Source organism: Janthinobacterium sp. P210005, from assembly GCF_036231865.1.
Classification (GTDB): domain Bacteria; phylum Pseudomonadota; class Gammaproteobacteria; order Burkholderiales; family Burkholderiaceae_D; genus Janthinobacterium; species Janthinobacterium kumbetense.
The window spans coordinates 227238-283668 of record NZ_JAZARC010000003.1; the positions used below are offsets into that span (position 1 = coordinate 227238).

The window sequence follows — 56431 nt, forward strand, 5'->3', positions numbered from 1 at the left end:
CGACCTCATCGGAGGCCCCTACATGGAAACCGACCCGGCCATCTGCAAGGCCTTCCGTCCCAAATCGGCGCTGCGTCCGGCGCAACCACTACCAGAGGAAAATACATGAGCACTTTGCTGGAAACCATCGAACTCGACAGCGCACCGAACCCCACCGTCTCCATCATCTGGATGCATGGCCTGGGCGCCGACGGCAACGACTTCGTTCCCCTGGTGAAAGAACTCGATTTGCGCGGCTGCCCCGCCATCCGCTTCATCTTCCCCAGCGCCGGCACCATGCCCGTCACCATCAACAACGGCTATGTGATGCGCGCCTGGTACGACATCCTCGTGAGCGACCTCGTGCGCCGCGAAGACGAGGGCGGCTTGCGCGCCTCGCAGCTGCAGATCGAAGCGCTGATCGCGCGCGAAAAGGCGCGTAGTATTCCTGCCAGCCGCATCATCCTGGCCGGCTTCTCGCAAGGCTGCGCCATGACCTTGCAAACGGGCTTGCGCCATGCGGAACCGCTGGCCGGCCTGATGTGCCTGTCCGGCTATCTGCCACTGGCCGACAAGACGGCTCTGGAACGCACGCCGGCCAGCCTGCAGACGCCGATCTTCATGGCGCACGGCACGGCCGACCCCGTGGTGCAGATCAACCGCGCGCAACAGTCGCGCGACTTGCTCACCGGCATGGGTTACAAGGTGGAATGGCACGAGTACATGATGCAGCACTCGCTGTGCCAGGAAGAAATCGACGCCATCGGCGCATGGCTGAAGAAAGTATTGGCTTAAAGTAAAACAGGCGCGGTCTGCGCCGCGCCTGTTGTCTTGCGGAACGCCGGGAACGATCAGTTTACCGGCGTTTTTTCATTCCAGATTTTCAACATATCGGGCGACGCTTCCGAGCGGATGCCGTTATCCGTCAGCACCGATTCCGTCGCTGCCAGCATGTCCTTGCGGGGCACGACGACCATTTCCGCATCGCGCTGCTGGAAGCGGAACGTCAGCAATTCATCCGTCTGGTCGCGCAGCAAGGCCACCAGGTGCGCCAGGCTGCGCACGCGCACGCCATTGACGGAATCGACGACCGAGAAGAAACGGGTACTGTAGCCATTCATCAGCTTGTGCGGGAAGAACGGCGCGGCGATCACCACCAGTTCCTCGCGTTCGCTGTCGGGCGCATCGCCGCGCCGCGTGGCCAGCGGATTGCCGGCAAACGCCATGCCGCCCAATATCGTTGGGTTGCCATTCGGCGCCGCCATGAATTCCGTGCTGGCGCGCGAAAACACCATCGGACCGAAGATGAAATAGGATGGGTAATTGCCCTGCAGGCCGCTGATGAGCATCGGGTGCGCCGCCGAGACGGGCACCTTGATTTTCAGGGGCGCGCCCTGGCGCACCACCGTCAACGGCAACTGGCCGTCTTTCGCCAGCTGCTGTACCCGGTACTGGAAGCGCACGCGGCTGTTGGCATTCAGCTTGACCATGCCCTGGTTGTCGATGGGAAAATCGCCGATATGCGTGATGACATCCCACTCCTTGAGCGGATAGGCGGCATCCTTGCTGGCCGGCGTCATCACGACGGCGCCTTCGACACCCTTGGCCAGCTTCAGATACGTGCGCAGCGCGGGATTTTCCAGCGTTTGCGTCACGTCGCGCATGGCCGGCTTGCCCTTGGGCGCGCCACTGTCCTGGTCGCGCAGGAACAGTTCGATTTCCTCGTTGGGGATGATGTAGCCGATGTTTTGCGCATTGAGCATGCCGGCAAAGGCCAGGCCGATCATCTTGTCGCCGGCAATCACGGGGCCGCCGCTATTGCCCGGATTGATGGCCGCATCGATCTGGATGCGCAGGCCGGACACAGGGAAGTTGTAGCGCACGAATTCGATGCGCGAAACGATGCCCTTGGTGATCGACAGCGAGGTGCCGCCCGTCGGATAGCCATACGCCAGCACGGCATCGCGCACGTCCGGCAAGACATTGGCGCGCGGCACCGCTTTATGGCTGGCAAAAAAACTGTCATCGTCGATTTTCAGCAAGGCCAGGTCCATGCCGCGCGAGATGGCCAGCACGGTCGCCGGTATCTTGTCGCCGGCGCCATTCGCCTGGATCTGCACCTGGCTGGCATAGCCGACCACGTGCGCATTGGTGAGGATGCGGCGGCCTTCGATGACGACGCCGGAACCCGTCACCTCTTGCGGCGCAGCCTTGCTCCACGGTTTATAGGGATCCGGCCCGCGCAGGGTGGAAAACACCTTGACGACGGAGTTTTCCAGGGCGGAAGCGCCGGGGCTGGCGGTGGCAGCGGTCTCGGCGGCAAGCGCGCGCACCGTCATCAAGGGGCAAAAAGAAAGGGCCAGCGCCAGGAAGGCGCGGCCCATCAGGGTGAAGCACGGACGAGTTTTCATTGAGCTTGTTGGCAATGGCAGGGAAGTAAAATTATATATTGAATAATTTCAACTTCATTACACTTTGTCCATCTTTGCCCGAAAAACACCTGTCATCAGGCGGGCATGGGCGGCACACCCAAGGCCGGCACCGCCGTCTGCGCGCCATTCATCACCATGGCCAGGAAGGTGTAGTAGCCATTGATACCCATCAAGTCGACCACGCCGTGCTCGCCGAACAGCGCCAGCGCCCGCGCATACGTGGCATCGCTGACACGCTTGTTCTGCTGCAACTCGATGCAAAAGTCATGCACGGCTTGCTCGTCTTCTTTCAGGGCCAGCGGTGCGCGCCGCGCCGCAATGGCGTCCACGGCCGCTTGCGCGATGCCGTTCTGCACGGCCAGCGGCGCGTGGATGGCCCACTCGACTTGCTGGTCCCACTGGCGCGCCGTCACCAGGATCGCCAGTTCCGACAGCCGCGTGCCGATGGCGCTGCGGTAGCGCAAATATTCCCCCATGCGCTGCGCCGTTTCCATCAGCTCGGGGCTGCGGATCAGCGGCACGAAGGGGCCGTACAGCGCCCCGCGCGGACCGTCGATGATGGCTTGCGCGGCCGCGCGCTGCTGGACATCGAGCTGGTCCAGCAGCAACGGTGGCAAACGGTCGATATCGCTACCGGCCATCAGGCTGTCCAGGCAACCACGTCCTGCTGCTGTTCACCGAGGCCGGCGATACCCAGGCGCATGCTGTCGCCTTTTTTGAGGAAACGCTGCGGCTTGCGGCCCTGGCCCACGCCCGGCGGCGTGCCCGTGGCGATGACGTCGCCCGGTTCCAGGGTCATGAATTGCGACAGGTAGCTGACGATCTGCGCGACCGTGAAGATCATGGTTTGCGTATTGCCGGTCTGCATACGCTTGCCGTTGACTTCCAGGTACAGGTCCAGATCCTGCTCGTCGATGACTTCATCGCGCGTCACCAGCCATGGGCCGACAGGGCCGAAGGTGTCGCAGCCCTTGCCCTTGTCCCACTGGCCGCCCCGTTCCAGCTGGAACGAGCGCTCGGAAATGTCGTTGACGACACAATAGCCGGCCACGTATTTCAGGGCGTCCTCTTCGCTCACGTATTGCGCGCGCGTGCCGATGATCACGCCCAGCTCCACTTCCCAGTCCGTCTTTTTCGAGCCTTTTGGCAGCACGACATTGTCGTCCGGGCCATTCAGGCAAGTAATGGCCTTCATGAAGACGATGGGTTCGGCCGGGATCGGCATGCCGGCCTCGGCCGCGTGATCCGCGTAATTGAGGCCGATGCCGATGAACTTGCCGACTTTCGCCAGCGGCACGCCGAAGCGTGGATTGCCGCGCACCAAAGGCAAGGTCTTTTCGTCGAGCTTGGCCAGCTTGCGCAGGGCCTTGTCGGACAGTTGCGCGCCATCAATATCGGCAATCACGCCGGACAGGTCGCGCAGTTTGCCTTCTTCATCGATCAGGCCCGGTTTTTCCTTGCCTGGACGTCCATAACGAACGAGTTTCATAGTCTTCCTTGGAGTTGATCATTGCCGCTGTGCAGGCTGCCATTTTACCGGATGGCCCGGCACGCCTGCAGCGGTGAATGAAAAACATCGCAAGTCCCGGCAATTGCAAGGCCGCCAGCACGCCAAACGCCGCCTGGTACGCCTGCGGCGGATACTGCTGCTGGCTGTTCAGGGGCCAGCAGCCGAGGATCAGGCCAAAGCCCGCCTGCACCAGGAAGGCGCCCGTGAAAATGAGCAAATTCAAACAGGTGGCCGCCCTGCCCGTCAAGCTGGCCGGCATGCTTTGCGCAACGATCGCATACTCGAGGCCCGTTACCGTGCCCAGCAGGGTAAACAGCACGGATAGCAAAGGCAGGCTGGGCACCACATTGCACGCCATCGCCACTTGCACAGCGACAAACAGGACGATACCGGCGGCCGCCACTTGCATGGGTGCAATACCGCGCCGCCCCGCCCACTCCGTCAGCATGCCCATGCCGATGGCGCCGAAGATGACGGCCGCCATGCCCAGGTACAACAAATACGCGACATTGTCGTCGGACAAGCCGCCCACATCGGCCAGCCAGCGCCCCACCCACAAGCCCTGCACGCCAAAGAATACCGTGTGCGGCAGCAGGATCAGCGCGATGGTGCGGCGAAAGGCCCTGTCGCGATACACGCTCCAGACGCTGACCTTGTTCCTCGCAGCGGCGGGCGCAGGCAGGGCCGGCGACAGCAGGCGGATCAGCAAGCCGATGGCCAGCGCCGCCAGCGCCAGGCCCAGGAACACGCCGCGCCAATCCGTGTAATGCAGGGCCAGCTTGACGGGCATGGTGGCCGTGGCCGCCCCCAGGCCGCCCACGGCGATCAGGTAGCCATGCACGGAAGGCAGGCGAGCTGGCGCGATGGCGCACGAGATCGCTTTCACGGCGGCCATGAAACAGCCGCCCAGGCCCGCCCCCATCAAGGCGCGCGCCCACATCAGCCCGGCAAAGCTGTGGCCCCGGCTGAACAGCCACACGCCCAGGGCCGCCAGCGCCAGCAGCCACAGTTGCACCGTGCGGGGGCCGTAGCGGTCGAGCGCCATGCCGACCGGCAATTGCACCAGCGCAAAAGCGAGAAAAAAGGCGCTGGTCAGCAGACCCAGCTGGGTCGGCGTCAGGGCAATGGCGCCCAGCAATTCGGCCGTCAGCACGGCATTCACGCCGCGCAGCAGACAGGACAGGTAATGCCCGAGCGCGAACGGCAGGAACACCAGGCAAAACACGGCCGCGCCGGAACGGGCAGGCGCGCCGTGGCCGTGCATGCTCAGGCGGCCTGTGCCAGGCGGATGATTTTATGCGGCACCTGCGGCACCGGGTCATCCGTTTCAAAGAAAAACTTGTCCTGGCCAAAGGCCGGCTTCAAATCGTCCATCCACGTCGCTTCCGCATCGAACTTGGCATAAAACGGCCGGCGCACCCAGTCCGGGTTGCGCGCTTGCAAAAATTGCAGGGCAAACAGTTTTTCGCCATGGATGGTGACGATGCCATCGATGACGATCTTGCCGGGAAACGCACTCATGGAAGGCCCGCGCACCGTGCGCGACAGGCCGGACACCATCTGGTAGGCGGCCTGGAAAATCTCGTGCGCCTTCGCCAGGGGCAACTCGAAATAGGCGCGCGGGCCCGTGTCCCGTTCGACAAACATGTAGTACGGAATTGCCCCCAGGCGCGTGCCCGTCTGCCACAACTCGGCCCAGCTAGCGGGGTCTTCGTTGATGTGGCGGATCAGCGGCCCCTGCATGCGCAAGGTGGCGCCCGTGGAAATGATGCGCTTCACCGCTTGCTGGGCGATGTCCTGGCGTAACTCGACTGCATGGCTGTAATGGCCCATCACGGCCAGGTTCTTGCCCGCCTTGACGATGCGCTCGAACAAGCGCATCAAGTCGTCCGCATCGCGGTCCGAGACAAAGCGCTGCGGCCAATACGCCACCGCCTTGGTGCCGATGCGGATGTTCTGGATATGTTCCAGGCCCGGCGCCAGCAGCGGCTCCAGGTAGGCAGCCAGTTGCCGCGTATTCATGATCATCGGGTCGCCGCCCGTGATCAGCACGTCCGTCACTTCCGGATGCAGTTTCAGGTAAGTGACCAGCTCATGCGACTCGTGCGCATCGAACTTCATGTCGTCCATGCCGACGAACTGGGGCCAGCGGAAACAGAAGGTGCAATATGCGTGGCACGTCTGTCCTGCGCTGGGGAAAAACAGCACCGTTTGCGCATATTTATGCTGCAAGCCGCGCACGGGCGCATCGTTGACCCGGGGCACGTTGTGCGTCATCTGGCCGGCCGGATGGGGATTCATGCCCAGGCGCAAGCCATGCACATAGGCATCGATAGCGGCCTTGTCCCTCTGCACCAGCACCAGCTCGCGCAGGTGCGCGTACTGCTCGGGCGCCAGCATGTCGCGGTGGGGAAAGACGAGGCGATAGATGGGGTCGTCAGGGATGTTGTTCCAGTCGATCAACTGGTCGAGCACATAGGCATTGGTGCGAAACGGCAAGACGTGCGACACCACTTGCACGGCTTCGCGCTGCTCTTCCGGCAGCCATTCCCACTGCCGCGCCTGTTGTATGGTGTGCCGCGTATACGGCTTGAACTTGGGTGAAAACGGCTCGGTAATGGGTGCGGACACGATCGGCTCCTTGCCAGTAAACAGCGATAACTTCATTGAAACCAGCCCTATCCCGGCCAATTCCAGCCTCTTCCTCTGCCATGCCTTGCCAGCTTGGCATGCTGTGAAAGTCATCATAGTTCTTGCCGCTCGGAACCAAATTGTTACATATCAACAAGCCGTCGATACGTTGCAAGCTACCGACAAGCAACACCTTAGTTTGTGCCATCGCAATTTGCGGGAAGCGCCGGCGACGTAAATTACGACTTGGCAACATATCCCTCGATATCACAAGGAGCTTTCATGAAACGCTTATTCACGGGTAGCCTGCTGTGCCTGGCATTTGCCGGTGGCAACGTCAGCGCCGCGGTCGAACCAACGGAAAAAGACGCCATCGCCATGGCCGAACGGGGCGCCGCCTTCATGAAGGCGCATGGCAAGGAAGAAATGATGAAGAAAATCACGGCGAAAGACCCGGACTTCGTGCAGGGCTCGCTGTATGTGGACATGCGCGACATCAAGACGGGCATCGTGCTGGCCCACCCCATCAATCCTTCCATCGTCGGCAAGGATTTGACGGATGTGCCCGATGCGAATGGCAAGAAATATCGCCGTGAAATCATTGAGTTGGCGCAAAAACAGGGCAAGGGCTGGGTCGATTACCAATACAAGAATCCCACCACCGGCAAGATCGAACCGAAGACCACCTACATCCTGCGCGTCAACGATGTGGTGCTGGAAGCGGGGATCTACAAAAAATAGGGCAAGGGCGGCGCGCACGCACACCGCGCGCCGCCTGCGGTTTGAACGGCCATCGCCAGGAGTCGAGCATGCTCAATCAATTACGCATAGGGCCAAAATTATTGCTGGCGCCCACCCTGGTCTTGCTGTTGCTGATACTCAGCTCGACCGGCGCCTGGTATGGCATGGTGCGGCAAAATGCCTCGCTGGAAAACATGGTGCGGGTGCGCATCACGCACCTGAAGGCAGCCGCCGACGTACTAGGGGACGCCAAGCATGTGCACGGCAATATGTACCAGTTGCTGTCGTGGACGAATGGCAGCTTCGCCAAGGCCCGTCTCGATACACTGGAGCAACAGATCAAGGCGCGCCACGCGGCCATCGGCACCCAGCTGGCCTCGCTGCGCGCCACGGCCACGGGCGCCGAACTCACCCTGGTCGATGCGGCCATCACGGCACTGGCCGGCTATCGCAAGGCCGTGCTGGAAACCATGGAAATGGCGCAGATGGACCAGTCGATCGCCACCAATTCCATGCTCAAGGCGGAAACGCAGTTCGGCCAGTTCAATACGCAGCTGGCGCAACTGTCCGCGCTGGAAACAACGCTCAGCAGCCAGGCCCATGCGACGGCCAGCGCCGAGTTTCGCACCCTGTGCTGGAGCTTGCTGCTGACCGTCCTGCTCTCCATCCTCGTCTCCATCGTGGTGACCATGCTGGTGCGGCGCGCCATGCTGGTGGAAATCCGCGGCATTGCCGACGCCGTGCAAGACTTGGCGGCGGGCAAGCTGATGGCCGGCGCGCCCAAGCAGGGCAATGATGAAATCGCCGCCACCTCGCGCGTGCTGGACCAGACCATCGCCCACTTGAACCAGACCTTGCGCACCATCATGGGCGCCGTGCAATCGATCGACACGGCCTCGCATGAAATTGCCACCGGCAACCTGGATTTGTCGGCGCGCACGGAAATGCAAGCCAGTTCGCTGGAAGAAACATCGAGCGCCATGGAAGCGCTGACGCAAGCCGTCAATGACAACGCCGACAACGCCCAGCTGGCCTGCGAGCTGGCGGGGCAGGCATCCACCCTGGCCGTGCAAGGGGGCGTGTCGATGCAGCAAGCCGTGACGACGATGGCGACGATACGCGCCAATTCGCGCCAGATCGTGGATATTATCGGCGTGATCGACGGCATTTCCTTCCAGACCAATATCCTCGCGCTGAATGCGGCGGTGGAAGCGGCGCGCGCGGGAGAACAGGGCCGCGGCTTTGCCGTGGTGGCGTCGGAAGTGCGCACCCTGGCGCAGCGCTCGGCGCAAGCCGCCAAGGAAATCAAGACCCTGATCGCCACGTCCGTCACCACCATCGACGGCGGCAGCGTGGCCGTGCAGCAAGCGGGCGACAGCATGGGCGCCATCGTGGCCTCGGTGCAGCAAGTCAATGAGATCATCCAGCGCGTGAAACAGGCCAGCGCGGAGCAGGCGTCGGGCATCACGGAAGTGAACCAGGCCGTCACGCAAATGGATGACGTCACCCAGCAAAATGCGGCCCTGGTGGAGCAAGCCGCAGCGGCGGCGGCCAGTTTGCAGGACCAAGCCGTCAAATTGTCGGCGGCCGTGGCCGTATTTACCCTGGATGAGCGCCCCGCCTCACCGGCTGGCCACACCGAAGACGAAGCATTCCAGCATCCGGCCAGCCCCGCCAACGGAGAAGGCAAGGACCGGCGCGCATTGCACAGCCCGCTGCGCGGCATGCCCGGCCGGCATGGCGCCAACGATGCATCGCGGCGCCGGCGCAGCTAGACGGCGGGCGCGCGCAGCGGTTTACTCAGATAGGGCGAGCCGGCCAGCACGAAGCGCCACGGCGTGTCCATCGCCCTGGAAATGCCGATGCGCGGCCCCGTTTGCACCGTGACATCGCCCTCGCGGGCCAGCAACAGGAACGGCGGCGCGTCCAGTGCCAGCCGGTTGTGCAGGTGGCTCACGCCCAGCGCCTGGCACACCTTGCCCGGTCCCGAGCACAGCAGCCGCTCCCCCTCGACGCCGCGCCGTTCGCGCATCGCATCGAGCCCCTCCACGGGTTCGATCGCGCGGATCAGCACGCCCGCGCCATGCCCCGCTTCGCGGCACACAAAGTTCAGGCACCAGTGGATGCCGTACGAGCGGTAGACATAGGCGTGCCCGGGCGGACCGAACATGGCCGCATTGCGCGGCGTCATGCCCCCATACGTGTGCGAGGCAGGGTCCAGCCGGTCATACGCTTCCGTTTCCACGATGCGCCCGCCCACGCCGTCGACCAGCACGGTCACGCCGATCAGCTGGCGCGCCACGCTGCTGGAATCGTCCGCGAAATCGATACCCGCAAGAATTTTTTTCATCAGGCAATTGTACTGCCGCGCATCCCGCCGCACGCTTTGCCCCGCCTTGAAAACAAATAAAACTTGGTTTTTTCATCATGGATACCGGGATGGGCAAGGTCGTAAAATGACGAAAATCACGGCTGGACCGGGCCAAAACGGGAATTTTTGCGACAATATATTGCAGATATGAACTATTGCTATGCATAAACAGCGATAATCGTCGGGCACTGCGCCAGACGCTCATGAAGCGGGCAGCGGCAGCGCGCGACAGAATAAGCACCGGGCACAAAAATGATGATGAAAGCGTGATGATGAGAGCGGCAGCGCAAAAGCAGATAGAGCAGGAAGATCCGGTTGACGCCTTGATGCGTTCCATCCGTATCCCGCCGCGTCCCAGCCTGCTGGTCGACTTGCAGCGCGAACTGGCGGAACAGGACCCGTCGCCGCGCCGCATCGCGCGCATCATCGCCGACGACGTCGGCATGTCGGGCGCCCTGCTGAAATTGGCCAATTCGCCGTTCTATGGCGCCGCGCGCAAGGCCAAGTCCGTCGAGCAAGGCATCAATTTTCTCGGCATCAACCAGTGCAGCGCCATGATGACGGGCTTGCTGGCACGCCAGGCGCTGGAAGCGGAAGGCGTGGAACTGACCAACTTCTGGGATGTGTCGGCCAAGCGCGCGCGCGCCCTGGTATTTACCTCACGCAAGCTGCGCATCGCCCCGCCCGACATCGCCCACACCTTCGGCCTGTTCTGCGATATCGGCGTGCCCCTGCTGATGAACCGCTTTCCCGACTACGTCAACACGTACGCGGCGGCCGCCAACGATGCGCACAATTGTTTTACAGCACTGGAAGACGCGCGCCACCAGACCAACCACGCGGCCATCGGCTGCTTGCTCGCGCGCAACTGGGGCTTGTCTTCCGACGTCTCGTGGGCGATTTTGCACCACCACGACTACACGGTGCTGGCCGATCCGTCCACGGACGACGCCATCCGCTCGCTCGTCGCCCTGTCGCTGCTGGCCGAAAAGGGCATTCAGCGCTACCATGGCAACAGTACCTCGCTGGAGTGGGACAAGGGCGGCGAACTTGCTTGCCAGCATCTCGGCCTGTCGCAGGAAGAAGCCGCCGACCTGCTCGACGAATTGCACGAGATGTTCGATACCGACCATTGAGGTATCAGGCGGCCGCGTCCGCCTGTATGATCCGTCCCGGCGCCTGGCATAAGCCCTGGCGCCTGTTTCCGTTTGCCTGACCCGTCTTTCTTAACCTGTTGATCGCCATGCCCAAAAATAAGCGCCCTGTCCCCCGTAAATCCGCCAACACGCCTGAAGACAAGGATGAATCCGTCACGCGCATGCTGTGCACGATGGCCCTCAACCTGGCGGAGCAGGAAGACAGCGAATCGCAGGGCACGGTGCTGGCCGAGCAAGCCGTCGAGTTCGGCCGCCTGATCCGCAAGGCCTTGAATCAAAAGAAGGATGAAATCCTGTACGACGCCATCGAGCGGGCGAAATACGAGGACGTGGGCGCCTACCAGTACCTGCGCAGCCATATCGAGGAAGCGGCGTCCATTTCCGTGATCCGCCGCGAGAATGCCCCGGCAATGGAAATCAACGCCTTCGTCGTGCCCCTGCTGGTGCAAAGCACGGGCGGCCTGAAGGAAGCGGACAGCTTCCAGGACCAGGACGCGTTCGAAGCGCTGGTGAAAAGTTTCCAGCAGGCAGAGCTGGAAAGCGCCAAGGCCAAGGTGGTCCTGATGAGCCACGCCTACGACCTCGATGAAATCGACCGCATCACCTATAGCCACCTGCACGAAATGGTGCGCGATGCGTACGCATCGATGACGGACAAGAAGATCGTCGCCACGCCGGGCCTGGAAAGCAGCATCGTCGGCTGGAGCGAGACGGCCTTCGGCCCACAGGACACGGCCGTCGAACTGCGCTTCCTGCTGGGCTTTGCCCTCAAGCGCGTGGACGACCCGTTCTACGCGGAACCGAAGGATGAAGCGGCGCTCGACGCCTGGTTCGACGCGCGCATGGCCCGCTACCAGCAGTGGACGACGGAAGTGGGCGATCTGGTGAAGCGCTGCCTGGCGCCGGCCGGCAACACCCTGGAAGTAAGCTTCCTCTACCAGGATCTGTTCCACGGTGGCAAGGAACAAGGGATGAGCGAGTATGCGATGCTGCAGATGATGTCCGGCATCAACCATGCATTGGCGGAAAACAACGTGGACGCGGGCGACGTCTCGGTGGTCGTCGGCCCGGCCGATGAGCACGGCGAAATGCTGCTGCGCGTCAACGTCAGCACGGCAGACGGCCAGTTGCTGCACAGCGCCGACAAGCCGCTGGACCTGGCCGCCGACTTGCAGGACGAAGTCGACGACATCTGCGACGCGCTGGCCACCATCGGCGTCACCCGCTTGTCAGTGGCGCTGAAATTCGACGCCAAGGGACAGCCGCTGGAAGCGCAGCCGTACGCGCCGGCCTAAAGCCGGCAACCTGATCAACTGACTCCGCGCATTACAACGGCTGCAATGTTTTCCATTGCAGCAACTTGGCGCCATACGCGAGCGTGTAAGCGGGGCTGCTCGACGGCAAGCTGACAATGCGGTAGCGCTGCGCGTGCTCGCCCAGCACCTTGATGCCCAGCTTGGCGGCCGTGCCGCCGTTGAAGGCGATCGTGTGCAATTGCGGCAGGCTGGCGGCCAGGGCCACCAGGTCGTTATCGTCGCGGGCGCGGATATTGCTGTCCAGGCTGCCCGTGCGCTGCGCCTGCGCCACCACATCCCACAGGCCAACGCCGTGCGCCAGCAAGGTGCTCAAGCGCGCTTCATAGGGCTGGCTTGTCAAGTCCACGCCCAGCACCTCTCCCAGCAGCCGCCAGAACTTGTTTTGCGGATGCGCATAATATTGGCTGTGCGCCAGCGATTTTTCGCCGGGCAAGCTGCCCAGTATCAGCAAGCGCGTATCGGCGTCGACGACGGGATCGAAACAGCGCTTGCGCGGGTCGGCGGCAGTGTCTGGCAAGAAGGCTGGGCTATTCAAATGAGCGGTCCGGAGGGGGAAATGAAGGGCCATTTTACCCGGCCACGCGACGGTGTAGAATTCCCGGACAACCATCCCTACACAAGAGACCGCCCATGCGCACCATCGACACCCTGCTGGCCCAGTATGGCGAAAGCCACCGCAACCACGTCAATGAATGGGTGCACATCGTGTGCGTGCCGCTGATCGTTTTCAGCCTGCTGGGACTGCTGTGGAGCGTGCATCCCAGCGTGGCGCTGCTCGGCAGTATTCTCGCTTTATACTATTACTACAAGCTGTCGCGTCCGTTTGCGGCGGGCATGCTGGCCATGCTGGCCGCCATGCTGGGCCTGCTGCTGCTCATGCCGGCGCTGACCATCCTGCCCGTGTCGCTGGCGCTGTTCGTGCTGGCCTGGATAGGCCAGTTCATCGGCCACCAGATCGAAGGCAAGAAACCGTCGTTCCTGGACGACTTGCGCTTCTTGCTGGTGGGACCGCTGTTCGTGCTGGGATTTTTGTACCGGCGCCTGCGGTTGGCGTATTGAGCAGCAAGCGGTCACGCGGGGCCGTAACAGATTTTTACTATTCGCAACTAGTTATATGAGGCAAGTGTCCTTATGATAAGTCATCATCTGTCGGTCAATGTAATCGGCAACTAACTTTTGTCCAAGGGAGTCCCACATGAAAGCACCAATTATTGCAGTGGCATTGCTCGCCACCCTGGCCGGCTGCGCCGTACAACCGAACTCGGCGAATGTGTACAACGCGCGCCAGGCGCAGAATGAACAATCGGTTCGCATGGGCACGGTTGAATCCGTGCGCCAGGTAACCATCGACAAGGGTGAAACGGGCACGGGCGTGCTGGCTGGCGCGGCGATGGGCGGCGTGGCCGGCTCGACAGTCGGTGGCGGCAAGGGCGCCATCGCGGCCAGCATCCTGGGCGCCGTCGCCGGCGGCATGGCGGGCAAAAGCATCGAAGCGAACGCTTCCAACAAACCCGGCCTGGAAATCACCGTACGCCTGGACAATGGCGACATGCGCGCCATCGTGCAAGACGCGGACGAGCTGTTCCGTCCGGGCGAACGCGTGCGCCTGCTGTCCGATGGCCGCAAGACCCGCGTCACCCACTGATCTGCTTGCCGGCGCATGCGCTTTAGCCGAATGCGCCGGCCGCCATTAGCAAGGCCGAGGGTGACATGCCCTCATGCAGCCAGATGGCAACCAAGGTTGCCACCACGACATACACAAGCACGCTCCATATTTTGATCTGCAGTGAGGCTGGCATGGCGGTCCCCTTCAAAGATGCAATTCAGAAAATGTTTACTTGATAATAATGTAAATATTTTCATAAATTCAACATTTTCCAGAAGCACTGCGCTGGCTCAATGCCTCGTTGTCTCCTGACCACGCTTTGAGCAAGCTCGGCCAAGACTCGCCATCCCCGCGCGATGCCCGTATACTTGCGCGATGTCCTCTCCTCTCCTGTTCATCATTGCCTGCCTGATCTGGGGCTCCACCTTCTGGGCCATCACCTTGCAGCTGGGCGATGTCGCCCCCGCCGTTTCCGTGGTCTACCGCTTCGGCCTCGCGTCCGCCACCCTGTTTGCCTGGTGCGCCTTGCGCGGCGACCGCTTGCGCCTGCCCTGGCGCGCGCAGAAATGGATGCTGCTGCAGGGCCTGGCCTCGTTTGCCCTCAGCTATGTGTGCACGTATAGTTCCGAGCAATATCTCGTCTCGGCCCTCGTCAGCGTGCTGTTTGCGCTGATGGTGTTCTGGACGCCATTGCTCAACCGCATCGCTTTCGGCACGCCCATCACCTGGAGCACCTGCTGCGCGGCCTTCGTCGCCATCTGCGGCATCGTGCTGCTGTTTTACCAGTCCATCGGTGCGGCACTGCAAGATATCCTGGGCGGCGGCAATGGTCATTTCCTGCTCGGCTTCATGCTGGCCCTGGTGGCCACCGTGTCCAGTACGGCAGGCAACGCCCTCGTCATGAAAGTGCGCGAGCATTCCGGCAACGTGATGCTGACCATGGCCTGGACCATGCTGTGGGGCACCTTGATAGTGGCCGCCTGGGCCGTCGCCACGGGCCAGTCCTGGCAATTGCCCCCGCGCCCCAGTTATTGGATGGGATTGCTGTACCTGGCCATCTTCGGCTCGGTCATCGCCTTCAGCGCGTATTTCACGTTAATCGCCCGCATCGGCACGCAAAAGACCGTGTATATCGGCGTCGTCACCCCCGTCATTTCCGTGCTGCTGTCGGTGCAGTTCGAACACTACCGGCCCGCCGCCATCGAATGGGTGGGCATGGTGCTGTGCCTGTCCAGCGTGGCCTGGGCCCTGACGTCGGGGGCGCGCAAGACGGCTGCTGTTTCCTCTATTTCCACCACTCCATCCGCAAAGGCAACATGAGCACCTCTTCCTCCCTCGCCATCCGTCCCGCGACCGCATCCGACGTGGCCGCCATCTTTGGCATGATCCATGAACTGGCCGTGTTTGAAAAACTCGAACACATGATGATCGCCAGGGAATCCATGCTGCACGACAGCCTGTTCGGCGCCCATCCCGCGTGCGAAGCGCTGGTGGGCGAGGAAGATGGCGAGGTGGTGACGTTCGCCCTGTTCTTCCACAACTTTTCCACCTTCCTGTGCCGCAAGGGCTTGTATCTGGAAGACCTGTATGTGAAGCAATCGGTGCGCGGCAAGGGCTATGGCAAGCAGATGCTCGTGGCGCTGGCGCAACTGGCCGTCGCACGCGATTGCGGCCGCTTCGAATGGTCGGTGCTGGACTGGAATGAAAACGCGATCAATTTCTACAAGGGCATGGGCGCGGACGTGATGCCGGACTGGCGCATCTGCCGGGTCGCTGGCGATGCCTTGACGCAATTGTCGGCGGGTACGCCGCAACCACTGTGATTGGCACTGCATCGCGGGAACTGCAAATGCAAGTTCCCAAAAAAATCCCCGCGGGCTAGCGGCACCGCGGGGTGAACCCATTGTCAAGTGGGAGGGGGAGAATGCAATCAACGGTTATCAATATAAACGCTGCCGCTTGCCACCGCGCAGACCTTTACATTTGCTTACCGGGCCTTACATTTGACTTAAATCCGCTAACCAAGTGTCACCGAGTGTCGCTCGGATGACACTGATTATTTCCGTGGTTCAATCAATGTGCCGTGCAAACCGATATGTTGTTGCGCAACCCCACTGCCGCCCTGCGTATTTGTATAGATTTGGTACACTGTCAGGCAGGCGATGCAGCCAGCAACCACGGCGAAAATGACCATGCGACGCTCCTTGAGTATGCTTGAGGGAATCAGGACCCGCGGCGCCTGATGATGACCGGGCGAGCAGGGAAGATTCAGTGTGGCATCTTCGGTCAGGGGGGCATTGCGCAATCTCAAACGCGCCAATTTGACGGGGTCATGGCATTTGATATGGCGCAAAGTGGCGGCATTCCGCTCACACAAAATGAACGCATCGTTACGCACCTGGGAGCCACATCATGAATGTCTCTGCCAAACCGCTCGTCATGAAAATCTACCGCGCCTACCTGCGCTCCCGCCTGGAGCGCTACACGCGCGACTTGCAAGCCATCGCCGAACAGCGCGAGAACGACTTCCAGGCTGAACGCATCCTGCACCAGGCCGTCGTCTCGGTGCGCTCCAAACTGCACTCGCTGTAACCGTGATGCCGTCAGTGCTGCCGGCCGGCCACGGCCCAGCGCTCCACCAGCTCGAACAAGCCTTGCGTCAGCAGGGCCAGCACGGCTGCGGGGATGGCGCCGGCCAGCAGCATGTCGTTGTCATTCAGCGCCAGGCCGATGGTGATGCGTTCGCCGTAGCCGCCCGCGCCGATGAAGGCGGCGATGGTGGCCGTGCCCACGCTCATCACGGCCGCCGTTTTGATGCCCGCCAGCATCACCGGCAAGGCCAGCGGCAAGTCCACGTGCAGCAAGCGGTCGCGCTTGCTCAAGCCCAGCGCCAGCGCCGCCATGCGCAAGCCTTGCGGCACCTGCAAGATGCCCGTGCACGTGTTGCGCACGATGGGCAGCAAGGCGTACACGAATAGCGCGACCAGCGCCGGCACGGTGCCTATCATGCCCAGCAGCGGGATCAATATCGCCAGCAAGGCCAGCGACGGCACCGTCTGCAGCACGCCGACGAAGGCCAGCACCGTTTGCCGCAGCGGCGCCGATAGTGCCGCCAGCACGCCCAGCGGAATGCCGATCAGGCACGCCAGCGCCACCGACAGCAGCACCAGGGTCAGGTGCTGGCGCGTCAGGGTCCACAGATCGTCGCCGACGAGTTTATCGAGCAGCTTGCTGCGCGCGGCGGCCGGTTTTTTCGCCGACGTGCCGGAGGCCAGCCACTGGTGCGCCACACCGGAAAAAGTCTTGCCATCGATTTCCACGGCCGCATTCATGGCGATCATGTCGCTCTCGCTGATGCGCCCCTGCAAGCCTTGCAGCGCGAGCCAGGCGGCGGGAAAACGCTGCGGCACGTCGAGCCGGTACAGGAGCATGGCGTCGTAGCGGGGAAAATACTGCTGCGTATCGGCCAGCACGCGCAAGCCGTACTGGCGTATCTTCGCGTCCGTCGAATAGATGTCGATCACATCCACCTGGCGCTGCGCCAGCGCCTCGTAGGCGATGCCGTGATCGAGCCCGCGCGGGCGCTGCGGCAAGCCATAGCGCGCGGCCAGGCCCGGCCAGCCGTCGACCCGGCCGATGAATTCATGCGACAGGCCGAACTTCAAGGCGGGATGCTGCGCCAGCTGCGCCAGGCTGGCGATGCCCGTTTCATCGCCGCGCATGGCCAGCGCATAGGTATTGTTAAAGCCCAGCGGCACGGCCACGCCCAGGCCCAGCGCCGCCAGCTCGCGCCGCATCTGCGCCAGATCAATGGCCTTGTCGTGCTTGAGGATTTCGCCGGCGATGGTGCCCATGTATTCGGCATACACGTCGATGCTGCCCGCCTGCAGCGCGGCCAGCACGATGGCCGTGTTGCCCAGGCCCTGGCGATGCAGCGCCTTAACGTGCGGCGCGGCGCTCTGTTTGACGATTTCGCCGAGAATATATGATTCCGTAAAGCGCTTCGAACCCACCTTCAAGGTGCCGCCGTCCATGGCAAGGGAGGATATGGGCGCGGCGGCGAAGACAAGTAACAACAGCAAATAAGCAAGACGCACGCGGCGCTCCAGGACGGATGATCAATCCGGCAAGCTTACCACCGGCGCGCGCCAGACACCGCCATGCACCACGCCCGCGCACGGGTTCAGGCCCAGCGCATACGCCAGGTCGGCCGGGCGCGCGATGCACCACAGGGCGAAATCAGCGCGCTTGCCCACCGCCAGGCTGCCCGTTTCCTGCTGCAGCCCCAGTGCGCGCGCCGCATGGATCGTGCAACCGGCCAGCGCTTCCTGCGGCGTCAGCCGCCACAGGGTGCACGCCATGTTCATCGCCAGCAGCAGGGACGTCATGGGCGACGTGCCCGGGTTGCAATCGGTGGACACGGCCATCGGCACGCCGGCCGCGCGCAAGGCCGCCACGGGCGGCGGCTGCGTCTCGCGCAAAAAGTAATACGCGCCCGGCAGCAGCACGGCCACCGTGCCATGCTGCGCCATGGCGGCGACGCCCTCTGCCGACAAAAATTCCAGGTGGTCGGCCGACAGGCCGCCGTGGCGCGCCACCAGCGCCGCGCCGCCCAGGTCCGACAGCTGCTCGGCATGGAGTTTCACAGGTAGCCCCAGCGCTTTCGCCGCCTCGAACACGAATTCCGTTTGCGCCGGCGTAAAGCCGATGCGCTCGCAAAAGGCGTCGACGGCGTCCACCAGGCCGTCGCCGGCCAGCTGGGGCAGCATCTGCCCGCACAGCAGCCCGATATACGCATCGGCCTGGCCTGCATACTCGGGCGGCAGCGCGTGCGCGCCAAGGAAGGTGGTGCGCACGGATACGGGCAGTGTTTGCCCGATGCGGCGCGCCACGCGCAGCATCTTCGCCTCGCTGTCCGCGTCGAGGCCGTAGCCGGACTTGATCTCCAGCGTCGTCACGCCCTCGGCCAGCAGCGCCAGCACGCGGGGCAGACTTTGCCGCAGCAATTCGTCGTCGCTGGCCGCACGCGTGGCGCGCACGGTGGACATGATGCCGCCGCCGGCCCGGCTGATGTCTTCATAGCTGGCGCCATTCAGGCGCGCCTCGAATTCGTCGCTGCGGTTGCCCGCGTGGACGATGTGCGTGTGGCAGTCGATCAGGCCGGGCGTGAGCCAGCAACCCTGGCCATCGAACAGCACCGCGCCGCTGGCCGGCAATTCGTCGCCGGCGCCGAACCAGGCGATGCGGCCATCCTTGACGGCGATGGCCGCGTCCAGCAGCTCACCATAACCGTGCTCCATGGTGGCCAGGTGGACGTTGTGGATGACCAGGTCCCAGTCTTGCATCGCTTTCTCTCCCTAGGTAAACAGGTCGACGCACAGCACGGGCGAACGCTGCAAGGCGTCGAGCCGCCATTCCTGCGCATCGTCGGCGTCCAGCAGCAGCGCGTCATGGCGGGCCAGCGCGAACTGCTGCTCGCCACCGCGCGCCAGCACGTGGCCTTCGCCGGCGACAAACAGCAAGGTCGCCGCGCTGCGCCGCACCAGCCGGCACGGGGCCGTGATTTTTTCCAGCTGGTGGCGGCAGCGGTCGCGCCGCGTCATCACATTGAAATCCGTCGTCGTCCCCCTGACTTGCGCCTCCACGGCCGCTTCGCCGGGAAACCACAGCATCGGTTGCGCCGCGCTCAAGGTCACCTTGCGCGCGCCATCGAACGTCAGCTGCACGCTGTCGCCATCGACCAGCATCAGGCTGCGGTCGATGCCGGGAAAACTGGAAAACGGCCCGCTGGCCGTGATCGTCGCCAGACTGATACGCCAGTCGAATTCCATCAGGCTGGCGCCGGGTGGAGCAATGGCGATTTCCATCGTGCTGCCGCCGCCGTTTTTCCACGGCGCGGCGCGCAGGCATTCCTGCGGGATGAAGGTCGCCATCAGAGCGCCCTCAGTTGCGCCAGCGTGCGCTTGTAGGCGGCGGCGATGGCGTCCTGCGCCACGTGGCGCCCGTCGCGCACCTGCCATTGGCCGCCGCACAGCACGTCGCGCACCAGGTTGTCGTTGCCGCAGAAAAGTACGCTGCCCAGCACATTTTCGATGGCCACGCCGCACAGGTTCACATGCGCCTCGTCGAGCACCAGCAAGTCGGCGCGGCAGCCGGGCGCCAGCGCACCGAGCTTGCGCCCGGCCGCCTGCGCGCCCCCTTGCAGGGCCGCCTGCCACAGGTAGTCGCCCACATGGCGCTCCTGCGGCGTGGCGGCGACATTGCGCTGCTGCCGCTGCAAGCGCTGGCCATATTCGAGCCAGCGCAATTCCTCGACGGGCGACTGCGATACATGACTGTCGCTGCCCACGCCAAAGCGCCCGCCGGCAGCGATGAATTCGGCCAGCGGGAACAGGCCGTCGCCCAGGTTCGCCTCCGTCGTCGGGCACAGGCCCGCCACGGCGCCGCTGGCGGCCATCAGCGCCACCTCGTCTGGCTGCACATGCGTGGCATGCACGAGGCACCAGCGCGCATCGACGTCGACCTGCTCGTACAAATACTGCACCGGGCGCCGGCCGCTGTAGTCCAGGCACTGGCGCACCTCGCCCTGCTGTTCAGCGATGTGGATGTGGATGGGGCGGCCCGCGGGCAGCGCCTGCGCCACCTGTTTGATCTGCGCCACGCCGGCCGCGCGCAGCGAATGGGGCGCAAAGCCCACCTCCACCTGCCCGCCGCGCTGCGGCGCCAGCGCCTCGACGATGCGCAAGACATCGTCCGCACCGGTGCGAAAGCGCGCCTGCTCCGGCTTCAGCGGTTGCTCGCCAAAACCCGCATGGCTGTACAGCACGGGCAGCATGGTCAGGCCGATGCCGCTGAGGCGCGCCGCCGCCAGCACCCGTTCCGCCGTTTCCGCGGGACGCGCATACAGCGCGCCGGCCGCATCGCGCTGCAGGTAGTGAAATTCGCACACGGCCGTGTAGCCATGGCGCAGGCATTCCGCAAACAGCTGCGCGGCGATGCTTTCCATCTGTTCCGGCGTGATGTGGCGCGCGAAGCGGTACATCAGCTCGCGCCACGTCCAGAAACTGTCCGGCCCGTCACCCGCGACTTCCGTCATGCCGCCCAGCGCCCGCTGAAACGCGTGCGAATGCAGGTTGACCATGCCGGGCAAGACATATTCGGCCACTTCGGCGCCGGCAGGCGGCGCGGCGTTTTCCGCCACCGCCGTCAAATCCCCATTCTTGTCCCATTCCAGCAGCACGTCGCGGCGCCAGCCTTGCGGCAGCAGCGCATGGCGCGCAAACAGGGACGCACTCAACGCGCCACCCATGCCACGGCCGCTTCCATCATCTGGCGCAGCAGCGGCTGCACTTGCGCCGCCAGGTCGGGCCGGTAGCCAAACGGTTCCTTTTCGTCCATGTACAGGCACTGGCACATCTCCAGCTGGATCGCATGCACGCGACCTTCCGGCTGGCCGTAGCGGCGCGTGATATGGCCGCCCTTGAAGCGGCCATTCAAGGCCACGGTAAATGCCTCCTGCGCGCGCGCGATATCGACCACGGCGGACGTCAGGCCCGCATCGCAGCTGGCGCCATCGGCCGTGCCGAAGTTCAGGTCGGGCAGCTTGCCGTCAAAGAAGCGCGGCACGCGCGAAGCGATCGAATGGGCATCCCACAGCACCACGGCGCCATGCACGCGCAGCAGCCGGTCCAGTTCCGCGCGCAGCTGCGCATGATATGGCGCCCAGTAGCGCTGCAGCCGCTGCCGCACGTCCTGCGCATCCGGTTCGCGGCCGGCCAGGTACAGCGGCTCGCGGTGAAAGGTATCGTTGGGCAGCAAGCCCGTCGTATCCTGCCCCGGATACAAATTCGTGTCTTCCTGCGGGCGGTTCAAGTCGATGGTGTAGCGCGACCAGCGCGCCGACAGCACGGACGCATCCATCTCCTGCAAAAAGCCATACAGCTCGCGCAGATGCCAGTCCGTGTCGGCCTTGACCAGGGCCTGCGGCGTCATGCGCGCGGCGATATCGTCCGGTATGTCGGTGCCCACGTGGGGCATCGACACCAGCAGCGGAATGCTGCCTTCATTAAAGCGGAAATCCATGCTTGTCTCCTTGCTCCAGCTCAAGCGTACAGCGGAGCGAACAAATTCTTGCACGTGCTGCTCAACTCACCCTGCAGCACCATCTGCTTGGCCGCTTCGATGTCGGGCGCGAAGAAGCGGTCGGCGTCGAAGAACGGCACTTTCTGGCGCAACTGGTGATGCACATGTTCCAGGTGCGGCGAGGTTTTCAGCGGACGGTGGAAATCGATGCCCTGCGCGGCGGCCAGCAGCTCGATGCCGACGATGACGGCCGTGTTGTGCGCCATGTCGTCCAGGCGGCGCCCGGCGAACGTGGCCATGCTCACGTGGTCTTCCTGGTTGGCGGACGTCGGCAGGCTGTCAACGCTGGCCGGATGCGCGAGCGACTTGTTTTCCGACGCCAGCGCGGCAGCCGTCACGTGGGCGATCATGAAGCCGGAATTGACGCCAGGGTCGCGCACGAGGAAAGGCGGCAGGCCGGACAAGGTGGCGTCGATCAGCAGCGCGATGCGGCGCTCGGCCAGCGCGCCGATCTCGGAAATCGCCAGCGCCAAGGTGTCGGCCGCAAAGGCCACCGGCTCCGCATGGAAATTGCCGCCCGAGACGATTTCCGCCTGCCCGTTGGGGCCATCCTGGAAGATCAGCGGGTTGTCGGTGACGGCATTGGCTTCGATCAGCAGGGTGCGGCCCACGTTGCCGATCAAATCGAGGCAGGCGCCCATGACTTGCGGCTGGCAGCGCAGGCTGTACGGATCCTGCACGCGCTCGTCGCCTTCCAGGTGCGAAGCGCGAATCGCGCTGTGCGCCACCAGCTGGCGGTACATCTGCGCGGCCAGGATCTGCCCCGGCTGTCCGCGCACGGCATGCACGCGCGCGTCGAACGGCGAATCGCTGCCCTTGGCCGCGTCGAGCGACAGCGCGCCCGTGACCATGGCCGCTTCCAGCAGGCGCTCGGCCATGAACAGGCCATGCAGCGCCAGCGCGTTCGACACTTGCGTGCCGTTGATCAGGGCCAGGCCCTCTTTCGCCGCCAGCACCACGGGCGCGATGCCCGCCTGCGCCAGCGCCTCGGGGGCCGCCATCAATTCGCCGTTGACGCGCACGTCGCCCACGCCCAGCATGGCCAGGGTCATGTGCGACAGCGGCGCCAGGTCGCCCGAGGCGCCGACGGAACCTTTGGCGGGAATGGCCGGCATGATGCCCGCGTTGTACAGGGCGATCAGGGTGTCGACGATCAGCGGGCGCACGCCGGAAAAGCCGCGCGCCAGGCTGCCGATCTTCATCAGCATGATCAGGCGCACGACGGCGTCCGACAGCAGCTCCCCCGTGCCGACGGAATGCGACAGGATCAGGTTGCGCTGCAACTGCTCCAGCTTTTCATCGGGGATGCGCGTCTTGGCGAGCAGGCCGAAGCCCGTGTTGATGCCGTACGCCGCGTCGCCCTTGGCGACGATGGCTTGCACGGCGGCGGCCGACGCCTCGATGACGGGATAGGCCTCGGCAGCGAGGGTCAATTTTGCCGGCGCGGCCCAGACGGCGCGCAGGTCGGCCAGGGTCATCGCGCCCGGTTTCAGGGTCCAACTTTTGGCATGCTGTGTCATAGTCATTCGAATCGAGGTCTCAAGGAATCATGGGAAGAATCAGGCCGTTGCGCTTGGCGCAGGCGGCCGCTGTTTCGTAGCCGGCATCGGCATGGCGCATCACGCCCGAGCCGCTGTCGTTGACCAGCACGCGCGCCAGGCGTTTCGCCGCCGCTTCGCTGCCATCGGCCACGATAACCATGCCCGCATGCTGAGAATACCCCATTCCCACACCGCCGCCATGGTGCAGCGAGACCCAGGTGGCGCCGCCGGCCGTATTGAGCATGGCGTTCAGCAGCGGCCAGTCGGAGACGGCATCCGTGCCATCCTTCATGCTTTCCGTCTCGCGGTTCGGGCTGGCGACGGATCCCGTATCGAGGTGGTCGCGGCCGATGACGATGGGCGCCTTCAGTTCGCCCGTGCGCACCATCTCGTTGAAGGCCAGGCCGGCGATGTGGCGCTCGCCCAGTCCCAGCCAGCATATCCGTGCCGGCAGTCCCTGGAAGGCGATGCGCTCGCGCGCCATGTCCAGCCAGTGGTGCACCTGTGCGTGGTGCGGGAACAGCTCCTTGATCTTTGCATCCGTTTTATAGATGTCTTCCGGGTCGCCCGACAAGGCCACCCAGCGGAACGGGCCGCGCCCCTCGCAGAACTGCGGGCGGATGTAGGCGGGCACGAAGCCGGGGAAGTCGAAGGCATTTTGCACGCCCTGGTCGAACGCCACCTGGCGGATGTTGTTGCCGTAATCGACGGTGTGCACGCCCATGGCGTGGAAATCGAGCATGGCTTGCACGTGGGCGGCGCAGGAATCGGCGGCCGCCACCGTCAGGCGCGCATGGCGCTGCGGGTCCTGTTGCGCCGCCTTCCAGTCCGACACGCTCCAGCCGCGCGGCAGGTAGCCGTTGACCAGGTCATGCGCGGACGTCTGGTCCGTCACCAGGTCCGGCACCAGGCCGCCCGCCTTGGCGCGGCGCACCAGCTCCGGCAGCACTTCGGCCGCGTTGCCCAGGAGGCCGATGGAAATGGCTTCCTTGCGCTCCGTGTGGTATTTGACCAGTTCCAGGGCTTCGTCCAGGCTGGCCGCCTGCTTGTCCAGGTAGCGCGTGCGCAGGCGGAAGTCGATGCTGCTTTGCTGGCACTCGATATTGAGCGAGACGGCGCCCGCCATGGTGGCGGCCAGCGGCTGCGCGCCGCCCATGCCGCCCAGGCCCGCCGTCAGAATCCAGCGCCCGCCCCAGTCGCCGCCGAAATGCTGGCGGCCCGCTTCGGCGAAGGTTTCATACGTGCCCTGCACGATGCCCTGCGTGCCGATATAGATCCAGCTGCCGGCCGTCATCTGGCCGTACATGAACAGGCCCTGGCGATCGAGTTCGTTGAAATGTTCCCAGTTGGCCCATTTCGGCACCAGGTTGGAATTGGCGATCAGTACGCGCGGCGCGTCCGCGTGGGTCTGGAACACGCCCACGGGCTTGCCGGACTGGATCAGGAGGGTCTGGTCGTCTTCCAGTTCGCGCAAGGAGGCGAGGATCTGGTCGAAGCAGGCCCAGTTGCGGGCGGCGCGGCCGATGCCGCCGTAGACGACCAGGTGCTGCGGATTTTCCGCCACTTCCGGGTCCAGGTTGTTTTGCAACATGCGGTAGGCCGCCTCGGCCTGCCAACTCTTGCAAGCCATGGCCGTGCCGCGCGGGGCGCGGATGACACGGCTGGCATCAAAGCGTGGATCGTTGTCCATTGTGCTGTTCATGCTGTCTCCTCGTAGGGTGCGAGCGGGCGTATCTAGCCTGATACCTGGCCCGCTCTGGTACACCCAGCATAGGTTGTCTATACAACCAAGTCAACAGGTTTTTGCAAACGTAAACTGCCTATTTTTTCTCGAACACGCGCTTGCCCGCCACCCACGTCTGCAGCACCTGCGTCTTGCCGATGGCCTTTGGTTCCACGCTGAACAGGTCCTGGTCGACGACGATGAAGTCCGCCCATTTGCCCGCTTCCAGGGTGCCGATGGCCTTTTCCTGGTGCGCCGCCCAAGCCGCGTCGAGGGTGAAGCAGCGCAGCGCCTGCGTCACCGTCATGGCTTGCTGCGGGTACCAGCCACCGGCCGGGAAGCCCTCGCTGTTTTGCCGCGTGACGGCCGCGTGGATGCCCTCGAACGGGTTCGGCGACTCGATGGGGAAGTCGGAACCGCAGGCGATGCGCGAGCCTTGCGCAAGGAAGGTGCGCCACGCATACGCGCCCTTGATGCGCTCATGGCCCACGCGCTGCTCCGCCATGTTCTGGTCGGACGTGGCGTGCGTCGGCTGCATCGACGGCACGATGCCCAGGGCCTTGAAACGGGGGATATCGCTCAATTGCACCACCTGCGCATGTTCCATGCGGTGGCGCAGGCCCGCGCCGCGGTATTGCGCGATCAAGGCTGCATAGCCGTCGAGGATCTGGTGATTGCCCGCGTCGCCGATGGCGTGCACATTCACCTGGTAGCCGGCGCGCATGGCCTTTTCCATCTTCGCGCGCATGGCGCCGTCCGGGTAGAACAGCAGGCCGCGTGTGCTCGGATCGTCGCTGTACGGCGCCAGCAGGGCCGCGCCGCGGCTGCCCAGGGCGCCGTCGGACACCAGTTTGACGGCGCGCAAGGCGTACATGTCGCGCGCATAGCTATTCAAGGGGCCGTTTTTCGACAGCGCGTCGAAGTCTTCCGTCGTGTCAAAAATCATGCCGTACACGCGCACCGTCAGCTTGCCATGGTCCGCATAGTCGCGGAACAGCCGGTCCTGCATCTGGCCAATGCCCGCATCGTGCACGCTGGTCAGACCCACTTGCGACAGCTGCGCCAGCGCGCCATCGAGGGCAGCGCGGTTTTCCACGTCGCCCAGCTTGGGCAGCACGGCGTCCATCAAGTCCATGGCGCTGTCGACCAGCACGCCGGTGGCATTGCCGTCTGCATCGCGTTCGATCTTGCCGCCCGCCGGGTCTTGTGTGACGCGCGTGATGCCGGCCAGCGCCAGCGCGCGGCTGTTGGCCCAGCCCGCGTGGCCATCAACGCGGCGCAGCCACACGGGCCGCGCGCTTTCGGCCGCATCGAGTTCCGCTGCCGTGGGAAAGCGTCCCAGCTTCCAGATTTCCTGGTTCCAGCCATTGCCGACGACCCAGCTGCGCTCGGGATGCGCTTTGGCGAAGTCACCCACGGCCTGCACGGCGGCCGGCAGCGAGGCAGAACCGTACAGCATCACGCCGCTGGCGATCGTCCCCAGGCCGAAGACGTGGCCGTGCGCGTCGATCAGGCCTGGCAGCACGGTTTTTCCCTGCACGTCGACATGGATGGCGCCCTTGGCTGCCTTGCGTTTCACCTGCGCGGCACTGCCGACGGCGAGCAGCTTGCCCCCGTCGTCAAAGGCCAGCGCCGTGAAACGCAGCACCTTGCCGGCAGCATTGAGCGTGTAGCCGTTGGCATTGTCGATGACGGTATCGGCATGCGCGTGGCCGATGGCCCCCAGGCAGGCGAGCGTGAGCAGGGTGCGGCGCAGTGGCAAGGTCGGCATTTCCATCTCCAGGTCTTTTAGTCGTTAGCAAAAAGACGAGTGTATAGAAATTGGCAAAATGGTCAATCAGGAAGCGCGGGGCGCTCGTACCATCAGCCAGTAATCGCAGCCCGTGACGGCTTCCGCGTAGCGGCCCGCCGCCACGAAGCCAAGACGGCCATAGAACGGCAGGCTGCGCTCGTTGTAAGTCTCCAGGAAGCACGCGGCGCCGGCCGCATCGACGGCCGCCAGGCCCGGCGCCAGCACGGACGCGCCCAGCCCCTGCCCTTGCGCGGCCGGAGCGATGCCGGCGATCGACAGATACCACGCGTCTTGCAGGCCATGCGGCGCCAGCGCGTGCTCCATGTTCGCGACGATGGCCTTGAAATGCGCAAAGCCCCGCTCCCCCAGCAGCGCGCGCAAGGCGGCTTCGCGCTGCGCATACGCGGCCTGGCGCAGGGCCGCCGGCGTATCCGTCGTCCAGATGGCGGCGCCATTGCCCGCGTCGTCAGCCAGGTCGACGCGCCCCGCCTGCCACCCCTCGGCCAGCGCCAGCGCGAAGTAGGCTTCCAGCATGGCGTGCCGCGCCGCCTCGTCGTCGCCGCACGCCACCGTGACGGTGCGGTAGAACGGATCGTCGGTCAGGGCGGCGGCCAGGCTGCGGGCGGTGCGGGAGGATTCGATGTTGGATGGGCTGGACATGGGGACTCTTTCTTCTCATTGAAACGCCCGGCATCTTAACGCAAGCGCGCAGGCTTTGCGCCCAGTCAATACTTGCAAGGCTCCACAGGTCTACGCTGAGGTTTTCAGGTGGAATACCCCATGGCCAGGCACCATGTCATCAGCACCACCGCGTGCGACGTGTTCTTCAAGCTCGTGGCGCACCAAAAGAGCAGCCTGGGCGCGCGCTTCGACAGCATGATCGTCACCTTCAGCGCCGACGGCCAGCCCGTGCTGGGCGCCGCCCTGCGCAACGCGACAAGCGGCTGCGAACTGCACCGCCTGGCCGGCCAGCCCGACGAATGCTGGTGCTGCGGTTATGACGAGCAGCTGGAATTCGTCTCGCAAGCCAACGCACCGCTGGCGCACGCCGACTACCGGCTCACCTTGAGCAATGGCGAAACGTGGACGGGGACGACGAATGCGAAGGGGCGCACGGGGCGTATCGCCAGCAAGCGGGAGGAACAAATCACCCAGGCCGAATTCCTGCCGCACGCAGACAAATCGCCATGCTGCGCCGCCGCGCCAAAACACGCAGCGCCTGCCGTCAAGATCGTCCAGCTCGATGGCATCAAGACGAGCGACAAGGATGTCGGCTCGTCCGTGAAACAGGTCAAAGTGAAGGACAAGGTTCGCCCGCTGACCAAGGGCGAGATCGACATGGCGTGGATGCTGTTCCAGGATGCGATCGACTACGGCAAGGTCAAGGTGCATGGCGAACCGTATCTATGGTTTGGCTTGCAGCCGAAGGATGTGGCCATGACGCCGGATGGGGAGATTTATTTTCATGTATTGGACTACAAGGAGGACTTTTCCAAAGAAAAAGATAGTCTGAAACACTGGTTTATGCACGAAATGGTTCATGTTTGGCAGTACCAACTCGGATATCAAGTAAAACTGCGGGGAGCCATTCGCTTGGGGCTGGACTACAAATATACCTTGCTCCCCAATCAGAAATTATCCAGCCATGACATGGAAGCGCAAGGTGATTTATTGGCGGACTACTTTGTGCTGAGATTTTTAACTTCCACTCGTGCCATGCGCCAGCAACGCTATAAAAACTCCGGAGAACTGTTTAAAAAGGTACTCAATGATTTTTTTAACGACCGCAAGAGCCCGAAAAACTTGCCTGGTAACGATATTGACCATGAGCCTATATTCGATATTCCCTGACACATGGGCATATTCCCGCATGGCAGAAGCAGTTATCCAGTCGGCGCAGGGCATGCCCTGCTTCTCCATTACAAAAAAAGAAGAGGCACGCAATGGCCTGCCATTTCTTGGCGCACTCATGGTTTCAGACATGTCCGTGCAACCGGTAAAGGAAGTATGGGGGTTCTCCCTGCCGCCAGAAATGCCCTTATCCATCCGTGCCAGCACATGCATCCGCTATGGAAACGTGCCTACCGGTGCGACGGGCATACGCGCAGAAAAACTGATACCCGGGCATTTCTATAGCGTATTCCTGAATGGCAGCCCCAAAGATCCGTCCGATCCAACGTATGGTTACCAAGGAAAATTCTGCGTAGTGGCGACGGCGGCCGGACCTCAGAAAGTCATTCCTATTGACAGCGACATGCAGGAGTGGCGCACTGAAATCTGCCCACCCCATCCATCACGCCCATGATTCGACGTTATTTATCTTCCTCCCCCCGCTTCGCCGGCGCCCTGAACCACTGCTCCGGCGGCACCACGTGCGACTCTTTCGGGTCATCGATGTAGTGCGGCGAGGTGATCTGCACGTCGAATTCGTTGAAGACGTCGATGATGTTCTGATGCAAGCGGTTCAGCACTTCGGCGCGCTGGCGGGGGACTTCGGCGCTGGCGTAGGCGACGAGGCGGTATTGCACGTAGTAATCTTGCAGGGCCAGCTGCATCACGTACGGCTTCGGCGTGGTGGACAGCTCCGTCGTGCGCGACGCGGCCAGTTCCAGCATGGCGTGCACTTGCCGCCACGGCGTGGCGTAGCCGATGGTGACGGTGGAGTCGAGCACGAAGCCGCCGCCGGGCTGGGCGCGCGAATAGTTCTTTGTCGTCTGCGACATCACCCAGGCGTTCGGCAAGGCCACCTCTTCGCCCAGGCCCGTGCGCAGGCGCGTCTCGAACATGCCCACGTCGACCACCGTGCCTTCGCTGTCGCCCACGCGCACATATTCGCCTTTGCGCAGGGCGCGCGTGTACATCAGGATCAGGCCGCTGGCGCCCTGGCCCACGATGCTCGACGCGCCGATCGACACCATCAGGCCCACCAGCACGGACAGGCCCTGGAAAGCGGCCGTGTGCGAACCGGGCAGATACGGGTAGGCCATGGCCAGCGCGAACAGCCAGATCACCACGCTGGCGATGCGGCGCGTCGGCAGGGCCGTGTCCTTGTCCAGCCAGCCGATTTGCAATTCGCCGCTTTCCACACGCTTGAACAGCGAGGCGGCCGTGGCGGCGATCAGGCGCGCGATGGCGAAGATGACGCACACCAGCACCAGCCCCGGCAAGGCGCCGATGATGGCGTGGAAGACGTCGGCGGCCACGTCGAACAGATAGCCGCTCAGGCTTTCGCCCCAGGAGCGCGTGTAGGGCAAGCGGCCCAGCACGAAGGCGGCCCACAGATACGTGGCCATCAGGCGCAAGCCCCACAGCACGGCGCTCAGCAGTTGATACGCGAAGGCGATGTAATGTTCGGCGTCGAGCACGCGCACGTTCTTCAGGCGCACGTCGCGCAGGCGCGAGGCCAGCAGGATGCCGCTGCGGCGCTTGGCCCAGTGGTACAGACGCGTCAGCCCCATCCACACGAGCCAGAACACGAGGGTGGCGGCCGCGCACACGGCGGCGGCGATGGCCAGGTAACGCCAGCTGCCCTGTTCGCGGTAATCGAGCACGGCCTTGCTCAACTCGCCGGCCGCCGTTTTCGCCACGCTTTCCGTCGTGTCGCCGGCCAGCTGGTTGACGTCGCCAGGCACGACGACGAACAGCTGCACGCCGTCGAGCAGCACTTGCGTGCCTTCGGGAATCATGCGCGTGCTCGTCTGCAAGGGGCCATTCTTGGCCAGCACGCCTTCCAGGCGGCGCTGCGCGCCCGTGGCCCGCTCATCGGGCGGATAGCCGGCCAGCGCGGCGCGGAATACGAACACCTTGCGGTTGGCAAACATCAGCGGCGCCGTCCTGGCCGCCGCGGCCTGCGACGGCGCCACGACGGACGCGGCCTCCGCAACGAGCGCGGGCACGCCATCGTCCGCATGGGCTGCGGGCAGCAGGAAAATGGTCAACAGGCACAACAGGCGGAGCAGCGCGGACATGGCAGAAATGAAAGAGTGACAAGAAGCAGTCATCATGCCATGTAATCCTGGAAACTCAAGCGCCGCAGCTACCGTTCAGCTCGCATCGTGGAAAATGATGCCCAGGGTGTGGCGCAAGCCAGAACGCAGGCGCGACACGCCATGGCGCATGTTCACGCGGTAACTGCCGCGCGTGCCATTCACGGGACGCTGCGCGACGGGAAAGAGCACGGCGTCGCCCTGCGCCAGCGGCACCACTTCGGCGCGCGACTGCATGCGCGGGCGCTGCTCCGTCAGCACGAACTCGCCGCCCGTGAAATCGTCTTGCGGGCGCGACAACAATACGGCCAGTTGCAGCGGAAACACGTGCTCGCCATACAAGTCCTGGTGCAGGCAGTTGTAATCGCCCTCGCGGTAGCGCAGCAGCAAGGGCGTGGGCCGGGTTTGCCCCGCCGCATGGCAGCGCGCGAGGAAATCGGCGTGCGCCACGGGAAAGCGGCTATCGAGACCCATGCTGGCGTGCCAGCGGTTGGCGATGGCCGCCAGCGGCGGATACAGTTCCGTGCGCAAGGCAGCCACGGCGTCCGGCAGCGGGTGCGCCCAATACTGGTACTCGCCTTGCCCAAAACCATGGCGCTGCATCACCACCCTGCTGCGAAAACGCGACGCATCGTCGTACTGCGCCGCCAGCGCAGCGCACTGCGCGGGATTCAGCAAGCCCGGCACGACGGCGCAGCCGTATTGATTCAGATCATCCTCGATCTGGCGCCAGTCCAGCGCCCTCACCGTTCGCCCTCGCGTTCCAGCAGCGCCTGCTTGCGCTCCACGCCCCAGCGGTAGCCGGACAGCGCGCCATCGTTGCGCACCACGCGGTGGCAGGGAATGGCGACGGCCAGGGCATTGGCCGCACAGGCGCCCGCCACGGCGCGCGCGCCTTGCGGGGTGCCGATGCGCCGCGCCAGCTCGGCATAGCTGACCGTGCTGCCGGCGGGAATCTCGCGCAAGGCTTGCCACACGCGCTGCTGGAACACGGTGCCGCGCACGTCGAGCGGCAAGTCCAGTCCCAGGCCCGGCGCCTCGACCAGCCCCACCACCTGCGCCACCGTTTGTTCATAGTCGGCTTCCGCGCCGCGCAGCTCGGCTTGCGGAAAGCGATCCTGCAAGTCGCGCAGCAGCACTTCCGGGTCGTCATCGATCAAAATCGCGCAAATGCCCTTGTCCGTGCTGGCCACGAGGATGGCGCCCAGCGAGCAGGCGCCGATGGCAAAGCGGATCACGGCGCCGCTGCCGCCGGCGCGAAACGCGCCCGGCGTCATGCCCAGCAAGCCCGGCGTGGCGGCATACAGGCGGCCGCTGGAATTGAAACCGGCCGCGTACAGGGTTTCGGTGACGTTACCCGCCCCCTGCAAGCCGGCCTTCAGGCGCTCGCCGCGCCGCGCCGCCGCATACGCTTTCGGCGTGATGCCCGTGTGCGCCTTGAAGACGCGGTGAAAGTGAAAGCGGCTCAGGCCGGCGGCCTGTGCCAGGCTGTCCAGGTCGGGCAGCTCGTCGCTGGCGTCGATCAAACGGCAGATATCGGCCACGATGGCCGCCTGGCGCTGGGCCAGCGGCGGCAGGTTGGGCTTGCAGCGCAGGCAGGGACGAAAACCGGCCGCCTCCGCCTGCTCGCAACTGGCGTGGAAGGCCACGTTGCGGCGCAAGGCGGGGCGCGCCGCGCAGGATGGCCGGCAATACACGCCCGTCGTGCGCACAGAATAGTAAAAGACGCCGTCGGCGTCGGCGGCGCGGCGCTGCAGGGCGTCCCAGCGTTCATCGTCAGTCAGGTAAGCGTGTTCCATGGCGAACTCCGTGCAAGTCAATAGTCAGTCTCCAGCATAGCCAGCGCCAGGGCGCGCCACACTCCGGCGCTTGCTTTTGAATTCAAAAAGGCTGGCGGCAGGCATCGCGCTCGGTGCTAAAATCGGCCATCGCGCCTCCAGCCGGCGGCGCGCCCTGCCCGTGCCCCGGAGAAACCGCATTGGACGACCACAATACACAAGAAAATACGCCCATTTTCCAGCGCATCAAGGATTTTCTGCTGGCCGGCATCGCCGCCGGACGCTGGAAGGAAGGCGACGTGATTCCCTCCGAACAAGCCTTGGTCAAACAATTCGGCGTCTCGCGCATGACGGTCAACCGCGCCGTGCGCGAACTGACCAGCGAGCAGGTGCTGACGCGCCGCCAGGGTTCCGGCACCTATGTGGCACAGCAAAAATACCAGGCGACCTTGTTGGAAATCAAGAGTATCGCCGATGAAGTGCGGGCGCGCGGACATATCCACCGCAGCAGCTTGCAATTGCTGGAACGCACCAGGGCCTCCGACTTGCTGGCCAAGCAATTCGGCCTGCCGCCGGAACACCCGCTGTTCCATTCGCTGATCGTGCATTTTGAAAACGGCGTGCCGATCCAGGTGGAAGACCGCTGGGTCAATCCCGAGTGCGCGCCCGACTACATGACGCAGGATTTTTCCAGCATCACGCCAAACGAATACCTGATGGCCGCCGCGCCCCTGCAAGGCGCCACCTACAGCATCGAAGCGCTGTCGGCGCCGCGCGACATCGCCGAAATGCTGGCCATCGACACCAAACAGCCGTGCCTGGTGCTGCGCCGCCAGACGCGTTCGGGCGGCAAGATCGCCTCGATCGCCACCATGTGGCATCCCGGACACCGCTATCAATTCGCCGGCAGCTTTAGCTGAGGCTATCGCCTCGATTGAGTAGCACGAATTCGCGCCAACTTTCTCACGAATTCTCACCAAATCGCGAAAAAAACGGCCATTTCGGGGCAAAAAAAATCCCGTTTTGGCCGTTTCTGAACTTAAATACTCCGAGTAAATATTCGATGCTATAGTTGCCGCCAGAAAGCGCCGCAGGCGTTTATTTGAGCGCGCCTCATGTACTGCCAGCCTAGTCCAATCACGCCCCAGAAAGGGATGCATTTGTCGTATTGCAGCCACACGAGTTTCGGCGCACCACGCCCACGGCGCCCTGCGCTGCGCCGGCTCGCTCGTACGATGCTGGCGGCAGGCATGACACTTTCGCTGCCGGCGCAGGCGGCGGCAGCCGTCATGGCGCCGGCATTGCTGTGGCCGTATGCGGCTGCCAGCGCCACCGCCCTGGCGGGACTGGCTTGCTGGCAAGCCTGGCGCCTGCGCCAGCAGTTGCACCGCCAGCCCCAACCGGCGCAAGCCCAGGCCGAACAGGATGCCGTGCAAGCCTTGCGCGGCGCCACCATGGCCGGCTGGACCTGGCGGCCCCAGTCCGACCGGCTGCAGTTCGCGCCCCAGTACCAGGATGTCCTGGGCGACAAGAATGCCAAACTCGAGCATGCGCTGGCCGACTGGCTGGCCGAAGTCCACCGGGACGACCGCGCGCGCCTGAGCCTTGCCTTCCGCCAGCACCTGGATGGCCAGGCGCCCGGCACCTTCAATTGCGAATTCCGTTTGCGCCACAGCGACGGCCACTGGCGCTGGCTGCTGGCGCGCGGCGCCGTCCTGTCGCGTGCCTCGAACGGCGGCGCCACGCAGGCCAGCGGCATCGTCTGCGATATCAGCGAGCGCAAGCAGGATGAGCAATCGCGCATGCGCTCGATGCTGGAAGCGGCGCCCGAAGCCATGCTGGTGGCCGACGTCGAGGGCAAGGTGCATTACGCCAACCAGATCGGCGCGCGCTGCTTCGGCTATCCGCTGGCCGAATTGACGGGTATGTCACTGGAGCAATTGGTGCCGGAAAGCACGGCCAGCCACTCCGCGGGCGACCCGCAAGGGCGGCACAGCCTGCCGGGCCGGGTGATGATGGCGCGCCGCCGCGACGGCACGCACTTCCCCGCCAAGGTCAGCCTGTCGCCGCTGCGCATGGCCGGCCAGGTGTTTTCCATCGTCTCGCTGCGCGACATGACGCAGCGGCAACGCGCCGAAGAAGCGCTGCACGCCAGTTCGGAACGCTATCGTCTGATCGTGCAAACAGCCGCCGAAGGCATCTGGATGACGGATGCGAACGGCAAGACCACGTTCGTCAACCCGAAGATGGCGCACATGCTGGGCTACACGGTGCAGGAAATGCTGGGCCGTCCCCTGCTCGATTTCATGGACCGCGACAGCCAGTTGCTGATGCAGCGCCGCCTGGCCAGCCACGGCAGCTTCGCCAGCCAGCCGGACCAGGTCGATTTCCGCTTCTTCCGCAAGGACCAGTCCAGCCTGTGGGGCTTGCTATCGAGCACCAGCATACAGTCGGACAACGGCGAGCCGGGCGGCACGCTGGCGATGATCACCGACATCACCGAGCGGCGCCAGGCGTCGATCGCCCTGTCGAACTCGAGCCAGCGCATGGCGTCCGTATTCGGCGCCGTGACGAATGGCCTGGTGGTGCAGGACAGCCACGGCCACATATTGGAAAGCAATGCCGCCGCCGAACGCATGCTGGCGGCCAGTCCGGCCGGCAACAGCCTGTGGCAAGCCATCCGCGAAGACGGGTCCGCCTTCGACCAGCGCAGCCATCCTGTGCACATCACCCTGTCGACGGGCGAAGCCATGCGCGACGTGCTGATGGGCGTGCAGCAGCCCGACGGCAGCCTGTCGTGGCTGTCCGTGAATACCGAGGCCATCCGCGACGAATACGGCAAGGTGGGCATGGTGGTGGCCAGCCTGACGGACATCACGTATCACAAGCGCAGCGAGAGCGCCTTGCGCGAGCTCAATGAACATCTGGAAGAGCGCGTGGCGCAGCGCACGGAACAGCTGGACCAGGCCAAGCAAGTGGCCGAAGAAGCGAGCCTGGCGAAGGGACAATTCCTGGCCAACATGAGCCATGAAATCCGCACGCCGATGAATGGGGTGATCGGCATGGCCTACCTGGCCCTCAAAACGGACCTGGAACCGCGCCAGCGCGACTACCTGGAAAAAATCCGCTTTGCCGGCGAGCACTTGCTGGGCATCATCGACGATATCCTCGACATCTCGAAGATCGAGGCGGGCAAGCTGGAAATCGAGCATGTCAACTTCAGTTTCGACCACGTCGTGCAAACCCTGATGACGGTGGTGGCGCCGCGCGCCGCCGGCAAGAACCTGGAACTGCTGTTCGAAATCGACCCGCAATTGCCCGCCGTGCTCGTGGGCGACCCGCTGCGCCTGGGGCAAGTGCTGATCAACTACGCCAATAACGCCATCAAGTTCAGCGAACAGGGCAGTATTACCGTGAAAGTGCGCAGGGTGGTGGCGGACGCGAAACACTGCCTCGTGCGCTTTGAAGTGTGCGACCACGGCATCGGCCTGTCGCAGGATGAAATGAGTAAACTCTTCCAGTCCTTCCAGCAAGCCGACACGTCCACCACGCGCGAATATGGCGGCACGGGCCTGGGCCTGGCCATCTGCAAGCAGCTGGCGCAGCTGATGGGCGGCGACGTGGGCGTCGACAGCCGTCCCGGCGCCGGCAGCACCTTCTGGTTCACGGCCAACCTGGGCATTTCCGACCAGGCCGCGCCCGCCATGCTCGACAGCATGGTGCAGACGGCGGCCGCCATGCGCGCCAGCGCCGACGCAGCCCTGGTGATGCGCACGCTCAAGCATGCGCGCATCCTGCTGGTGGAAGACAATACGTTCAACCAGCAAGTGGCGCTGGAATTGCTGGAGGAAGCGGGCGCCTCCGTCTGCCTGGCCAACAATGGCGAGGAAGCGCTCGACCTGCTGCGCCAGACCCAGTTCGACTGCGTGCTGATGGACGTGCAGATGCCGCTGATGGATGGCTTGCAGGCGACGCGCCACATCCGCGCCGACCCGCAGCTGGCGCACCTGCGCGTGCTGGCCATGACGGCCACGGCCACCAGCGAAGACCGCGTGCGCTGCCTGGAGGCGGGCATGGACGATTTCATTTCCAAGCCCATCCAGCCAGCCATGATGTACCAGACCATCGCCAGCTGGCTGCCGGCGCACGAAACACCGCCGCCGCCGGCGCGCAGCCGCGCCGCGCCCGCCTTCAAGACCACCCTGGCGGGCGACCCGCAAGTGATCGACCTGTCCATCCTGGCCAAGTTGCTGGGCTACAACCCGGAAAAGGTGCGCAAGTTCGCCTTCAAGTTCCTGCAGACCACGCAGGATGGCTTTGGCGACATCGATGCGGCCCTGGCGCGCGGCGACGTGCACCAGGTGCGCGAACTGGGGCACCGCATCAAGTCGTCGGCGCGCACCGTGGGCGCCCTGGGGCTGGCCGAGCTGTGCCACAACCTGGAAACCCTGGCGCCGGGCGAACCGGCCGACGAGGCGGAGCGGGCACGGCGCATCGTCACGCGCCTGTGGCCCCTGCTGGAACAGATTACCGAACAAATCATGAATAACACCAGCTTTGCCAATGACGATTAGCTACCGCCAAATTGGATTGCGGCAAGGTATCGGCATCGACAACGATGCATATCAACAGAAAGACATGACGATGAACACTGTATCAAACCAAGCAAGCCGGGAACACAACGAAGCAGGCCTGGCGCCATTGCGCGTGCTGCTGCTGGACGACGACGTCTTCATGCTCGACGTGCTCAGCGACATGCTCGAGCAAATGGGCCAGTTCGACATCCGCTGCGAGTCGCACAGCGAACAGGCGCTGGCCACCCTGAAGCAGCACCAGCCCGACCTGCTGATCTGCGACCTGTCCATGCCCGACATCGACGGCATCGAATTTTTGCGCATGGCGGCGGAAAACGGCTTCCGCGGCGGCGTAGTCCTGCTGTCGGGCCTGCATTCGGCCGTGCGCCTGGCGGCCGAGCGCCTGGCCATGGCCAACGGCCTGCATATCCTGGGCACTTTCCGCAAGCCGATGGAAAGCGCGGAATTGCAGCTGATGGTGAACTTGCAACTGCAGCACTCGGCGCGTCTGGCCAGCGTCCAAGCCTGAGCGCGCAGGCCGGCCGGGAGGGCGGACACGGCGCTGCGGGCCAGCAGGCATGCGGCTTTGCCGCCCTGCCGGCACGCATGGGGACGATATGCCTCAAGTTTTTCTGCAATAATCGCCACGCTTTGAAAAAATGGGTTATTATTTCAGCCATCCCCGCCTGCATACCTCTGGTCGCACCTTCCAAGACATTGAAGTCGTGCCCATTGTCCCCATCTTCTAACTGCATTCCAGGAAGCATGGATGGCGAACCAGCGTATGGTTAATTCCAGGCATTATTGATCCCACCCTCATTTGAGGAAAATATGAGCGAAAATATCAAACACATTAGCGATGCATCTTTTGAAGCAGACGTCCTGAAATCCGATTTGCCAGTCCTGGTCGACTTCTGGGCAGAATGGTGCGGTCCCTGCAAGGCCATCGCCCCGATCCTGGAAGAAGTGGCCAAGGAATACGCCGGCCGCATCCAGATCGCCAAGATGGACGTGGACGCGAACCAGGCAGTGCCTGCCAAGTTCGGCATCCGCGGCATCCCGACCCTGATCCTGTTCAAGGATGGTGTTGCAGCTGCTCAAAAAGTGGGCGCCATGGCCAAGGGCCAGTTGACCGCTTTCGTCGACAGCAACATTTAATGTATGATGGGCAGCGCTGCGCCCGCAGCGCCGCCTGACTGGAACGACCGGGAAGCGGCTTTGCCCTCATTCGTGCACAGCCTTCCCCAATAATTAATCAACGCCACGCAGTCCCCTCCCCTACCTTTACATCCCGTCTCGGGACACTCAACACATATGCATTTATCCGAACTAAAGGCCCTACACGTATCCGCCCTGCTTGAGATGGCGATCGGTCTTGACATTGACAACGCAGCCCGCTTGCGCAAACAGGAGCTGATGTTCGCTATCCTGAAAAAACGCGCCAAGTCCGGCGAACAGATTTTTGGCGACGGCGCCCTGGAAGTGCTGCCTGACGGCTTCGGCTTCCTGCGCTCGCCCGACGCCAGCTACATGGCGTCCACCGACGACATTTACATCTCCCCTTCGCAAATCCGCCGCTTCAATCTGCACACCGGCGATTCGATCGAAGGCGAGGTACGGACCCCGAAAGATGGCGAACGCTATTTCGCATTGGTCAAAGTCGACAAGGTCAACGGCGAATCGCCGGAGATGTCGAAACACCGCATCCTGTTTGAAAACCTGACGCCGCTGCACCCGAACGAGCCGCTGCGCCTGGAACGTGAAATGAATGGCCAGGAAAACATCACCGGCCGCATCATCGACCTGATCGCCCCGATCGGCAAAGGCCAGCGCGGTTTGCTGGTGGCGTCGCCGAAATCCGGTAAATCCGTGATCCTGCAGCACATCGCCCATGCGATCACGGCCAACCACCCGGACATCACCCTGATCGTGCTGCTGATCGACGAACGTCCGGAAGAAGTTACCGAAATGCAACGCTCGGTGCGCGGCGAAGTCGTCGCCTCGACCTTCGACGAGCCGGCCACGCGCCACGTGCAAGTGGCCGAGATGGTGCTGGAAAAAGCCAAGCGCCTGGTCGAAATGAAAAAAGACGTCGTGATCCTGCTGGACTCGATCACCCGCCTGGCACGCGCCTACAACACCGTGATCCCTGCCTCGGGCAAGGTCCTGACCGGTGGTGTCGACGCGAATGCGCTGCAACGTCCAAAACGCTTCTTCGGCGCCGCGCGCAATATCGAAGAAGGCGGCTCGCTGACCATCATCGCCACGGCGCTGATCGAAACGGGTTCGCGCATGGATGACGTGATCTTTGAAGAATTCAAGGGTACCGGCAACATGGAAGTGCATCTGGAACGCCGTTTGGCTGAAAAACGTGTCTATCCGGCAATTAACCTGAACAAATCGGGTACCCGCCGCGAAGAATTGCTGATCAAGCCGAACGAACTGCAAAAAATCTGGATTTTGCGCAAGTTGCTGTACTCGATGGACGAGATCGAGGCGATGGAGTTCATTCTGGACAAGATGAAAGCGACGAAAAATAACGCAGAATTTTTCGATATGATGAGACGCGGTGGCTGATTTCCGGGGTCAGACCCGACGGGTCTGACCCCAGCCCTCCGTTGATCATCCCGCGACAGCCGCTCATCGAGCGGCTTTTTTATTGCCGTCCGCCGGAAAGCGCTATATAATCGACGGTTGCATTATTTTAAACCCTGGCAAGTGATCGGCAATCGGGTCAAGAAGCAGGACGACCGACGAAGTGCTGTTTGGCTACCAAACTAGAGAGAAGACCATGAAAGTCGATACCCATCCAGAATACCGCGAAGTTGTTTTCCACGATCTGTCGTGCGATTTCAAATTCGTTACCCGCTCGACCATCCAAACCCGCGAAAAAATCACCCACGACGGTAAAGAATACCCACTGGTGAAGATCGAGGTTTCGGCTGAATCGCACCCATTCTTCACGGGCAAGCACAAAATCGTCGATACCGCCGGTCGCGTCGAGAAGTTCCGTCAGAAGTTCGGTTCGGTTGGTTCGAAAACCGCAGTCGCAGCAGGCTAATTTTTGCCGCTTTGCGGCAAAAAAGGGCAGCTTCGGCTACCAGAGAAAAGGCAGCTACGGCTGCCTTTTTTGTCTTTGGCCGCTTTACTTTATACTCGCGCATACCCGACGCCATTCGTCGCGTCTTGCCACTATTCTGATACCGATTATCGATGAAGCCAGTCCGCCTTCCCGCCGCCGCCACACTCGCGCTGCCACGATGGGCCTTGTTTGCGCTCGGCCTGCTGTACATCCTGCCTGGCCTGATTGGCCGCGAACCGTGGAAGAACGATGATGCCGCCAGTTTCGGCATCATGTGGACCATGGCGCATGGCGGCCTGAACGACTGGCTGTGGCCCAACGTGGCCGGCCTGTCGCTGCCCGATGAAGGTCCGCTGGCCTTCTGGCTGGGCGCCATTTTCATCAAGCTGTTCGGCTGGATCGACGGCGACGTCTTTGGCGCGCGCATGTCGACCATCGGCATCTTCGTCGTCAGCACCCTGTCCGTCTGGTACACCGCCTTCAACCTGGGACGCCGCAGCGATGCCCAGCCGCTGCGCCTGGCCTTCGGCGGCCAGCCCGAGCCGGACGACTTCGGCTGCACCCTGGCCGATGCCGCCGTGCTCATCTACCTGGGTTGCCTGGGCCTGCTGCAGCACAGCCACGACATCACGGCCGAAGCGCTGTACGTGTCCCTGATGGCCTATTTGCTGTACCGCGCCGTGCGCTACATGGAAGGCCCGTCCGTGCGCAATGCGGCCCTGCTGGGCCTGGCGATGGGCGGCCTGGCCCTGGCGCGCGGCTGGATCACGCCGGCGGCCCTGAGCATCGCCTTGCTGCTGTGCACTATCTTCCTGCGCCTGCCGTTGCTGCGCAGCATACGCCACCTGGCGCTGGCCATCCTGATCGGCATCGCGCTGACCCTCGTCTGGCTGCTGCCGGGCGAATGGCTGCTGCCGTACGGCCATTCGCCGCTGCACGCCTGGATGGAGTGGAATTGCCGCCAGTTCAGCGCTCCGAGTCTGAAAAGCGTGCAGTATTTCTTGCGTGTCGGCATCTGGTTCTTCTGGCCCGCATGGCCTTTCGCCGCCTGGGCCGTGTACGCCTGGCGCCGCCAGCACCACGTGCTGCACATCGTCGTGCCGCTGACTTTTGTTGCTATGCTGGCAATATTGGGCCTGTGCCACCCCGATCCCGACCCGAGCCAGTTGCTGCCCCTGCTGCCGCCGTTGGCCGTCATGGCCGCGTTTGGCTTGCTGACCATGAAGCGGGGCGCCATCAACGCCATCGACTGGTTCTCCGTGATGGTGCTGACCATCTGCGCCCTCGCGCTGTGGCTGTTCTGGTTCGCCATCCTGACGGGCTGGCCGCCGAAACTGTCGCATAATGCCCTGAAACTGATGCCAGGCTTCAAGCCCGAACTGGACTTGCTGGCCTTCTTCGTGGCCGCCTGCGTCAGCGCGGGCTGGGTGGCGCTGGTGCACTGGCGCATCTCGCGCCAGCCGGCCGTGCTGTGGCGCGCCGTGGTGCTGTCGTCCGGCGGCCTGATCCTGATCTGGGTGCTGATCATGACCCTGTTCCTGCCGCCGCTGAACTACAGCAAGAGCTACGCCAGCGTGGCGCACCAGATTTCCGTCCACCTGCCGCCGGGCAGCAAGTGCATCAACAGCAACGTCGGCGCGGCCCAGCGCGCCTCGTTCGCCTACTTCGGCCACTTGCCGTTTGCCAGCGTGGGGCAGCAGGAATGCGATGTGTTCCTGTTGCAAGACAGCATCAAGGTTCCTGACAGCAAGGAACAATTGCCCGAGCACCACGGCGCGGACTGGATCAAGCTGTGGGAAGGGCGCCGCCCCACGGATGACGTGGAACGCTTCCGCCTGTACCAGCGCGTCAGGTAAGCAGAAAAAACCGGGCCTAGCCCGGTTTTTTTATGTCCGCATGCCAATCACTGCCGACAACAAAAGTGTTGCTTTTAAATATAGTTAATTACCTAAATTGAACTAGAATTGCTTTTTATATTATAATGATGGCTTGCGCGATGGCGGTGTCTTGCTTTCCCGCCCTATTCGTCCCCCAATTCACCATAAGGCTGTCCATGAAAAAATTTGCCACACGTACCTTGCCGCTCATCAGCGCCGCCCTGTTCGCCTTCTCCTTCAGCGCCTCGGCCCAGGCCACCGTGATTGACCTCGGCGTCGCCAACGGCTACTCGGCCTTCATCTTCGGCAACATCGGCAGCAGCAACGCCAGCGGCTTTACCAGCGTCAGCGGCAGCCTGGCCGCCGGCGGCAATATCTATCTGGAAGGCTACAGCGTCGGCACCAACAAGAAGCCGGGCAGCGCCGCCAACACGCTGGTCGCTGGTAACAACCTGAACATCGGCGGCGGCAGCATCAACGGTACGGGCGTGTATGGCGTGAGCAATGCCAACGGCACCGTGACGGCCCCATCGTGGTACCCAACGGGCACCTTCAGCAAGGGCAATGCTTCCACCCTGGACTTTGCAGCTGCCCAGCAGCAACTGACGACCCTGTCGGGCGATGTGGCCAAGCTGCAATCGAACGGCACCGTGATTTCGCAATACGGCGGCTTCAAGCTGATAGGCGACATCAACGCCGACGTCAACGTCTTCACGATCAATGCAAACGACCTGCATAACCTGAGCCTGGACGTCTCGTCGCTGAAAAGCACGGCCAGCATCATCATCAACGGCACCGCCACCAACATCACCATGAGCGGCGGCTTCGACAATTTCGGCAGCTTTGCCGACCGTACGCTGCTGAACTTCGCCAATGCCACCACCACCAGCCTGAACAACGTTGGCATCAACGGCAGCATCCTGGCGCCGAACAGCGCGTTTTCCGGTTCGGGCAGCATGAACGGCACCCTGGTCGCCAATTCGGTCAGCTCGATCAATTATGGCCACGTCTCGATGAACGGCGCCGGCTTCAACACGGTGAGTGTCTCGGCCGTGCCGGAACCAGGCACCTACGCCATGCTGCTGGCCGGCCTGGGCTTGCTGGCCTTCGTGCGCCGCCGCACGCCAGCGCGCGCACCGCAAGCCGCGATGGCCTGAGCTTTACGCTGAATCCATAAAAAACACCGGGCCGCGCAAGCGTCCCGGTGTTTTTTTATGCGCTGGCGAAAGACTTAGTCCCCGCTCAGCCCCAGATCCGTCGCCACCTGCTTGCGCAGCAGGTATTTCTGGATCTTGCCCGTCACCGTCATGGGGAATTCCTCGACGAAACGCACATAGCGGGGAATCTTGTAATAGGCGATCTGCCCGTCGCAAAAGGCGCGGATGTCGTCGCTGGTGGCCTGCGTTCCCGGACGCAAGATGATGCAGGCGCACAACTCTTCACCGTACTTGGCATCCGGCACACCCACGCATTGCACGTCGAGCACGCTGGGATGGCGGTACAGGAATTCCTCGACTTCGCGCGGATAGATGTTTTCGCCGCCGCGGATGACCATGTCCTTCGAACGGCCGACGATGCTGCAAAAGCCGTTGGCGTCGATCACGGCCAGGTCGCCCGTGTGCATCCAGCGCGCCGCATCGATGGCCTCGCTGGTTTTTTCAGGGTCGCCCCAGTAGCCCTGCATCACGGAATAGCCGCGCGTGAGCAATTCGCCCTTTTCGCCGCGCGGCACGATGCGCCCTTCCGCATCGACGATTTTCACTTCCAGATGCGGATGGACCCTGCCGATGGACGACACGCGCATTTCGCGCGGATCCTCGATCGCCGTCTGGAAACTGACGGGCGACGTTTCCGTCATGCCATACGCAATCGTGATTTCCGCCATGTGCATCAATTCGATGACCCGCGTCATGACTTCCATCGGGCAGGGCGAACCGGCCATGATGCCGGTGCGCAAATTCGACAGGTCGTATTGCTTGAAATCAGGATGGTCGAGGATGGCGATGAACATGGTCGGCACGCCGTGCAGCCCCGTGCAGCGCTCGGCCTGCACGGTTTCCAGCACGGCTTTCGGGTCGAAGCCTTCGCCGGGAAACACCATGGCCGCGCCATGCGTGACGCAGGCCAGGTTGCCCAGCACCATGCCGAAGCAGTGGTACAGGGGCACGGGAATGCACAAGCGGTCCTGTTGCGTCAGGCGCATGGCTTCGCCGATGAAGAAACCGTTGTTCAGGATATTGTGATGCGTCAAGGTGGCGCCCTTCGGCGCGCCCGTGGTGCCGGACGTGAACTGAATGTTGACGGCGTCGTCAAACTGCAAGGTCGCGCTCACTTCTTCCAGGTGCGCCAGGTCGGCGTCGGTAATGCCGTCCATCAAGGCATCGAAGTTGTGCATGCCGGGGGTGGCGGCCGCGCCCAGGCGGATGACGTGGCGCAATTGCGGCAAGCGCGGCGACTGCAGGGCGCCCGCGCGCGAACGGGCGATTTCCGGCACCACGTCTTGCACGATGGCCAGGTAATCGCTGGACTTGAAGCTGGGCGACAGGATCAGCGCGCTGCATTGCACCTTGTCGAGCACGTATTCGAGTTCCGAACGCCGGTAGGCGGGGTTGATGTTGACCATGATCAAGCCGGCTTTCGCCGTGGCAAACTGCGTCAGCACCCATTCGGCGCAGTTCTGCGACCAGATGCCGACCCGGTCGCCCGGCTGCAAGTCCAGCTTCAGCAAGCCGGCGGCCAGGCGGTGCACGCGCTGCTGGAATTCCAGATACGTCCAGCGCACGTTCTGGTGCGCCACGATCAGGGCGTCGTGCTGGCCGTAGCGGGCGGCGATGCCGTCCAGGTAAGCGCCTATCGTTTCGCCGATCAACGGCGTCTCGTGGGCGCCATGTACATAACTCATTGCTTGCATGCTGTCTCCAGGGTAATGGCGCGACGCGCTCTTCTTATGGTCATCGACTACAAAAATTATAGCCGCAACCGCCCCCGCCCTGCACCGGCTTGCTGTAATGTGCAGGCCAGCACACCCGACATTCACGGCACCATGACAGGCAACACGCAGCACCCGCCCGAACAGGGCTTCATCCTGACCCGCCACTGGCGCGACACGCCCGCCGGCACGGAGGTCGATTTCTGGCTGGCAACGGATGCCGGGCCCCGCCACGTGCGCCTGCCCGTGCAGACGGCCGTCGCCTTCCTTCCCATGGAGCAACAGGAACAGGCGCAACAGCTGCTGCGCGGCGAGCGCCACGCGGAGCTGCGTCCCCTGTCGCTGTGCGATTTCCACCATCGCCCCGTGCTGGGACTGTACTGCAAGCAATACCGGCATTTGCTGAAGCTGGAAAAGCAGCTGCGCGCGCACGGCATCGATGTGTATGAAGCGGACATCCGCCCGCCCGAGCGCTATCTGATGGAGCGCTTTATTACGGCGCCGGTGACATTCAGCGGAGAAACACTGCAGGAAGTGCAGCTGAAACCGGCGCCCGGCTACCGCCCCGCATTAAAACTGGTATCGCTCGATATCGAGACGACGGCGCATGGCGAGCTGTATTCGCTGGCGCTGGAAGGCTGCGGCCAGCGCCAGGTCTACATGCTGGGCCCGCCAAATGGCGTCGACGGGGAACGCGACTTCGACCTCGAATACTGCGACTCGCGCGCACAGATCCTCGACCGCCTGAATACGTGGATGGAGCGCCACGATCCGGACGCCATCATCGGCTGGAACCTGGTGCAGTTCGACTTGCGCGTGCTCAAGCAACATGCTGAGCGTTATCAAGTCCCGTTGAAGCTGGGACGGGGCGGCGCCGTGATGGAATGGCGCGAACATGGCGGCAAGCAGGAACACTATTTTGCGGCCGCCGCGGGGCGGCTGATCATCGACGGCATCGAAGCGTTAAAATCGGCGACGTGGAACTTTTCCTCGTTCAGCCTGGAAAACGTGGCGCAGACCTTGTTGGGCGAAGGCAAGTCCATCGACAATCCCTACCAGCGCATGGCCGAGATCGACCGGCGTTTCCGCGAAGACAAGCCGGCGCTGGCCCGCTACAACCTCAAGGATTGCGAGCTGGTCACGCGCATCTTCGCCAAGACCGAGCTGCTGACCTTCTTGCTGGAACGGGCCAGCGTGACGGGCCTGGCGGCCGACCGCAGCGGCGGCTCCGTGGCCGCCTTCGAACATTTGTACTTGCCGCTGATGCACCGGCAGGGTTACGTGGCGCCCAACCTGGGCGATGTGTCCGGCGAAAACAGCCCCGGCGGCTTCGTCATGGATTCGCAGTCGGGCCTGTACGATTCCGTGCTCGTGCTCGACTACAAAAGCCTGTACCCGTCCATCATCCGCACTTTTCTCATCGACCCCGTCGGCCTGGTGGTGGGCACCAGCGGCGATGAGGCCGACACCGTGCCCGGCTACCGGGGCGCGCAGTTTTCGCGTGTGAAACATTGCCTGCCCGCCATCGTGAAACAGGTGTGGCAGGGCCGCGAGATAGCCAAGCGCGAGCGCAACGCGCCGCTGTCGCAAGCCTTGAAAATCATCATGAACGCGTTTTACGGCGTGCTGGGCTCCAGCGGCTGCCGCTTTTTCGACCCGCGCCTCGCTTCGTCGATCACCCTGCGCGGCCACGACATCATGCACCGCACGCGGGAATTGATCACCGAGCAAGGATATCAAGTCATCTACGGCGACACGGATTCCACCTTCGTGTGGCTGAAAACGGCACATACGGATGAAGAGGCGGGCAAGATCGGCCGCGCCCTGGTGACGCATGTGAACGCCTGGTGGGACCAGCATCTGCGCGAGGAATTCGGCCTGGAAAATGCGCTGGAACTGGAGTTCGAGACGCATTACCGGCGTTTCCTGATGCCCACCATCCGCGGCTCAGAGGAAGGCAGCAAGAAGCGCTACGCGGGCCTGGTGGGCAAGCCCGACGGCAGCGAGCAAATGGTCTACAAGGGCCTGGAAACGGTGCGCAGCGACTGGACGCCGCTGGCGCAGCAATTCCAGCAAGCCTTGTACCTGCGCATCTTCCAGCGCGACGCCTACCAGGACTATGTGCGCGACTACGTGGCGCGCACGGTGCGCGGCGAATTCGATGCTTTATTGGTCTACCGCAAGCGCCTGCGCCGCCCGCTCGACGATTACCAGCGCAACGTGCCGCCCCACGTGCGCGCGGCGCGCACGGCCGACGCCTACAACCTGGCGCAGGGCCGGCCGCTGCAGTACCAGAACGGCGGCTGGATCAGCTATGTCATCACGGTGGCGGGGCCGGAACCGCTGGAAACGCAGCGCTCGCCCATCGACTACCACCATTACCTGACGCGCCAGCTGCAGCCGGTGGCCGACGCGATATTGCCCTTCCTGGGCGATGATTTTTCGCGCCTCGTGTCCGGGCAGCAGGATTTGTTTTAGATCAATTTTACTGACCAGCATGACAAAGCTGAGGTAATATCGGCGCCTGCCGGGCTTATCTGCCCCTGCCCAACAGGCGCTGTGCGCCGCGGCAGCGTAAAATACGCCATGGCGAAAGAATAAGAACTGCACGAAGAAGAAGATGCCATTCCAGACGAGAATCGTTCGCAACAGGATTTTCCACGCTGAAATGGCGCATAATTTCACACTATGTTGAACCAGCGGGCAGCGCGTTTAGCCGTCTGCCCCGCTAATTTTTGAATGAATTGATACCATGACCGAGATCACGTCCTTAAGAGACATCCCGCAAAAAAATATCTTCCGCAAGGGCGACACCTTTGTGCTGTTCGGCGAGCTGTTCGGCCGCGGCTATGTGAATGGCTTGCTGGACGAAGCACGCAAGGCGGGCATGAATATCGTCGGCATGACGGTCGGCCGCCGCGATGAAAACATGGCGCTGCGCCCGCTGAACGCGGAAGAGCTGGCCGAAGCCGAAGCCAACCTGGGCGGCCGCATCATCAATGTGCCGCTGATGGCCGGTTTCGACCTGGATGCGCCTGCCGGCGAACCTACCCCGACGGCCCTGCTGGCCGACATGACCCTGAAAAGCTGGCAAGAAGACAAGCTGGACTGGGCGCAGATCGAGCGCTGCCGCGAAGCCGGCATCGCCCGCTTCAGCGCTTCCGTGGCGAAAGCCATGGCCGAGCTGGACAGCCTGATTCCTGACGGCAGCAATGTGTATTTCGCCCACACCATGGCTGGCGGCATTCCGAAGGTCAAGGTCTTCCTGGCCATCGCCAACCGCATCTACAAAGGCCGCGGCGAGCGCTTCATGTCCTCGCGCGCCCTGCTCGACAGCGACCTGGGCAAGCTGATCCTGATGAACTTCGACGAAGTCACGGCCAACACCCTGCAACACCTGATCGACGGCAGCGCCGCCATCCGCGCCCGCATCGAGCAGAAGGGCGGCCAGGTGCGCTACAGCGCCTATGGCTACCACGGCACGGAGATCTTGATCGACGGCAAGTACCAGTGGCAAACGTACAGCAACTACACGCAAGGCCTGGCCAAGATGCGCCTGGAAAACGTGGCCAAGGCCGCGTGGGAAAAAGGCATCAAGGCGACCGTCTTCAATTGCCCGGAAATCCGCACGAATTCGTCCGACATTTTCGTCGGCGTGGAACTGTCGCTGTTCCCCCTGCTCGACGCGCTGAAAAAAGAAGGCGGCGCAGCCTGGGCCGAAGAGCAATGGAAAATCTGCCAGGGCTTGCTGGAAGACGGCGTTTCGCTGCAAGACTTGCTCGATCGTATCGCCGCCTACAACGGCGACGCCACCAGCGTGCAATTCCGCAACTTCGCCGCCTGGCCGATGGACAACACGCCAGAGCTGGCCGAGGTCATGATCGGCACCTCGGACGACATCACCAAGCTGCACAAGGACCGCAAGGAACTGATCACCGACCACCTGAGCTCGCTGGTCCTGGAAGGCACGGGCCCGCTGATGTTCCACGCCATGTCGGAGCCGCAAGCGCCCGTCGTCTGGCTCAACCACGACATCATCGCGCGCCAGCTGAACTCCGTGCATAACTGATTCCAGCATCGCCGCAGCCTGACCACGCCGTCCCCGGTTCGCGCCCGGGACGGCGTTTTTCATGCAAGGACGGTGCCCGATAAATGGGCTAAACCGTTTGCCAAGCGAAAAACTTGCCGTATCGCGATAAATCAGTGATAATGCGTCTCGCGTTGCCGGGATGGCGGAATAGGTAGACGCACGGGACTCAAAATCCCGCGCTGGAAACAGCGTGCCGGTTCGATTCCGGCTCCCGGCACCACCAGACAAATCGAAGAAGTACCGATAAAGCCATTAAATCCAATGAAATCAAGGATTTAGTGGCTTTTTTCTTGTCTGTTCAATCCGATCATTCCCGATTAGGCCCGATAAAAACCGCTGGTCATTACGCACGAATTACGCAATGATTACGCACGGACGGGGGATTAATGGCATCTTTTAGAAAACACAAAACGGGTTGGCGCGCAGAGATTTTTGTCCAAGGGACACGAGAGTCTGGTGTATTTTCCACTAAAGCTGAAGCTTCAGCATGGGCGGCTGAACGAGAGTCACAGCTGCGCCGCAACGACACCACTGACATAGTCTTGGGTAAAACTTGCCTGCAGGCGTTCGAACGCTACCGCGACGAGGTCTCCATACACAAAAAAGGTGAGAAATGGGAAACCATCCGGCTATCTGCGATAGCTAAACATATTGTCGCCGGCAAGAACTTGGGTGACTACCTGGTCGCCGATGTAACACCAGACATCCTTGGCCAGTGGCGCGATATGCGCCTTAAAACAGTAATGGGGTCAACGGTCAATCGTGACCTTAACTTAATTTCGCATGTTTTCACGACTGCGCGCCGGGAATGGAACTGGGCGGCAAAAAGCCCGACAACGGATGTTCGCCGCCCCAAAGACCCTCCGCCACGGGATCGCCTCATCAGTCAAGATGAAATAGACCGTATCTGTCTGGCCCTTGCCTACGACGGCAATATCACCAATGTATCTGGCGTCGTCGCTGCAGCATTTTTGTTTGCGATTGAAACTGGCATGAGGTCAGGAGAAATTCTCAGCCTTTCACCAAAGCGAATCACTGGATCGGTTGCGCACCTACCACGTACGAAGAACGACAGTAAACGCGATGTGCCACTTTCGCCGCGCGCGCTTGAAATCCTGAGCGAACTTCCTGGACCAGCAGCCAACGGCCCCTACTTCAATGTCACGGATAAGAGTAGAGATACCCTTTTCCGGAAAGCAGTTACTCGTGCCGGTATCGAGGACCTCACCTTTCACGACTCCAGACACGAAGCCATCACTAGACTTGCCAAGAAACTGAATATCCTCGAATTAGCCAGGATGGTTGGTCACAAAGATATTCGTCAACTACAGGTCTACTACAACGAAACTGCTGCGGAGATAGCAAAAAAGCTTTAGTGCAGTGTGCTTTCGTAGGATGCTTGCAAATAGTGACACGGCAAGATACTCTCAATACACCAAACAAAAGGAGAACTACATGGCAGTTTCACCAGATACGGCTAGAGCCATCGCAAATCTAGGTGTCGATATGATTATTACAGGAGAAGCAAAATACTCCCCAGATACCATAAAATCTATCGTGGAAACTGTACAAGCAAATGGCGGCCATATTACCGTCCATGCAGGCGGGTACTCTCCTGACACGTTGAAAGCAATCGCAATAATTGGTGGCTCACATGTAACAATCGCACTCTAATCAATCCCAGCCTTTTCGGCTAGGATTGTGATTCCTGTTGTCGTGGGTTCGAGCCCCATCAGCCACCCCACAGAATGAGTAGGAAAATCAAAGGGTTACATGCTTCGGCTTGTAACCCTTTTTTTGCATTTTCCAACAGATTTTTGCATTTTCCAACTCAATCCAATTTCAGCGCTGCCACTGCGGAGGGCCAGTTCGGGCGGCCGCCGCTTTTTCCAGGTCCGCTTGAGAGGTGATCATTGAAATCTCTGTTTCTCCGTCAAGTGGCACCAGTACTCGTCCAGGACGCTGATCTGCCACAATCTCCGCGCCCCAAGCCATCGCCACATGAGCCTTGGTCATGGGGTTGATTTCAAATCCACGGACCCGCAACCGCCCATCCCCCACCCACACAATGGCAGCGTCATACAATGGGGGAAGGATGAGGTCTTTCCCGCCGCCAATTGGACTCAAGTGCGCTACACGCACTGTTCGCTGAAAGTCTTTTTCGAATTTCTCGCTCATCGTAAATACACCTACGCCCGTGTAGCGCAAGGTAATTTCCCTATGCCGAGGCAAGGGGACGCCTTGATCGGAATATAATTTTGCTGCTATTACAAGCATGGCGGCACCTCGAAATACTGTACATGCATACAGTATATCCGTACTTTGAGCGCTGTAAAGTAAACATCGGCCAGGTGTGCAGACGTCTGCACATGCGAAACGCGGGTGTCCAAAGAGAGGGGTCGAGCGATATTACATAGCAACGCGCCGCCTTAGCGCAACTCCGGCCAAGCCGTGATCAGCATGATGCCCTGGGAGATTAGGTTGAACGGTCAGCGGCTCCCATCCGCCAGAAAGAAGGCTTGAAATTACTCCCATCATGGGGGTTAATGCACCGACGGCAGCAACATTTTTTTCTTTCAAGAAATCACCCAAGTTCCTGTACACCTTCGACTTACTGGCATCAGGATGGTAAAAAATTATTTCGGCGCCTGCATTGACTGGAGCGCGCACATAACAAAGCTCCCAAAACTCGTTCATGTTGACCTATTATTGATATCCAAGATTCAATGGTTATATCATAAACAGATGGCAACTTCTTACATGCAACCGGGAAAGTTGCCTCCAGCACATCCTGGCATTCCCATCCGCGCGGCCAGTCTCGTGCCAGCCCCAGGACGATCTTGCCGTCCATCAGCGCTGGCACCCGCCTGCCCAACTCCTTAGAATAGCCCGGCTGGCTCGGCAGCCCTATCCCAGCTGTAAATGATCAACTCCTTGCGCTCCACCGATCTACCGCCGCCGCCCACGTTGTACTGGATGCCGGTTGTATCCATCTGGAAACCGGCAAACACTCGCCGGATGTCTGGATGGTCATTCAAGCTCAAAATAGCCTTCCCCTTCAGCCGGGCCATCAACTCGGCCATCTTCTCGTACTGAGCGAATTCAAACTCTACGCCGTAGCCGGCCGTCTCCCAGTACGGCGGGTCCAGGTAAAACAGCGTATGTGGCCGGTCGTAGCGCTCCATGCATTTGTACCAGTCCAGGTTCTCGATGTAGGCACCAGACAGGCGCAGGTGCGCGGCCGACAAGTTCTCTTCGATGCGCAGCAGGTTAAGCGGCGGCGCGGTCGTGGCCGTGCCCCACGTCTGGCCGTCGACCTTGCCACCGAATGCATGCTGCTGCAGGTAGAAGAAGCGGGCCGCGCGCTGCAGATCCGTCAAGGTATGTGGTGGCGTCTCCTGCAGCCATTTGAACACCTCACGGCTCGACAGCGCCCATTTGAACTGGCGCACGAATTCCTCCAGGTGATTCTTGACGACCCGGTACAGGTTGATCAGCTCGCCGTTGACGTCGTTCAGCACCTCGACCTCGGCCGGCGGCCGCATGAAGTACAACGCGGCGCCACCGGCGAAAACCTCGACGTAACAAGTATGAGGGGGAAATTGCGGGATGATGCGGTCGGCCAGGCGTCGCTTGCCGCCGATCCAGGGGATGATGGGTAATGCCAAAATGTGTACCTCCTAATGGTAGAGTCGAATTCCTTCCATGAGGCAATCCAAACCCACCCACCAGGTGCCACTGGCTGATTGCTGCTGTTAGCGCAGCGGCAATCAGCCATCCCACTATGGCGTCATGCCATTTTCACGCACGAATGCCTGGCATGCGCGGCCCGTCGCGGCAACTTCCTCCGTTTGCAGGATCAAGGCTTGAATATCTCGCGCCACCGCGTCAGGAAGTAGCCCGCCGGCGGGATCGGCTGCAGCGCCTCCCTCGGCGCCACCGGCACCGGCCGGGGCGGCAGGTCCAGCACTTGCACAGAAGGCGGGCTTGCGCATGCGCTCAGCAACAGCAAGCCGAGCGCGCACATCGTTGATTTCGTCATCGTAGACTTTCTTGATGGCCGCCGCTTTGACGGCCTGTTGCCTGGCTTGCGCCAGGTTCTCGGCGGCGCGCTGCGCCTCCGCCTTCGTTTCCGCTGCCGCGCGGGTCTTCTTGTCGGTATTCCACAGCGCCTGCACGGCTGCGCGGCCTTGGGCGACGCCCTGCGCTCGCTGGTACAGCATGCCGGCGCCGGCCAGCACGCACGCCAGCAAGGTGCCGTACAGCCAACTAGGCACCTTGCCCGCCAGCTTAGTCAGCGCGATCACACCAGCACCTTGCGAGCTTCCCGGTACAAGGCCAGGCGCTCGGCCAGGCCGTTCACGCCACCATTGATGCGGCGCGTCACCCGCTCCTGGTCGCCAGCATCGGCCAGGGCGTTCAGGCCCCTCGTCTGCCAAAACCAGCCGGCCGAGCGGCAGGCATTGACGACCTGCTCGAGCAGCTCGGGCTGGGCCAGCAGGTCGAGGTCCAGCGCCTTGCCGCAGGCCGCATAGTTGGCGCGGCCAGTTACCTGCAGCAGGCCGCGCCCACGAAAGCGCACGCCGTCACCGCGTTGCGTGTTGCCCAAGTCGGCGCGCCCTTCATAGGCCTCGCCGCTGGCCAGCTCACGCACATAGCGCAGCTGGCCAGACTCGTGCCCCACCTGGGACAAGAACGACGCCTGGCGCGCCGGGGTCGTGATGCCGAATTCCACCATGGCCGCGTTCAGCGGCGCCAGGAAAGCTCCCGCGCGCGCGCGGGCCAGCGGCATGATGGCCACCAGCTGGGCCAGCGTGACGGCGCTCACAGCCCACCCCGCACATCCTTGACGGTGGCGGCCACGTCGCGCGCCAGCTCGCCTATGTCCTTGTCACGGCGCTTGTCGAACCAGCGCACCGTGGCACCCAGCACCCACCAGGCGGGCAAACCGGCGGCCACCATCAGCGGCGCGGCGATGAACAGGAAGCCCAGCGCCGGGTCGCTGCCGTACAGCACCGCCACGGCGCGCGCGCTGTCGAACAGGCCCGGCATCCAGTTGCGCACGACCACGACCAGGGCCGGCCCCATTAGGGCAGAAAAGAGAATGGTGACGAAGAAGCGCACGCCCGCTTCCTTGGCAGTTTTTGGCCACATGAACATGAATCCCAGTGAGGTTGCGGCAGCGCCGGCCAGGACCGGGATGCCAAAAATTTTAATCAGTGCGCCGCCGGCGGCGGTTGTTTCGATAGCCATGAATGCCTTTCAGGTGGTGGAAATGAAAAAACCCGCCGAAGCGGGTTTGTGGTGAAAATGACAGATATGAACTACATGGCTTCCAGAGCAGCAAGGCGCTCCTCTGTTTTTGCGAGGCGGGCCATCAGGCCACGAGCCACAAACATGTTGATCTGGTCAGTGCGCAGAGAATAGAGGCTACCGGCCTCCTTGATCACTACTTGAGAGGCCTCCACGGCATCGGTTTGCGGGACAATAACAGCCCCGTCAGCGTCGACCACATCAGGCTGAGCCGGGATTGCGGCCCGATAACCCAACTCTTCCTCCCACTGATCGTAGCAAATGAAGCCGTATTCAAACGGGTCAAGCCCATTTTTCTCCATGACGGCAATCGCGCCCTGCACCGTCAGGCCTACGTGCCGGCGCGCGTCCGCACCTTTGGCCTGAATTGACTCGAGCCACTTGTATGTACCGATGCTGTCAGCAATTTCGATTGCTGCTGCGATCTCATTTTCCAGCATCGGGCGAATAGGCGTCTTCAGCGTAGCGTCGGAAGTGTTGATCGCGCCTGTCGAAGAAAACACTACCGACCAGCGCTGTGACGCACCGCCAAGCGCCGTAGTTCCATCGACGGAAGGGAAAATCTGGCCGCGATTCATCCCCAGGACGTCCGCCATTACCCCGTCTTTCCGCATCGAGAACGTGAACGTGGAATTGGCGGCAGCGTTGTCGCATAGCAGACGACCACACAGCCCATTCGCATTATACGAATCCCAAATGGACGGCAACTGAGCGGAGGACTTCGCAGAAAATACGCCATAGCCATTTAGCCCCTGCGAAATAATCTCGCACGTAGCAACCGATGAGGCTGTAATTTTGGGGACGCTAGTGAAGGTAACATCGCCAGTATTTGAGATGCGGTAGCGCTCGACGCCGTTCGTCGTCATCGCCAGCATGCCTGCAGCCGGGGCACCAATGCCGGTTCCATTGGTGCCAAAATCCATCCCACTCGCTGGTATATGGACGGTCCCTGTAAAGACCGGATTGTCGACTGGCGCCTTCAGCCCGATGGCAGTTTCTTGGGCCGCTGATACCGGCTTCAATGCGTCGCTGGTGTTATCCACGTTGCCCAGGCCCACCATCCCTTTTGTAACGCCTGACACAGTGCCGGCGAACGTCACCCCAGCGGGTGATACCGTGATACTGCCTATGCCATTTGTCACTATCGACAGCACGTTGACGCTTGGCGAATACATGCCGCAACCGGCAGTACCAAAATCCATCCCGCCGGCCGGATTGCGCACGACGCCTTTGAAGACCGGATTATTGATGGGAGCTTTAAGATCAAGCGCGTTTGCCTGCGCTATCGACACAGGTTTTTCTGTATCGCTGGTATTGTCTACTTTACTCAGGCCCACGTCTGCTTTCTTGCCTGACATAGCCACGGCGGCCAACGTTGGCTTGTTGAGGATTCCCCGAATGGAGCCTGGATCTGCAGCCCAGTCAGCCCTGATCGGCTCCAGCTGGCCTTTCGCCAGCAAGTTCAGCTTGTCGAGCCAATCCGGCATGTCTGGGTAAAAAATATCATCCATTACAGTTCCTCGATATCAAGCGATGTGGCATAAGTTTGGAAATACGGTGTCGATACGGCGGCCAGTTCAGCAAGGCGGCCGTACAACTGGTGAGTTTGCTCCAGCTCAGGATCGGCATTCTCGGGAAACAAGCTCACCAGAATCGGCCGGCGCTTGCCGCTGCCGCGCACCAGGCGCCACACCGCGGCGCGATCCACCGGTGTCATGTGCTCGAGCGACAACGACAACTTGCGGTATGTGCTGCCGGCGGCAACGCGCTGCTCACCACCGGCCGTTCTGTAGAGCGTCGACGTATCGAGCGGCGTCACGCTGGCGCCGTAGCTGGCGTTGTTCTCCGGCTCCCAGTAGTT

Annotated in this window: 56 protein-coding genes and 1 tRNA gene (2 of these 57 only partly in view); 27 read left to right on the top strand and 30 right to left on the bottom strand. The window is 62.5% G+C overall.

The window, feature by feature from the left end; all coding sequences use genetic code 11:
- Positions 1-109, top strand: the end of a protein-coding gene (mog, locus tag VPH40_RS14685) for a molybdopterin adenylyltransferase (protein ID WP_099666433.1). The gene continues 524 nt to the left of window position 1, outside the view; only the last 109 of its 633 coding nucleotides appear in the window; its start codon lies beyond the left edge, outside the window; the stop codon is at positions 107-109.
- The gene (locus tag VPH40_RS14690) at positions 106-774 is read left to right on the top strand and encodes an alpha/beta hydrolase (protein WP_328573791.1); all 669 of its coding nucleotides are present in this window, start codon (positions 106-108) and stop codon (positions 772-774) included. Before mog ends, VPH40_RS14690 begins: the two co-directional genes overlap by 4 nt.
- A 56-nt stretch (positions 775-830) precedes the next feature.
- On the opposite strand, the gene VPH40_RS14695 is transcribed toward VPH40_RS14690, so the two are convergent.
- From VPH40_RS14695 to VPH40_RS14715, 5 genes are all read right to left on the bottom strand, one after another.
- On the bottom strand, positions 831-2390 hold the full coding sequence (locus VPH40_RS14695; protein WP_328573792.1) for a S1C family serine protease: 1560 nt from the start codon (positions 2388-2390) through the stop codon (positions 831-833).
- Positions 2391-2485: 95 nt separating this feature from the next.
- Positions 2486-3052, bottom strand: a complete 567-nt coding sequence (locus VPH40_RS14700) for a carboxymuconolactone decarboxylase family protein (RefSeq protein ID WP_328573793.1) — start codon at positions 3050-3052, stop codon at positions 2486-2488.
- On the bottom strand, positions 3052-3900 hold the full coding sequence (locus VPH40_RS14705; RefSeq protein WP_099666429.1) for a fumarylacetoacetate hydrolase family protein: 849 nt from the start codon (positions 3898-3900) through the stop codon (positions 3052-3054). Before VPH40_RS14705 ends, VPH40_RS14700 begins: the two co-directional genes overlap by 1 nt.
- Positions 3845-5185, bottom strand: coding sequence for an MFS transporter (locus VPH40_RS14710; protein ID WP_328573794.1), 1341 nt, complete (start codon positions 5183-5185; stop codon positions 3845-3847). The genes VPH40_RS14705 and VPH40_RS14710 overlap by 56 nt, the downstream gene beginning before the upstream one ends.
- Before the next feature lie 2 nt (positions 5186-5187).
- The gene (locus tag VPH40_RS14715) at positions 5188-6552 is read right to left on the bottom strand and encodes a KamA family radical SAM protein (RefSeq protein WP_328573795.1); all 1365 of its coding nucleotides are present in this window, start codon (positions 6550-6552) and stop codon (positions 5188-5190) included.
- Between the two features lie 282 nt (positions 6553-6834).
- Between VPH40_RS14715 and VPH40_RS14720 the strand changes: the two genes are divergently transcribed.
- Both VPH40_RS14720 and VPH40_RS14725 read left to right on the top strand, forming a co-directional pair.
- Positions 6835-7293, top strand: a complete 459-nt coding sequence (locus VPH40_RS14720; protein ID WP_099666427.1) for a cache domain-containing protein — start codon at positions 6835-6837, stop codon at positions 7291-7293.
- A 68-nt stretch (positions 7294-7361) separates the two neighbouring features.
- The gene (locus tag VPH40_RS14725) at positions 7362-9068 is read left to right on the top strand and encodes a methyl-accepting chemotaxis protein (protein ID WP_305058794.1); all 1707 of its coding nucleotides are present in this window, start codon (positions 7362-7364) and stop codon (positions 9066-9068) included.
- On the opposite strand, the gene VPH40_RS14730 is transcribed toward VPH40_RS14725, so the two are convergent.
- The gene (locus VPH40_RS14730; protein ID WP_328573796.1) at positions 9065-9643 is read right to left on the bottom strand and encodes a DNA-3-methyladenine glycosylase; all 579 of its coding nucleotides are present in this window, start codon (positions 9641-9643) and stop codon (positions 9065-9067) included. The genes VPH40_RS14725 and VPH40_RS14730 overlap by 4 nt on opposite strands.
- A gap of 290 nt (positions 9644-9933) precedes the next feature.
- Here VPH40_RS14730 and VPH40_RS14735 point away from each other — a divergent pair, with 290 nt between their 5' ends.
- Positions 9934-10800, top strand: a complete 867-nt coding sequence (locus VPH40_RS14735) for an HDOD domain-containing protein (protein WP_099666424.1) — start codon at positions 9934-9936, stop codon at positions 10798-10800.
- 107 nt (positions 10801-10907) lie between these two features.
- Positions 10908-12116 carry a hypothetical protein gene (locus VPH40_RS14740; protein WP_305054080.1) on the top strand — a complete coding sequence of 403 codons (1209 nt, stop codon included), beginning with the start codon at positions 10908-10910 and terminating at the stop codon, positions 12114-12116.
- 31 nt (positions 12117-12147) lie between these two features.
- On the opposite strand, the gene VPH40_RS14745 is transcribed toward VPH40_RS14740, so the two are convergent.
- Positions 12148-12672: a DNA-deoxyinosine glycosylase gene (locus VPH40_RS14745; protein WP_328573797.1), complete on the bottom strand. Its 525-nt coding sequence runs from the start codon at positions 12670-12672 to the stop codon at positions 12148-12150.
- Positions 12673-12767: 95 nt separating this feature from the next.
- Between VPH40_RS14745 and VPH40_RS14750 the strand changes: the two genes are divergently transcribed.
- Positions 12768-13196, top strand: coding sequence for an Mpo1 family 2-hydroxy fatty acid dioxygenase (locus VPH40_RS14750; protein ID WP_046684331.1), 429 nt, complete (start codon positions 12768-12770; stop codon positions 13194-13196).
- Between the two features lie 136 nt (positions 13197-13332).
- Entirely contained in the window at positions 13333-13782 is a 450-nt protein-coding gene (locus VPH40_RS14755; RefSeq protein ID WP_328573798.1) for a glycine zipper 2TM domain-containing protein, read from the top strand.
- Between the two features lie 22 nt (positions 13783-13804).
- On the opposite strand, the gene VPH40_RS14760 is transcribed toward VPH40_RS14755, so the two are convergent.
- A complete protein-coding gene (locus VPH40_RS14760) occupies positions 13805-13936 on the bottom strand; it encodes a hypothetical protein (protein ID WP_328573799.1) in 132 nt (43 codons plus the stop codon).
- A 182-nt stretch (positions 13937-14118) separates the two neighbouring features.
- On the opposite strand from VPH40_RS14760, the gene VPH40_RS14765 reads away from it, so the two are divergent.
- Positions 14119-15063 (top strand): DMT family transporter, encoded by a 945-nt coding sequence (locus VPH40_RS14765; protein WP_328573800.1) that lies wholly within the window; start codon positions 14119-14121, stop codon positions 15061-15063.
- Positions 15060-15566 (top strand): GNAT family N-acetyltransferase, encoded by a 507-nt coding sequence (locus VPH40_RS14770; protein WP_289913048.1) that lies wholly within the window; start codon positions 15060-15062, stop codon positions 15564-15566. The genes VPH40_RS14765 and VPH40_RS14770 overlap by 4 nt, the downstream gene beginning before the upstream one ends.
- A 233-nt stretch (positions 15567-15799) precedes the next feature.
- On the opposite strand, the gene VPH40_RS14775 is transcribed toward VPH40_RS14770, so the two are convergent.
- Positions 15800-16141 (bottom strand): hypothetical protein, encoded by a 342-nt coding sequence (locus VPH40_RS14775; protein WP_328573801.1) that lies wholly within the window; start codon positions 16139-16141, stop codon positions 15800-15802.
- A 14-nt stretch (positions 16142-16155) separates the two neighbouring features.
- On the opposite strand from VPH40_RS14775, the gene VPH40_RS14780 reads away from it, so the two are divergent.
- On the top strand, positions 16156-16335 hold the full coding sequence (locus tag VPH40_RS14780; RefSeq protein WP_034746290.1) for a hypothetical protein: 180 nt from the start codon (positions 16156-16158) through the stop codon (positions 16333-16335).
- Positions 16336-16346: 11 nt separating this feature from the next.
- Here the strand turns inward: VPH40_RS14780 and VPH40_RS14785 are convergent, their stop codons facing one another.
- From VPH40_RS14785 to VPH40_RS14825, 9 genes are all read right to left on the bottom strand, one after another.
- On the bottom strand, positions 16347-17777 hold the full coding sequence (locus VPH40_RS14785; RefSeq protein ID WP_328573980.1) for a glycine betaine ABC transporter substrate-binding protein: 1431 nt from the start codon (positions 17775-17777) through the stop codon (positions 16347-16349).
- Positions 17778-17861: 84 nt separating this feature from the next.
- Positions 17862-19088, bottom strand: a complete 1227-nt coding sequence (hutI, locus tag VPH40_RS14790; protein WP_328573802.1) for an imidazolonepropionase — start codon at positions 19086-19088, stop codon at positions 17862-17864.
- A 12-nt stretch (positions 19089-19100) separates the two neighbouring features.
- Positions 19101-19676: a HutD/Ves family protein gene (locus VPH40_RS14795; protein ID WP_099666416.1), complete on the bottom strand. Its 576-nt coding sequence runs from the start codon at positions 19674-19676 to the stop codon at positions 19101-19103.
- On the bottom strand, positions 19676-21052 hold the full coding sequence (locus VPH40_RS14800) for a formimidoylglutamate deiminase (protein WP_328573803.1): 1377 nt from the start codon (positions 21050-21052) through the stop codon (positions 19676-19678). Before VPH40_RS14800 ends, VPH40_RS14795 begins: the two co-directional genes overlap by 1 nt.
- Positions 21037-21825 (bottom strand): N-formylglutamate deformylase, encoded by a 789-nt coding sequence (gene hutG / locus VPH40_RS14805; protein WP_328573804.1) that lies wholly within the window; start codon positions 21823-21825, stop codon positions 21037-21039. Before hutG ends, VPH40_RS14800 begins: the two co-directional genes overlap by 16 nt.
- A 20-nt stretch (positions 21826-21845) precedes the next feature.
- Positions 21846-23405: a histidine ammonia-lyase gene (gene hutH, locus VPH40_RS14810; RefSeq protein WP_289900202.1), complete on the bottom strand. Its 1560-nt coding sequence runs from the start codon at positions 23403-23405 to the stop codon at positions 21846-21848.
- 19 nt (positions 23406-23424) lie between these two features.
- Positions 23425-25128 carry a urocanate hydratase gene (gene hutU, locus VPH40_RS14815; RefSeq protein ID WP_328573805.1) on the bottom strand — a complete coding sequence of 568 codons (1704 nt, stop codon included), beginning with the start codon at positions 25126-25128 and terminating at the stop codon, positions 23425-23427.
- Between the two features lie 118 nt (positions 25129-25246).
- Positions 25247-26920, bottom strand: a complete 1674-nt coding sequence (locus tag VPH40_RS14820) for an amidohydrolase (protein ID WP_328573806.1) — start codon at positions 26918-26920, stop codon at positions 25247-25249.
- A gap of 66 nt (positions 26921-26986) precedes the next feature.
- Entirely contained in the window at positions 26987-27601 is a 615-nt protein-coding gene (locus tag VPH40_RS14825) for a GNAT family N-acetyltransferase (RefSeq protein WP_328573807.1), read from the bottom strand.
- A 159-nt stretch (positions 27602-27760) separates the two neighbouring features.
- Here VPH40_RS14825 and VPH40_RS14830 point away from each other — a divergent pair, with 159 nt between their 5' ends.
- The gene (locus VPH40_RS14830; protein ID WP_328573808.1) at positions 27761-28792 is read left to right on the top strand and encodes a hypothetical protein; all 1032 of its coding nucleotides are present in this window, start codon (positions 27761-27763) and stop codon (positions 28790-28792) included.
- Between the two features lie 19 nt (positions 28793-28811).
- The gene (locus tag VPH40_RS14835) at positions 28812-29246 is read left to right on the top strand and encodes a hypothetical protein (RefSeq protein WP_143451445.1); all 435 of its coding nucleotides are present in this window, start codon (positions 28812-28814) and stop codon (positions 29244-29246) included.
- Between the two features lie 7 nt (positions 29247-29253).
- Here VPH40_RS14835 and VPH40_RS14840 read toward each other — a convergent pair whose 3' ends face one another.
- The 3 genes from VPH40_RS14840 to ada all read right to left on the bottom strand — a co-directional run bounded on the left by VPH40_RS14840 (position 29254) and on the right by ada (position 32726).
- Positions 29254-30909: a mechanosensitive ion channel family protein gene (locus VPH40_RS14840; RefSeq protein WP_328573809.1), complete on the bottom strand. Its 1656-nt coding sequence runs from the start codon at positions 30907-30909 to the stop codon at positions 29254-29256.
- A 75-nt stretch (positions 30910-30984) separates the two neighbouring features.
- A complete protein-coding gene (locus VPH40_RS14845; RefSeq protein ID WP_328573810.1) occupies positions 30985-31674 on the bottom strand; it encodes a 2OG-Fe(II) oxygenase in 690 nt (229 codons plus the stop codon).
- The gene (gene ada, locus VPH40_RS14850; RefSeq protein WP_328573811.1) at positions 31671-32726 is read right to left on the bottom strand and encodes a bifunctional DNA-binding transcriptional regulator/O6-methylguanine-DNA methyltransferase Ada; all 1056 of its coding nucleotides are present in this window, start codon (positions 32724-32726) and stop codon (positions 31671-31673) included. The genes VPH40_RS14845 and ada overlap by 4 nt, the downstream gene beginning before the upstream one ends.
- A gap of 179 nt (positions 32727-32905) precedes the next feature.
- On the opposite strand from ada, the gene hutC reads away from it, so the two are divergent.
- The 8 genes from hutC to VPH40_RS14890 all read left to right on the top strand — a co-directional run bounded on the left by hutC (position 32906) and on the right by VPH40_RS14890 (position 43395).
- Entirely contained in the window at positions 32906-33625 is a 720-nt protein-coding gene (hutC, locus tag VPH40_RS14855; protein WP_099666405.1) for a histidine utilization repressor, read from the top strand.
- Positions 33626-33955: 330 nt separating this feature from the next.
- Complete coding sequence (locus tag VPH40_RS14860) at positions 33956-37279, top strand: PAS domain S-box protein (RefSeq protein ID WP_328573812.1); 3324 nt, start codon at positions 33956-33958, stop codon at positions 37277-37279.
- Positions 37280-37349: 70 nt separating this feature from the next.
- Positions 37350-37808, top strand: coding sequence for a response regulator (locus VPH40_RS14865; protein WP_077409296.1), 459 nt, complete (start codon positions 37350-37352; stop codon positions 37806-37808).
- 302 nt (positions 37809-38110) lie between these two features.
- Positions 38111-38437 carry a thioredoxin TrxA gene (gene trxA / locus VPH40_RS14870; RefSeq protein WP_077408631.1) on the top strand — a complete coding sequence of 109 codons (327 nt, stop codon included), beginning with the start codon at positions 38111-38113 and terminating at the stop codon, positions 38435-38437.
- Between the two features lie 156 nt (positions 38438-38593).
- On the top strand, positions 38594-39856 hold the full coding sequence (gene rho, locus VPH40_RS14875; RefSeq protein WP_034746249.1) for a transcription termination factor Rho: 1263 nt from the start codon (positions 38594-38596) through the stop codon (positions 39854-39856).
- Positions 39857-40070: 214 nt separating this feature from the next.
- Positions 40071-40340: a type B 50S ribosomal protein L31 gene (locus VPH40_RS14880; RefSeq protein WP_034746247.1), complete on the top strand. Its 270-nt coding sequence runs from the start codon at positions 40071-40073 to the stop codon at positions 40338-40340.
- 152 nt (positions 40341-40492) lie between these two features.
- Positions 40493-42217: an ArnT family glycosyltransferase gene (locus tag VPH40_RS14885; protein WP_328573813.1), complete on the top strand. Its 1725-nt coding sequence runs from the start codon at positions 40493-40495 to the stop codon at positions 42215-42217.
- A 197-nt stretch (positions 42218-42414) separates the two neighbouring features.
- On the top strand, positions 42415-43395 hold the full coding sequence (locus VPH40_RS14890) for a choice-of-anchor A family protein (protein WP_328573814.1): 981 nt from the start codon (positions 42415-42417) through the stop codon (positions 43393-43395).
- Between the two features lie 74 nt (positions 43396-43469).
- Here VPH40_RS14890 and VPH40_RS14895 read toward each other — a convergent pair whose 3' ends face one another.
- Entirely contained in the window at positions 43470-45149 is a 1680-nt protein-coding gene (locus VPH40_RS14895; protein WP_328573815.1) for an AMP-binding protein, read from the bottom strand.
- Positions 45150-45281: 132 nt separating this feature from the next.
- On the opposite strand from VPH40_RS14895, the gene VPH40_RS14900 reads away from it, so the two are divergent.
- The 5 genes from VPH40_RS14900 (at position 45282) to VPH40_RS14920 (ending at position 50931) form a co-directional block, all read left to right on the top strand.
- Positions 45282-47645: a DNA polymerase II gene (locus VPH40_RS14900; protein ID WP_328573816.1), complete on the top strand. Its 2364-nt coding sequence runs from the start codon at positions 45282-45284 to the stop codon at positions 47643-47645.
- Positions 47646-47919: 274 nt separating this feature from the next.
- On the top strand, positions 47920-49236 hold the full coding sequence (locus VPH40_RS14905) for an enoyl ACP reductase FabMG family protein (protein ID WP_328573817.1): 1317 nt from the start codon (positions 47920-47922) through the stop codon (positions 49234-49236).
- A gap of 154 nt (positions 49237-49390) precedes the next feature.
- Positions 49391-49477, top strand: a tRNA-Leu gene (locus VPH40_RS14910).
- Positions 49478-49643: 166 nt separating this feature from the next.
- Positions 49644-50633, top strand: a complete 990-nt coding sequence (locus VPH40_RS14915; RefSeq protein WP_328573818.1) for a tyrosine-type recombinase/integrase — start codon at positions 49644-49646, stop codon at positions 50631-50633.
- Between the two features lie 79 nt (positions 50634-50712).
- On the top strand, positions 50713-50931 hold the full coding sequence (locus tag VPH40_RS14920; protein ID WP_328573819.1) for a hypothetical protein: 219 nt from the start codon (positions 50713-50715) through the stop codon (positions 50929-50931).
- A gap of 168 nt (positions 50932-51099) precedes the next feature.
- Here the strand turns inward: VPH40_RS14920 and VPH40_RS14925 are convergent, their stop codons facing one another.
- The 6 genes from VPH40_RS14925 to VPH40_RS14950 all read right to left on the bottom strand — a co-directional run bounded on the left by VPH40_RS14925 (position 51100) and on the right by VPH40_RS14950 (position 54411).
- Positions 51100-51435, bottom strand: a complete 336-nt coding sequence (locus tag VPH40_RS14925; protein WP_328573820.1) for a hypothetical protein — start codon at positions 51433-51435, stop codon at positions 51100-51102.
- A gap of 231 nt (positions 51436-51666) precedes the next feature.
- Positions 51667-51954, bottom strand: coding sequence for a hypothetical protein (locus VPH40_RS14930; protein WP_328573821.1), 288 nt, complete (start codon positions 51952-51954; stop codon positions 51667-51669).
- A 182-nt stretch (positions 51955-52136) separates the two neighbouring features.
- On the bottom strand, positions 52137-52925 hold the full coding sequence (locus tag VPH40_RS14935; RefSeq protein ID WP_328573822.1) for a DNA adenine methylase: 789 nt from the start codon (positions 52923-52925) through the stop codon (positions 52137-52139).
- A gap of 114 nt (positions 52926-53039) precedes the next feature.
- Positions 53040-53564 carry a hypothetical protein gene (locus VPH40_RS14940; RefSeq protein ID WP_328573823.1) on the bottom strand — a complete coding sequence of 175 codons (525 nt, stop codon included), beginning with the start codon at positions 53562-53564 and terminating at the stop codon, positions 53040-53042.
- Positions 53561-54085, bottom strand: coding sequence for a glycoside hydrolase family 19 protein (locus VPH40_RS14945; protein WP_328573824.1), 525 nt, complete (start codon positions 54083-54085; stop codon positions 53561-53563). Before VPH40_RS14945 ends, VPH40_RS14940 begins: the two co-directional genes overlap by 4 nt.
- Positions 54082-54411 carry a hypothetical protein gene (locus VPH40_RS14950; protein WP_328573825.1) on the bottom strand — a complete coding sequence of 110 codons (330 nt, stop codon included), beginning with the start codon at positions 54409-54411 and terminating at the stop codon, positions 54082-54084. Before VPH40_RS14950 ends, VPH40_RS14945 begins: the two co-directional genes overlap by 4 nt.
- On the opposite strand from VPH40_RS14950, the gene VPH40_RS14955 reads away from it, so the two are divergent.
- Positions 54410-54565, top strand: coding sequence for a hypothetical protein (locus VPH40_RS14955; protein ID WP_328573826.1), 156 nt, complete (start codon positions 54410-54412; stop codon positions 54563-54565). The genes VPH40_RS14950 and VPH40_RS14955 overlap by 2 nt on opposite strands.
- A 16-nt stretch (positions 54566-54581) precedes the next feature.
- Here VPH40_RS14955 and VPH40_RS14960 read toward each other — a convergent pair whose 3' ends face one another.
- The gene (locus VPH40_RS14960; protein WP_328573827.1) at positions 54582-56081 is read right to left on the bottom strand and encodes a tail fiber domain-containing protein; all 1500 of its coding nucleotides are present in this window, start codon (positions 56079-56081) and stop codon (positions 54582-54584) included.
- On the bottom strand, positions 56081-56431 hold the 3' end of the coding sequence (locus VPH40_RS14965; protein WP_289897450.1) for a hypothetical protein. It continues 480 nt past the right edge of the window; 351 of the gene's 831 nt are visible here — the last part of the coding sequence; the start codon falls outside the window, past its right edge; it ends in the stop codon at positions 56081-56083. Before VPH40_RS14965 ends, VPH40_RS14960 begins: the two co-directional genes overlap by 1 nt.

Bases quoted from the DNA above. Each gene is read 5' to 3' on its own strand.
- VPH40_RS14690 (WP_328573791.1), top strand. From the start codon at position 106: ATGAGCACTTTGCTGGAAACCATCGAACTCGACAGCGCACCGAACCCC.
- VPH40_RS14695 (WP_328573792.1), bottom strand. From the start codon at position 2,390: ATGAAAACTCGTCCGTGCTTCACCCTGATGGGCCGCGCCTTCCTGGCG.
- VPH40_RS14700 (WP_328573793.1), bottom strand. From the start codon at position 3,052: ATGGCCGGTAGCGATATCGACCGTTTGCCACCGTTGCTGCTGGACCAG.
- VPH40_RS14705 (WP_099666429.1), bottom strand. From the start codon at position 3,900: ATGAAACTCGTTCGTTATGGACGTCCAGGCAAGGAAAAACCGGGCCTG.
- VPH40_RS14710 (WP_328573794.1), bottom strand. From the start codon at position 5,185: ATGCACGGCCACGGCGCGCCTGCCCGTTCCGGCGCGGCCGTGTTTTGC.
- VPH40_RS14720 (WP_099666427.1), top strand. From the start codon at position 6,835: ATGAAACGCTTATTCACGGGTAGCCTGCTGTGCCTGGCATTTGCCGGT.
- VPH40_RS14725 (WP_305058794.1), top strand. From the start codon at position 7,362: ATGCTCAATCAATTACGCATAGGGCCAAAATTATTGCTGGCGCCCACC.
- VPH40_RS14730 (WP_328573796.1), bottom strand. From the start codon at position 9,643: ATGAAAAAAATTCTTGCGGGTATCGATTTCGCGGACGATTCCAGCAGC.
- VPH40_RS14735 (WP_099666424.1), top strand. From the start codon at position 9,934: ATGATGAGAGCGGCAGCGCAAAAGCAGATAGAGCAGGAAGATCCGGTT.
- VPH40_RS14740 (WP_305054080.1), top strand. From the start codon at position 10,908: ATGCCCAAAAATAAGCGCCCTGTCCCCCGTAAATCCGCCAACACGCCT.
- VPH40_RS14750 (WP_046684331.1), top strand. From the start codon at position 12,768: ATGCGCACCATCGACACCCTGCTGGCCCAGTATGGCGAAAGCCACCGC.
- VPH40_RS14755 (WP_328573798.1), top strand. From the start codon at position 13,333: ATGAAAGCACCAATTATTGCAGTGGCATTGCTCGCCACCCTGGCCGGC.
- VPH40_RS14760 (WP_328573799.1), bottom strand. From the start codon at position 13,936: ATGCCAGCCTCACTGCAGATCAAAATATGGAGCGTGCTTGTGTATGTC.
- VPH40_RS14765 (WP_328573800.1), top strand. From the start codon at position 14,119: ATGTCCTCTCCTCTCCTGTTCATCATTGCCTGCCTGATCTGGGGCTCC.
- VPH40_RS14770 (WP_289913048.1), top strand. From the start codon at position 15,060: ATGAGCACCTCTTCCTCCCTCGCCATCCGTCCCGCGACCGCATCCGAC.
- VPH40_RS14780 (WP_034746290.1), top strand. From the start codon at position 16,156: ATGAATGTCTCTGCCAAACCGCTCGTCATGAAAATCTACCGCGCCTAC.
- VPH40_RS14785 (WP_328573980.1), bottom strand. From the start codon at position 17,777: ATGGACGGCGGCACCTTGAAGGTGGGTTCGAAGCGCTTTACGGAATCA.
- hutI (WP_328573802.1), bottom strand. From the start codon at position 19,088: ATGCAAGACTGGGACCTGGTCATCCACAACGTCCACCTGGCCACCATG.
- VPH40_RS14795 (WP_099666416.1), bottom strand. From the start codon at position 19,676: ATGGCGACCTTCATCCCGCAGGAATGCCTGCGCGCCGCGCCGTGGAAA.
- VPH40_RS14800 (WP_328573803.1), bottom strand. From the start codon at position 21,052: ATGGGTGGCGCGTTGAGTGCGTCCCTGTTTGCGCGCCATGCGCTGCTG.
- hutG (WP_328573804.1), bottom strand. From the start codon at position 21,825: ATGGATTTCCGCTTTAATGAAGGCAGCATTCCGCTGCTGGTGTCGATG.
- hutH (WP_289900202.1), bottom strand. From the start codon at position 23,405: ATGACACAGCATGCCAAAAGTTGGACCCTGAAACCGGGCGCGATGACC.
- hutU (WP_328573805.1), bottom strand. From the start codon at position 25,128: ATGAACAGCACAATGGACAACGATCCACGCTTTGATGCCAGCCGTGTC.
- VPH40_RS14820 (WP_328573806.1), bottom strand. From the start codon at position 26,920: ATGCCGACCTTGCCACTGCGCCGCACCCTGCTCACGCTCGCCTGCCTG.
- VPH40_RS14825 (WP_328573807.1), bottom strand. From the start codon at position 27,601: ATGTCCAGCCCATCCAACATCGAATCCTCCCGCACCGCCCGCAGCCTG.
- VPH40_RS14835 (WP_143451445.1), top strand. From the start codon at position 28,812: ATGGCAGAAGCAGTTATCCAGTCGGCGCAGGGCATGCCCTGCTTCTCC.
- VPH40_RS14840 (WP_328573809.1), bottom strand. From the start codon at position 30,909: ATGTCCGCGCTGCTCCGCCTGTTGTGCCTGTTGACCATTTTCCTGCTG.
- ada (WP_328573811.1), bottom strand. From the start codon at position 32,726: ATGGAACACGCTTACCTGACTGACGATGAACGCTGGGACGCCCTGCAG.
- VPH40_RS14860 (WP_328573812.1), top strand. From the start codon at position 33,956: ATGACACTTTCGCTGCCGGCGCAGGCGGCGGCAGCCGTCATGGCGCCG.
- VPH40_RS14865 (WP_077409296.1), top strand. From the start codon at position 37,350: ATGAACACTGTATCAAACCAAGCAAGCCGGGAACACAACGAAGCAGGC.
- trxA (WP_077408631.1), top strand. From the start codon at position 38,111: ATGAGCGAAAATATCAAACACATTAGCGATGCATCTTTTGAAGCAGAC.
- rho (WP_034746249.1), top strand. From the start codon at position 38,594: ATGCATTTATCCGAACTAAAGGCCCTACACGTATCCGCCCTGCTTGAG.
- VPH40_RS14880 (WP_034746247.1), top strand. From the start codon at position 40,071: ATGAAAGTCGATACCCATCCAGAATACCGCGAAGTTGTTTTCCACGAT.
- VPH40_RS14885 (WP_328573813.1), top strand. From the start codon at position 40,493: ATGAAGCCAGTCCGCCTTCCCGCCGCCGCCACACTCGCGCTGCCACGA.
- VPH40_RS14890 (WP_328573814.1), top strand. From the start codon at position 42,415: ATGAAAAAATTTGCCACACGTACCTTGCCGCTCATCAGCGCCGCCCTG.
- VPH40_RS14895 (WP_328573815.1), bottom strand. From the start codon at position 45,149: ATGCAAGCAATGAGTTATGTACATGGCGCCCACGAGACGCCGTTGATC.
- VPH40_RS14900 (WP_328573816.1), top strand. From the start codon at position 45,282: ATGACAGGCAACACGCAGCACCCGCCCGAACAGGGCTTCATCCTGACC.
- VPH40_RS14905 (WP_328573817.1), top strand. From the start codon at position 47,920: ATGACCGAGATCACGTCCTTAAGAGACATCCCGCAAAAAAATATCTTC.
- VPH40_RS14915 (WP_328573818.1), top strand. From the start codon at position 49,644: ATGGCATCTTTTAGAAAACACAAAACGGGTTGGCGCGCAGAGATTTTT.
- VPH40_RS14920 (WP_328573819.1), top strand. From the start codon at position 50,713: ATGGCAGTTTCACCAGATACGGCTAGAGCCATCGCAAATCTAGGTGTC.
- VPH40_RS14925 (WP_328573820.1), bottom strand. From the start codon at position 51,435: ATGAGCGAGAAATTCGAAAAAGACTTTCAGCGAACAGTGCGTGTAGCG.
- VPH40_RS14930 (WP_328573821.1), bottom strand. From the start codon at position 51,954: ATGAACGAGTTTTGGGAGCTTTGTTATGTGCGCGCTCCAGTCAATGCA.
- VPH40_RS14955 (WP_328573826.1), top strand. From the start codon at position 54,410: ATGAACATGAATCCCAGTGAGGTTGCGGCAGCGCCGGCCAGGACCGGG.
- VPH40_RS14950 (WP_328573825.1), bottom strand. From the start codon at position 54,411: ATGTGGCCAAAAACTGCCAAGGAAGCGGGCGTGCGCTTCTTCGTCACC.
- VPH40_RS14960 (WP_328573827.1), bottom strand. From the start codon at position 56,081: ATGGATGATATTTTTTACCCAGACATGCCGGATTGGCTCGACAAGCTG.